This window comes from Saccharibacillus qingshengii, assembly GCF_013185195.1.
In the GTDB taxonomy this organism is placed as follows: Bacteria; Bacillota; Bacilli; order Paenibacillales; family Paenibacillaceae; genus Saccharibacillus; species Saccharibacillus qingshengii.
This window is the reverse complement of record NZ_JAAZWC010000030.1, coordinates 1-52,993: the sequence shown is the minus strand read 5'-3', so window position 1 is coordinate 52,993 and position 52,993 is coordinate 1. Positions and strand designations below refer to the sequence as shown.

Below are 52,993 nucleotides of genomic sequence, written 5' to 3'. Positions count from 1 at the left end.
GGGTCCTGGGAGAGTAGGAAGCTGCCAAGCCGAAGAGAAAAAGCCTTTACCGCAATCGCGGTAAAGGCTTTTTTTGTATAAGAAAAGCAATGAGGAGTAGGTCCAAAGACGCTGTCTAGGTAACTATACTTGGCTTATAAGAGGTTTCAAAGAGCCGATGACAGATTTGTAACCGTTCACTTTTAGATAGTAGGTATAATGGTGAAATGGATTAAAAGTCTTTTAACGTCTTTTAATCCCGGTAAAAGTCGAAATTCGCATAAGAATCGCCGGTTTTTCTGGGGGACTCACGGTTATAAGCAGGGAATTTAGAACCGGGAGAGAAGAACTATATGGAGATTCGCAAAGAATGGCGCAGAGCGATGTAAGGGGGAATTGAATATGAAGCGAAAGGTGTTTGCGTTTGCCTTTTGCCTATTCTGCAGTTCACTTCTTCTTCTAGCGGGATGCACCTCGGAAGAGCCTTCGTCCTGGGCGGTTTACAACGGTGCAACGATTGAAGAAAGCTTTCCCGTGCCGAAAGAAGCGAGTAAAACAGATGTAACGGCCGATAATACAAAAATGAGTTACGTACGATATTCCGTACCCGGGTTGGATAGCCTGGATCAGATTCCGCCGGCTTATCTGAATGCCATCAAGGCCTGGGGATGGACAGAAGAGACGGATCAAGAAAATAGGGAAGAAGCGAATCCGATCCTGATTTTTTCGAAAGGCAATACAACCGTGCATTTATCGCTTGAAGGCAGCTACTTGACGGTGCTGGTTCCCAAAGAAAATTAAGAGCCGCAGAAGATGTAAGCGAAACAGGGATAGAAGCTGAATAAAAAAGACCGGTGCTTCCGACTGAATAGTCGGGCCCGGTCTTTCTTTGATTGTATGCAAAAGCGACTATTGAACGTAATACGAGATGTCTTGAGCGTTGAGTTTGACCATGATGTCTTTGCGCTGTCCGCGCATACCGAGCAGTATCGAAATCCGCGGAGCCATAAACCATAAATGCCAGAACAGCAGAGCCAGCGTAAGCGCGAGCGGAATCCAGGCGGCCAGAACTCCGATGAACACAAATCCGATCCATAAACTTTGCATCAGCACCTGCTGGATTACCGAAGAACCGGTATGCTGATCGGGCAGGAAGCCGAACCAGACGCCGGAGAAGCGCAGCCGCCACTTTTTGCGATAGATCGGACCGCGGATCAGAAGTACCGAATTGCATACGACAAAATGGATCCAGAGCACAAAGAAAAAAGCGATCGGCATATAAACGACGGCATGCCAGGAAAACCAGAACGTTCCGGCAAGCAGGGCGGGAATAGGAAACAATAAATACAGCAGCATAAGCGGCCGTGGGATATGAGACTTTTTGATAAGCTGATATTGATAGATCGTGGCGTTCCCGTTCTCGCGCTGTTGCTCGAGCATGTCCGACCTTCCTTCCTCTTTCTCATCACACGTTTCCAAAATGGAAATTCGGCTCTTCTTATCATAACGCATCGAAGCGGCAATCGGAAGATTGAAAATTGCTTTCGCTGTAGGGGAAGAGCGGAAAATCCGGTGCAGGAGAAGGTTCAAATCGGGTACAATGGAAAGAGTGGGAACGAAAAGACAGGAGGCGTGGCATGAACGGGTTCGACAGCCAGGATGCCCCGCTGTATGCGGAGCTGCTCCGTTACGCGGCGCGTGAAGAAGTTTCTTTTCATGTGCCGGGCCATAAGGACGGACATTTTTACCGGGATCGGCCAGGTGGCATGCCGGCGGGCTTCTCGGATATATGGAAGATGGATGCAACGGAAATCGAAGGAACGGACGATCTGCATGACCCGGAAGGCGTGATCCGTGAAGCGCAGCAAAAAGCGGCGGATTTTTGGGGAGCGGAGGAGACGTTCTTTTTGGTGGGAGGAAGTACGGTGGGCAATCTCGCTCTGATTCTGACCGTATGCCGAGAACCGGGAGATGTGCTGATTGTTCAGCGAAATGTGCACAAGTCGGTACTGAACGGACTCATGCTGGCGGGAGCACAGGCGGTATTCATAGCTCCCGACAACGATCCCCGCAGCGGGCTGGCCATACTGCCGGAGGACCGGACACTGGAAGAAGCGTTAGTCCGGTATCCCCAGGCGCGATGCGTGCTGGTTACCCGGCCGAATTATTACGGTATGGGCCGGTCTCTGCGCGAAACGGCCGAAACTTGTCATAAGCAGGGTGTCCCGCTGCTCGTGGACGAAGCGCACGGAGCCCATTACGGGCTGCATCCGGCTTTTCCGGCTTCCGCGCTTGAAGAAGGAGCGGACGGCGTCGTGCAGTCGACGCACAAGATGCTTGCCGCACTGACGATGGGCGCGATGCTGCATGTACAGGGAGATCTGCTGGATCGCGGGCTGCTTCGCAAACGCCTGGCGATGATCCAGAGTTCCAGTCCGTCGTATCCGATCATGGCTTCGCTGGATCTGGCGCGCAGCGAAACCCAGCGCCGGGGCGCAGGGGCATTCGCCGAAGCCGTGGAAGCTGCCGCTTTTATCCGCCGCGAGCTGGGGCGGATGGAGCGGTTCGGAATCGTCCGGCCGGAGCTGCCGGACGATTCCGAAGAGGGCGCGCCGGCTTCGCGGCGGCGCGACAATCGGTTCGGCGGCGGCGCTACGCGCGCCTACGCCGAACAGGATCCGCTCAAGATCGCCGTCTACGACAAACGGCGAGTCTTGAGCGGCTACGCGCTGCAGCAGCGGCTGGCGGCCGCGGGCTGCATAGCGGAAATGAGCGACGAGCGCCGCACGGTGCTGGCGCTTGGAGCCGGCTCCGGCATGGACGATGCCGGGAGGCTTGTCGCGGCGCTGCAGGAACTGCAGTGCGAACTTCAGGCGCAGCCGGAGGTTATCGCGCAGGAAGCGCGCGTCAGCAGGGCCGAAGGTGCGGCCAATCTGCCGCAGCCGACGGCTTCTGCGATCTCGGAACCGGTTCTTTTTGACCTGCGGCCTTCAGGAGCTTCGGAAGCCGTAGGGCTGGAAGACGCGGCAGGACGAACGGCCGCGGAGATGATTGTCCCTTATCCGCCGGGTATTCCGCTTGTATATGCGGGGGAACGCATCTCGGAAGAAGTCGCCGCGCATCTGCTGCGGCTGCGCGAAACCGGGGCACGTTTTCAGGGAGCGGCGGACGGATCGCTCAAGCGGCTGCAGGTAACGAAACGATAAAGCGGAGGCTCTGCCAACAAGCGCAGCGTTCAGCGTCAAATCTCCTTTTTCCCGCAAAATCCCGCTGCCTTCGGCAGTCAGGGAAGACGGCGGATTCTTTTTTAGCGATTTGCCCCAAGAATCAGCACAAAATGACAGAAGGCGGTAACCAAACATGAAGCATTCGGGTAAGTTTATAGTGTTGGAAGGGCCAGATGGAAGCGGCAAAACGACGCAGATCGGTAATATCGAAAGGTATATGCGCGAGCGTGGAGCCGACTTTATCTCTACGCGGGAGCCCGGCGGCGTCAGTGTAGCGGAGAAGATCCGCAGCGTGATTCTGGATGTGGACAATGCCATGAGCGGTTTGACCGAGTGTATGCTGTACGCATCGGCGCGCCGGGAACATCTGCTGCAGAAAGTCATTCCGGCACTTGAGGCGGGCAAGACCGTGATCTGCGACCGTTATGTGATGTCGTCGCTCAGCTACCAAGGCTACGGCCGGGAACTGGGAGCAGCCGTATTGGATATCAACAAGCTGGCGATCAATGTGGACGGGTTCGAATATTGGCCGGATATGAACATCTATCTCGATGTGCCGCCGGAAATCGGTCTGCAGCGCATCCATGAGAAGAACGACGGGCGCGAGATCAATCGCCTCGATCTGGAAGCGGAAGATTTTCACCGCAAGGTTCGCGACGGTTATTTGCATTTGATTCGCGAATATGAGGGGCAGTTCACCACAGTGGACGCTTCGCAAAACGAAAAGGCCGTTTTTGCCGATATAAAAAGAGTATTGGATGATCTTCTGTTCTAACCTTGGACGCACGCGTGATTTTTTGAAAAAACGGACCTTTCCGTATCCGTTAGGCAGGATTTTGCCGCGGCGGTGTCGAATATGACACATACGACTTTTTCCGTCTACAAGCGGAAAGTCCAATCGAAAGGGAGGGATCACGGATGAAACTGATTATCGCGATCGTGCAGGATAAAGACAGCAACCGTCTGTCGGGCGAGTTGGTCAAATCGAATTTCCGGGCAACGAAGCTGGCCAGTACGGGCGGTTTCCTGCGAGCGGGAAATACGACTTTTCTCATCGGGGTGGATGACAGCCAGGTCGAAGCCGTGATGAGCGTTATTCGCAACAGCTGTAAAGTGCGTGAGCAGCTCGTGACGCCGGTTACGCCGATGAGCGGGACGACAGATTCGTATCTGCCGCTTCCGGTCGAAGTGCAGGTCGGCGGTGCGACGGTATTCGTGCTTCCGGTTGACCGTTTCGAACATTTCTAAGCCGTACGTTCCCGTAGAGGATTGTATGGAGCAAGGGCTGTCCTGCCGGCCGTCCAAAAACAAGCCCTGTTTGCAGTGACTGTTGGAACGACCATTTCACCGGCGGACAGCCGGCCCTGGAGCGAAGTCGGTTCTCCTGAAGGAGACCGCTCGTCTTCACGGATAAAAAGGTAGGGATAAGCGATGAAAATCAACCCGGGGTTTCGTCCCCTGAACAATACGCCGATTACGTCGGAAACGAATGTACGTCCGGTCGAACAGCGCAGCTTTGCCGACGCCGTTCGTCATCAGGAAGCGCAGGCTACGCAGGATGAGCTTGGCCGCCGCATGCAGGAAATTAACCGGCAGGGAGACCGTTTGGCCCGGTCCATGACGATTCGCGAGCTCAAAGCGTACCGGACGATGGTAAAAAGATTCCTCGAAGATACCGTTCGCCGCGGAGTCGGCATGAAAGACACCAAAGGGTGGGACCGTCTGGGCCGAACCAAGCGATACAAGCTGATTGACGAAATCGACGGCAAGCTGCTGGCGATGGCCGACGAACTGCTCGCAAGCGAAGAAGGCCGTATCGGTCTGCTGGAGCAGATCGGCGAAGTACGCGGACTGCTCATGAATCTGCTGTTCTAAAGCAGCTGCTTGATTGTGTTCCGATGAAATGACGCCGCTATGCGGCGTCATTCTTTTATCCATTTGTTTTGTACGTATTCCAACCACCAAGCGAGCCTTATTCGAATGAGCGACTTTTGGCTTTCCGTAGGAAAACAACCTGAGCGAATTCGAATAAGGCGAGCTCCTATAAAGGAGACCCACCCTGATGTCTTTACAAAAAATCGGCGGTCAGGAGACCGCCAAGCTTATGCTCGGCAGCAGCCTGCGCAGCGGGCGGATCTCGCATGCCTATCTGTTCAGCGGTCCGGGCGGAAGCGCGCGGCGGCGGGCAGCGGATGCGTTTGCCCAGGCGCTGCTGTGCGAACGGGGACCGGAACTTGGCGACGCCTGCGGCGAATGCCTCAGCTGCCGCAAGGTGGAGCACGGCAATCATCCGGATCTGCAGGCTATCGGCCCCGATGGAGCCTCGATCAAGATCGAACAGATTCGCGAGCTGCAGAAGATGTTCTCTTATCGCTCCGGTTCGAACGGCCGCAAAGTATATATCATTGATGAAGCCGACAAGATGACCGTGCAGGCATCGAACAGTCTGCTTAAATTTCTGGAAGAGCCTCCGGCTCCGGCCGTGGCGATCCTGTTGGCGGAAAATGCCCAAACGCTGCTGCCCACTATCCGCTCGCGGGTACAGCTGGTTCCTTTTACGGCTATGGGAGCGGAGTTTATTCTCGGTGAACTGGCCGCTGAAGGGCTGGCGACTCCGGCCGCGCGCTGCGCCGCTTACCTGACTCCCGGACCCGAGGAATGCAAAGCGCTTGCAGCAGAGAATTGGTTTGCAGAAATAAGAAATGTAGTGATACAATTAGGGAAGGATTCGATCGGCCGAAATGGCGCAAGTCTCGTTACCGCCCAACAGCAGGTGTTCAAGGCGGGGCTCGGCGAGCATCTCGACAGCCTGTTCGATCTTTTCCATTTGTGGTTTAGAGATATGATTTACGTTCAATCGGAACGGCGCGAGCACATCGTTTTCATAGATCAGCTGGAGTTTATCTCCCAAGTGGCAGGTTCCCGCAGTGCGGAATACTGGATATCGAGTATGTCCATGACCGCAGACAGCAAAAAAAAGCTCAAATCCAACATGAACAACCAGCTTTGTCTTGAGCAGTTTTTGGTTAATCTGGTTTCCTGACCGGCATCGGTCAAGAAACGGGGCCCTTGGCCGGAGTCGGTTTGTTGGTTCGGTAGACGAAGCCGCGGCGCGGTCAAGGAACCGGAGCAGCCAGGACGTTGAGCAAGAGGTCCGGGCGAACAAGCCCGAAGCCGAACGTTTTGAATGCGCGCAAGGGAGGTTTAGCTTTGTACAGTGTAGTCGGAGTCCGCTTCAAGAAGGCGGGCAAAGTGTATTATTTCGACCCCCTGGAGTTTCCGATCGAGCAGGAACAATGCGTGATTGTAGAAACGGCGCGGGGTGTCGAGTACGGCAAGGTTGTCGTCGGAAAGAAACAGGTGCAGGAGAGCGATGTCGTGCTTCCGCTTAAGCGGGTGATTCGTATCGCCGGCGAACCGGACGCACGCGTGGTGGAAGAGAATAAGGAAGCCGCCCGCAAAGCTTTTTCCACCTGTATAAATAAAATCAAGGATCACGGATTGAAAATGAAGCTGGTGGATGTGGAATACACATTCGACCGCAACAAGATCATTTTCTACTTTACGGCCGAAGGCCGTGTCGACTTCCGTGAACTCGTCAAGGATCTGGCCAGTATTTTCCGGACCCGGATCGAGCTTCGGCAGATCGGGGTTCGCGACGAAGCCAAGATGCTCGGAGGAATCGGACCGTGCGGAAGAGTGCTGTGCTGTTCTTCCTGGCTGGGCGATTTTGAACCGGTATCGATCAAGATGGCCAAAGATCAGAATCTGTCGCTGAACCCGACCAAAATCTCGGGTCTGTGCGGAAGATTGATGTGCTGTCTGAAGTTTGAGCACGATAACTACGAGGCAACGAAGGAAGAAATGCCTGCCGTCGGCAAGCTGGTCGTCACTTCGCTCGGAGAAGGCAAGGTCGTCGGCATCAATGCCGGTAAACGGATGGTGCATGTGCAGTTGTTCGAGGTCAGCAAGGTGAAAGAATTGTCCATGGACGACATCGTCGTCAAGTAAGTCAATCGGAACCGCTCTGGGGTGGAGTTTACTTGGAGAAGAAAAATGTCTTCGCGCAAATACACGAGATGGAAACACAAGTGGAAAGCTTTAAGGACGAACTTGGCACAATGAAGCAGGCGGTCAAAGAGCTGATGGAAGATAATCATCGGCTGCTTACCGAAAATGAACGTCTGCGGAAGATCTTGAAAAGGGAAGCCCCGGTAGAATCGATCTCCGGTGCCCGCCTTGAACCGTTCAATGTCCTCAGCGAACCGATCAAGAAAGATGAGGAAGCGAGCGACACGGTTGGCGAAGGGTACGACAACCTGGCCCGCTTGTATCACGAAGGATTCCATATCTGCAACGTGTACTACGGCCATCTGCGTACAGAGGGCGATTGCTTGTTCTGCCTGTCTTTTTTAAATAAATAAACCGGAATCAGCCTGAAAGCCGCGGCGTTTTTTGCCAGCGGCTTTTTTTTGAAAGAGGAGCGTTTGAAAGATGGAAAAACAATATGAAAATGTTCCCCTGCATGAAGGGGAGCGCGTCGATGATCTGCTGACGCAGAATTTGCATATCATTCAAAGTCCCGAAGTGTTCAGTTTTTCGATGGATGCCGTGCTGTTGGGACAGTTTGCTTCGATCCCGGCACGCGGGCGCGTGCTTGATCTCTGTACGGGCAACGGCGTGATTCCGCTGCTGCTGTCGACACGGACCAAGGCTTCGATCGAGGGTGTGGAGATTCAGGAGCGTCTGGCGGATATGGCGCAGCGCAGTATCACGATGAACCGTCTGCAGGATCGGATCAAGATCCATACGGCAGACCTTAAGACTTTCCATGAAACGGCGGGACACGGCATGTATGATGCTGTGACGGTGAATCCCCCGTATACGGCGCTGACTGGCAGCGAGATCAAAGCGAACCGGCATGAAGCGATTGCCCGGCATGAGATTCACTGCACGCTTGAAGATGTGGTCCAGGCCTGCGGTCGACTCGTCAAGCAGGGCGGCAAAGTGTCGATGGTGCACCGGCCGCATCGCTTGGCGGATATTCTGACGCTGATGCGGCAGTACAAGATTGAGCCGAAACGGGTACGTTTCGTGCATCCGCGGGCAGGGATGGAAGCCAATATGGTATTGGTGGAAGGCCTGCGCGACGGCAAGCCCGAGATGCGTATTCTGCCGCCGCTGATCGTATACAACGAACAAGGCGAATACTGTGAAGAAATTATGACGATTTATTACGGAAAAAGTGCACGCTGATCCAACCTGGTGATTCGCCTAGAGAGAAGCAGGTTGAAGCGATGCGCCGGTCAGAAGGAGGTCTATGATGCAGGTGCAAAAAAGCTTCGAACCGAACGGAAGCGGTGCCGGTACGCTGTACTTGGTGGCAACGCCGATCGGCAATCTGGAAGATATGACATACCGGGCGGTTCGGACACTCAAAGAATGCGAACTGATCGCGGCGGAAGATACCCGGCAGACGCGCAAACTGCTGACACATTTCGAAATTGTGCCGCAGAAATTGTTCAGCTATCATGAGCACAACAAGGCGGCCAGCGGGCCCGAACTGATACGCTATATAATAGAAGGAAAAAATCTGGCCCTGGTGAGCGATGCCGGTCTGCCGGCCGTTTCGGACCCCGGATCGGACCTGGTCAAGCTTGCCATCGAGGCGGGAATCGCCATCGTTCCGGTGCCGGGAGCCAATGCCGCGCTGTCCGCGCTGATTGTCTCCGGTCTGTCGACGGAACGGTTTACTTTTGCCGGATTTCTGCCGCGCGACAACAAAGACCGGCGCGAAGCGCTGGAGGCGCTGGGCGGACTTGAAGGCACGCTGCTGTTCTACGAATCGCCGCATCGGGTCATCAAGACCGTGGAAGCGATGCTCGAAGCCTGGGGCCCCCGAAAAGCCGTACTGGCGCGGGAGCTGACCAAGCGGCACGAAGAGGTGGCCCGAGGCACGCTGGACGAGCTGCTTCAGCGAATGAACGAGTATCCGCCGCTCGGCGAATACTGCATCGCGGTCGAAGGAGAAAGCCATCAGCAGGCCCAGGAGCGACGGGACGCCTGGTGGCAGACTCTGGAGCTTGAAGATCATGTGGCCCACTACGAGAAACAGGAAGGCCTTTCGCGTAAAGACGCCATGAAGAAAACGGCAGCGGACCGGGGACTTTCCAAACGGGATATTTATAACGCGCTGCTGGATTGATTGACACAAAAAGAACCCCTGGGACCCGAAGCCGGGTGTCCAGAGGTGCAAGGAGATATCAAAAAGGTTAGAATTAACGGAGTTGGATGAAACTTGTTGGCCTAAATCGGTTGGGTGTAAAACGTTTACTTCGTCACTGGAGCGGGAATTTCCGATACGCAGTCGTAACAAACGATTTTGCCTTTGAAATAAGTGACGTTATCGGCATTTCCGCAGAAGATGCAGGCCGGTTCGTACTTTTTCAGCATAATGCGTTCTCCGTCCACGTAGATTTCCAGCGCGTCCTTCTCGCCGATGCTCAGAGTACGGCGCAGTTCGATCGGAATTACGACACGGCCCAATTCGTCTACTTTTCTGACAATGCCAGTCGATTTCATCATAATAGGTTGCCCCCCGGAAAATGTGAATTTAAAAGGTTAGCGGAGATGACGCAAGCGGCGAATCGATCCGTCTTGAAAGAAGGCGTTTTGGCTTGTGCATTCACCCAATGCCATTATTCGACAATGTTCTAGCTTTTATGCTCCTCATAATAACAATGTTTCCCAGAACAGTCAACCCAAAAACACTGAATGTTTCCTTAAAATTTGATAAAAATAAAATTTACCTGAAAAAATTCTTGGAAGTTCGCTTAAAATCAAAAAATAGGCCTTCAGAAGCTCAAAGGATAGAATTGGGGAAAGAATACCGGTTTTAAGACAAAATACGACAAAAAATAGGGTATTTATGAGTTCCGCTTAAAGGAGTGAGAAAAATGCCGAACTATATCAAACCGCTGCGTGAAGAAAAAGTATTCAAAGATCCCGTACACAATTACGTGCATGTGCAGGACCGGACCATCTGGTCGCTCATCAATACCTCGGAATTCCAAAGGCTGCGCCGGATCCGCCAGTTGGGAGCGACTTATCTGACTTTTCATGGGGCCGAACACAGCCGTTTCTCGCATTCGCTCGGCGTCTACGAGATCACCCGGCGTATCATCTCCCAATTCGAGCGCAACAATTATCCGGATTGGCCGGTCGAAGAAAATATGGTCGCGATGTGCGCTGCCCTGCTGCATGACCTGGGACACGGTCCTTTTTCCCACTCGATCGAAGAAGCTTTCCATATGCATCATGAAGACTGGACCTGCAAAATCATTCTGGGCGATACGGACGTCAACCGGGTGCTGCGCGAGGTGTCGGAAGACCTGCCCGACCGGGTCGCTTCGGTCATCCGCAAAGACTACGAACAAGAGATTGTCGTGAATCTGATTACCAGCCCGCTCGATGCGGACCGGATGGATTATCTGCTTCGGGATGCCTATTTTACCGGAGTCAATTACGGGACGATCGATATCGACCGGATTCTGCGCATGCTGCGCCCCTATAATGGAAGAATCGTGGTCAAAGAATCGGGTATGCACGCTGTGGAGGACTATCTGATGGCGCGCTACCAGATGTATTGGCAGGTTTATTTCCACCCCGTAACGCGAAGTTCGGAGATCATTTTGCGCCAGATTTTCCGTCGGGCGAGAGAATTGTATCAAGAAGGATACGCCTTCGCTTTCCTGCCCCAACCGCTTCCCGGTTTATTTGAAGACAGGTTGACGGTCAAGGAATATCTGAAATTGGATGAAGCGCTTATTCAAACGACCTTCATGCAGTGGAGCGACGAGTCCGATTCGATCTTGAGCGAACTGTGCTGCCGATTCCTCCACCGCAGACTGTATAAATATGTAGAGGTCGATTCGATCGACATGGATACGATTCACCGAATTCGAAGCAGCTTTGAGCAGGCCGGTCTGAATCCGAATTACGACTTCGAAATCGACTTTCCAACCGACCTGCCCTACGATGTATTCCGTCCGGACGATTCGAAACGCGGAAGCCAGATTTTACTATTAAATAAACAGGATGAATTGAGAGAAATTTCCGAAGTTTCAGATATCATTAGATCGATCAGCGGTCTGCACCGCGGAAAATACCATCTCTATTATCCGCACCACAAACTGGCTGAAGTCATCGGGCAGCTCCCTCCGGAAATTGCGGCAATTTTCCCGATTTCGCCGGATTAAGAGCGATTTTAAGGGAAATGGGACACGCTGTTTAGAGGTTTCAGCTTTTTGCAAAACAGTCGAAAGCCTATGAAAACGAATCAGGCGGCCCTTACCCGGCTGCCCATTTTTATGAAAAGGGGACCTGATCATGTTATTCGATACTCATACCCACATGGATGCACCCGAATTTGAGGAAGACCGCGACGAGGCGATTGCCCGTGCCGTCGAAGCCGGAGTCGGCCGGATGGTCAATATCGGGTTCAACCGGGAGACGATTCCCACCACGTTGGCACTGGCCGAAAAGTATCCGTTCGTCTATGCGGCCATCGGCTGGCACCCGGTTGATGCGATCGATATGCAGGAAGGAGACCTGGAATGGATCGAGTCGCTGTGCAGCCATGAGAAAGTGGTCGCAATCGGCGAGATCGGACTTGATTACCATTGGGACAAATCGCCGAAGGACGTCCAGCATCGGGTCCTGCGGGAGCAGATCGCGCTAGCCAAACGGGTTAAACTGCCGATCGTCATCCACAACCGTGAAGCGCACGAAGATACGATCCGAATCCTGAAAGAAGAAAATGCGTCGGAAGTCGGAGGGATCATGCACGCGTTCTCCGGCAGTTGGGAAACGGCCAAGATCTGCCTGGATATGGGCTTCCATCTTTCGTTCGGCGGACCGGTCACTTTCAAGAATGCCAAGCAGCCCAAAGAGGTGCTCGAGAAGACGCCGATGGACCGTCTGCTGATCGAAACCGATTCTCCTTATTTGACTCCGCATCCGTACCGGGGGAAGCGAAACGAAACCGCCTATGTTCGTCTGGTCGCCGAGACCGCTGCCCTCTTAAAAGGCGTTTCTCTGGAAGAAATTGCCGATTGCACAACGAAAAATGCCAATAAGCTTTTTGGTATCAGATAAGAAAGAGAGTAAAACGGGCAAAAACGGGAGTATTTACGAGGTATTAATCTCTTTGGCCGGAAAAAGGACAGAAGATTACAATTTTTTAACCTTTTAGTCTCAAAAACGTCAAAACGGCCGCCTTTACAAACGACTGCGAAAAAAGCTATTATCTTGTCAGTGATTAATCCGGCCGTATGTTCGGTTAATCCGATAAATTCATGTACCGTCTCGCTGAATCTTCGTCAAACATAACGAAGAACGGGGGAACCCGAAGCGGCCTGCCCGAGTAAAACCCGACGCTCTGCGTCCGGATCAAGCAGCCGTGGTCGATTCCTTTTTCAACTGGGTCTACGGGGTGAATTGGAGAACTTCTCGCCATGAGCGGAACAACCTCCATAGGACGACTCTCTTCGTCCGAACCCGACAGCTAACCTCGTAAGCGTAAAATAAGAGAGAGGCAGCCACGCGCCTTATGTTTTCCTCAGATCGTCAACTCGTCGATTTTATAAGAGGGAAGCCCGCGGAAGAGTCCTCTTAAGATTTTTTTAAGTCCTCTTCCCCAGGCTTCTTTTGTTTTATGGCAGTTTCTGCCGAGGGATCAGCGTACATAAGTGTGGAAGTAATGGCTGGGCTTTTAGAACGGGATGAACGTAGAAACGGCAGGCCAGCCGTCTTGACCGAACCGGGGCCGCTTTTTGAAGCGGAACGGGTTTCGGGAGCAGGGAGCGGAAGAAATCGGGAACCCCCGATTTTGGTCCTGGGCGTTTCTACGAAAAAATAGCAAGTAGTCACGTCAATTTTTCTCATGTATATACTTGACGGCGGGGCTATGGAGGAGGACGGAAGAGTGGGCATTTTCACGAAAGAAGACACCCATGGTTCACGATCATCCAGCATGACTTACGCTTGGCGTTGGAAACGCCAGAACGGGCTTCAGATTTTGGGTGTCGCATTATTCGTCGTTGCGGTTGTAACGATGGTGCTGCTCGGACTGTATGCGCAGGCCGAAAAGCAGATCGTGCTGATCGTAGACGGAAAAGAACAAACGCTGTCCACGCACAAAGGCAGTTTGCAGGAAGTGCTGGACGAGCATTCGCTCAGCCTCAAACCGCAAGACGACGTATCGATGTCGCTTGGCGCTTCGATTCAGGACGGAGACCAGATCTCCGTAACTACGGCTCTGCCGGTTACCCTGACAATCGACGGCAAAAGCGAACAGCGGTATACGACCAGCAGAATCGTTTCGGCCGCGCTGGAAGGCTGGAACGTGAAGCTGGGCCAATTCGACAAGATTTCGGTTCCGGTTAGTTCGGAACTGCAAAGCGGTGCGGAAGTCGCCATTACTTCGGCCGTTCCGGTGACCCTGTCGGTCGACGGCAAGAGCAAACAGGCTTATACCGCCGAGAAGACGGTTGAAGCTGCACTTGCAGACTGGAAAGTCGAGTTCGGAACCCACGACAAGATTTCGGTTCCGCTCAGTTCGACTGTCGAAAAAGACAGCAAGATCGAGATCACGACTGCTATTCCAATCCAGGTTACGGTAGGCGGCGAGTCCAAAACGACTTATACGACTGCAAGAACCGTAGAATCGGCTTTGTCGGCTCTGGAAGTCAAACTCGACGAGAACGACAAGGTATATCCGGGCGCTACGACTCCGCTGACGGAGAATGCGAACGTATCGGTATACCGCATCAACAAGTTTACGGCCGAACAGGAAATCAAAATCCCTTACAAGACGATCGAGAAGGAAGATTCCTCGCTGCTCAAAGGCAAAACCAAAAGGGTTCAAGCCGGCGTTGAAGGCGTTGTAGTCCATACCCTCGAGAAAGTCTACCAAGACGGGGAATTTGTTACGAAGTACGTCGTCGATAAAAAAGTCAAAACCGAAACGAAGGATGAGATTATCGCCGTCGGCACCAAAGAGCCGGTCGTCGAGAAGACGTTTGCTCCGGCAGCTGCCGCGAAAACAACCTCCTCTTCTTCCAAAGGATTCGAATATAAAACCGTGCTGACCGGTGTAGCCGCGACTGCCTATTCCTCGGAACAACCGGGAATCGGTACGCGTACCGCAACAGGCACGACCGTAGCGGAAGGCCGCACGATCGCCGTGGATCCAAACGTGATCCCGCTGGGATGGTGGGTCTACATCGAAGGCTACGGTTACCGCAAAGCGGAAGACACGGGCAGTGCAATCAAAGGCAAAAAGATCGACATGTATTACGACAGTCTCGGCGCGGCGCTTAACTTCGGCCGCAAGTCCGGTCTGACGATTTACGTGATCGGACCGAACAAGCCGTAAATCGTTCTCCCGACAAGGAATCCGGCGCGGGCGTTTACGCTGACGTCCGCAGGGTGTTATACTCAACCGTATAGGAACGAAACCGAAGAAGAGGAGGTTCTCCTCTTCTTTTTGTTATGAGAGGCGAAGGAGAGGGAACATGATCAAAGAAGTGATTGTCGTGGAAGGGCGCGACGATACGGTCGCGGTTAAGCGGGCGGTCGAGGCGGACACGATCGAGACCGGAGGATCGGCAATCGGAGCCGCGGTCATCCGGCGCGTCAAACTTGCGATGGAGCGCAGAGGCGTTATTATTTTGACGGACCCCGATTTTGCGGGTGAACGGATCCGCAAGATCGTGGCGCAGAAAGTTCCCGGCTGCAAGCATGCTTTTATCCCCGAAGCCGATGCTACCCGCAAAGGGGACATCGGGGTAGAGAACGCTTCGCCGGAGGCGATCCGCCTTGCGCTGGAGCGGGTACACACGGAGATGCCGGGCGGCGAGAGCCAGATCGACTGGCAGGACCTGATCGAAGCGGGACTGATCGTCCACCAACAAGCGGCTGCAAGACGGATGGCCATGGGCAATCTGCTCGGGATCGGCTACTGCAACGGCAAACAGTTTCACAATCGGCTGCGCATGTTCCAGATCTCCCGCCAGGAGTTCGTCGATGCGCTGTCCCAAATCGAAAACGAAGGATCGTGAGTTCATGAACGAAAAAGAAGGCATCGCTTCACCGAAGCGAACCAAGGAAATTATCGACAAGCACCGATTCTCATTCAAAAAAAGTCTCGGTCAGAACTTTCTGATCGATCAAAATATTCTGGGTAAAATTGTGGCTGCCGCCGATCTGGATACGACCAAAGGCGCGCTTGAGATCGGACCCGGCATCGGCGCCTTGACGGAGAAGCTTGCCCTGAACGCGGGAGAAGTGACAGCCGTCGAGATCGACCGCCGGCTTATTCCGATTCTCCAGGACGTACTGAGCCCGTACGGCAACGTAACGATCCGCCAGGCGGACGTACTCAAGGTGGATCTGAAGGCGCTGTTCGAGGAATCGTTCGCGCGCAGCGAGAAGGTCAGTGTCGTCGCCAACCTGCCGTATTACGTGACGACTCCGATTCTCATGAAGCTGCTTGAAGAGAAACTGCCGCTCGAGAATATCGTCGTCATGATCCAGAAGGAAGTCGCCGAGCGGATGTCGGCATCGCCGGGAGGCAAGGAATACGGAAGCCTCAGCATCGCCGTGCAGTACTACAGCGAGCCGGAGCTGGTCTGCATCGTGCCGCGCACGGTGTTTATTCCGCAGCCCAACGTCGAGTCCGCCGTCATTCGTTTGAAGGTGCGCGAGAAGCCGCCGGTCGAGCTGGAAGACGAAGAGCACTTCTTTACGCTGGTTCAAGCTTCGTTTACACAGCGGCGCAAGACGATCGCGAACAACCTGCGCGCCCGCTACTTCCCGGGAGAAGGACGTGAACGGATGGAGCAGCTGCTGCAGGAGGCGGACATCGCGCCTACACGCCGGGCAGAGACCGTATCCATCGAAGAATACGCACGGTTGAGCGGGATTTTCCTCAGAGAAGGGCTGCGCTGAACGGCTGCAAAATGGCGCCCTGAATTGACAAAAATCCCCCGTTGACAAGGTAGAAATGATACTGCTATAATGATTAATTTGCCTTGACAAGATACTCTCAAAATGTTACAATTGAGTGTATTGAGAGAGGTGGTTGAGAAGAATGGCACATCAAACGCTATCGGATATCAAACGCAGTCTCGACGCTCACGTAGGACACCGCATCATGCTTCGCGCCAATGGCGGACGACGCAAGACGGTTGAGCAAACCGGAGTCCTTGAAGGAACTTATCCGGCGGTATTTACAGTTATGCTTGAAGAAGAAGCCGAACATGCTTCGGGCCGCGTTTCTTATAGTTATGCTGACGTTTTGACCGAGACGGTTGAACTTTCGCTGATGAAAGACGATTCGGCTACGCCGATCGCTTACGCCAGCGTCTGATTCGCCCGGGTTTTTAGAAAGGCGGTTTTCGCTCACGCGGAAGCCGCCTTTGTTCGTCTCAAGAACACCGGCGGCAGGTTCGGGAAATAGACTTTGTGTCCGATTTTGCATATAATAGCTAAAGTTCAATTTGAGAGGGAAGCCGGGATTCCGGTCAGAATGCAGGGGCGGTGGAGAGCTTGTACATTTACGAAAAAGCGCCGGCAAAGATCAATCTGATGCTGGACGTTTTACATAAAAGGCAGGATGGGTTTCACGAAGTGGAAATGGTGATGACGATGGTCGATCTGGCCGATCGTTTGACGCTAAGCGATCCGGGCGGCAGCCGTATCTCGCTGTCGAGCCAGTCGGGTTATATTCCGCTGGACGACAAGAATCTCGCGGTCAAGGCGGCACGCCTGCTGCGGCAGCGCTTCGGCATAAGCCGCGGCGTGCATATGCATCTGGAGAAGCGTATTCCGGTAGCCGCCGGGCTGGCCGGCGGCAGCAGCGATGCCGCTGCCGCTCTGCGCGGACTGAACCGGCTGTGGGAACTTGGCCTATCCATGGCCGAACTGGAAGAACTGGGCGCCGAGCTGGGCTCGGATGTGCCTTTTTGCGTACGCGGCGGCACTGCGCTGGCTACGGGCCGGGGAGAGAAGCTTGCGACCCTCCCGAATCCTCCGCGCTGCTGGGTCGTTCTGGCGAAGCCTCCGATCAATGTCTCGACGGCGGATGTCTACGGCAATCTCAAAGCAGCGCAGATCGGGAATCATCCTTCGGCTTCGGGAATGAAGGATGCCTTGGAGAGGGGCTCGTTCGGAGATGTGTGCGGCGGTCTTGGCAATGTGCTGGAAGATGTGACGCTGAAGCTGTATCCCGGTGTGGGCCGTTTGAAAAAGGTCATGGAGAACCTGGGGGCCGACGGCGTGCTGATGTCCGGCAGCGGACCGACGGTATTCGGCCTGGCAGCCAAGGAAGAGAAAGCCAAGCGGATCTGCAACGGGCTTCGGGGCTTCTGCGAAGAAGTATACGCCGTCAGAACCCTGGGATAACCCGAGCCGGATTCAAGCCGAACCTTTTTTAAAAGATTTGTTGACCGAAACTCGCTATTTTGGGAATTTCATAAAAGACTCACTTGTACAGACACGTACAAAGATGTTATATTTTTTATAAAATATTCGGATTTAGCGAGGAAACCCTAGTGAAAAAATTAAAACGAAGTGCACGATTGGTAGAGTTGACCCAGTTCCTGCTGGCCAGACCGCACACTCTGATTCCGCTCACGACCTTTGCGGATAGATACGGAGCGGCAAAGTCGTCGATCAGTGAAGATCTGGCGATTATCAAGGAAGTGTTCGAAGAAGAAGGCATGGGCGAGCTGCAGACGCTGGCCGGAGCCGCAGGCGGCGTCAAGTACATCCCGCGGGTATCGGAAGAGCGGGCGCTTGGCATCATCGACAAAGTCTGCCGCAAGCTGGAAGAACCGGGACGCATTCTGCCGGGCGGTTATCTCTACATGTCGGATCTGCTCGGGCAGCCGCATCTCGTGAACGAGATCGGCGATATTTTTGCGACCATTTTCGGCGGGAAGAATATCGACGTGGTGATGACGGTCGAAACGAAAGGCATTCCGATCGCTTACGCCACGGGTGCCAAACTGAATCTGCCGGTTGTCCTCGTTCGCCGTGACCACCAGGTGACGGAAGGCTCGGCGGTCAGTATCAATTACGTATCGGGTTCGCACAAGAGCATTCATACGATGACGCTGTCGCGGCGGGCGATGAAGGAAAAGTCCCGTGTGCTGATCGTGGACGACTTCATGAAAGCGGGCGGAACCGTACGCGGCATGATCGACCTGCTGGCCGAGTTCAATGCGGAGGTTGCCGGAGTGGGCGTTCTGCTCGATTCGGGTTCGGTGGATTCGGAAGAGCGTCTATTCGAGGAATATGTGTCGTTGGTGACGCTGGAGACGGTCGATTCCAAGGCACGTACGGTAGGCGTTAAGCCGGGCAACTATTTCGAAAAATAACGGCGATCGCATTTTTTGAAAAAATCGGCTTCACAAGCATTTCCTCTTCGGGAAATGCTTTTTTTTGTTCGAAAGAACCTTTTCCTTCAAAATGAAGGCAAATGATTCGAAATGGCTTCCAAAAGGCTGAAACCATTTCATGAACCTAACGTATTGATAACGAGTTTCAACGGAAAATGGCGGTATCTGTCGATTTCGTGAAGAAAACGAAAAAAATTCGAAATTCCTGAATTTGCGCCCGCAAAAAGAAGGATTTCGGATACCGGTGTGGAATAATACACCAAGTCTTCTAATGATAAAGGTGGTGAACCTAAATGGAAATTACGGCTGTTAGACTCCGCCGCGTCAACTCCGAAGGTAGAATGAAGGCAATCGCTTCGATTACCATCGACGACGAGTTTGTCGTTCACGACATTCGGGTGATCGACGGAAATAACGGAATGTTCGTTGCAATGCCAAGCAAGCGTACACCGGACGGAGAATTCCGGGATATCGCCCATCCGATCTCTTCGGGCACCCGCGAGAAGATCCAAGCTGCCGTTCTGGACGAATACGAGCGTGCAGGCGTGGAAGGCGCGGAAATCGAAGAAGACATCGAGGAAGGCGCGTAAGCCACACATAATCAGATAGAACGGGGAGCCGGGGGATTCGGTTCCCTTTTCTTTTTGCCGGGAATGCGATATATTCAGTATAGTAAAAAGATCAAATTCGCATCTGTGCCAAGCGCGGACGCATTTCGCGTGCGGATGAATGACATAGACGCAGCAGAAGACGCAGAAATAGCGGCCGAAGGGTCGAATCCTTAATAACCGTCGCCTCCAGAGGCAACGGTTATTTCCGGGTAAACAAAGAGGAGGCGGAGCATTGAAGAGGATGGCGATTGTTCTTGCCGCCGGCAAGGGCAAACGAATGAAGTCGAAGCTGTATAAGGTGCTGCATCCGGTATGCGGCAAGCCGATGGTGGGACACGTGGTAGACACGGTCCGCCGCACGAACAGCGAGCGTACGGTAGTCATCGTGGGCCACGGTGCGGAAGAAGTGAAATCCTACCTTGGCGACCAGGCGGATTACGCGCTTCAAGCCGAGCAGCTCGGTACGGGCCACGCCGTACGCCAGGCGGAGGAACTTCTGGGCAAGGAAGAAGGAACGACGATTCTGATCTGCGGGGATACGCCGCTCGTCCGTGCGGAAACGATCGAAGCGATGATCGCCCTGCACGAAGGCGAAGGAGCGGCAGCGACCATTCTGACGGCGGTTCCCGAGGATCCGACCGGTCTTGGACGCATTATCCGCGGAGAAGACGGCGGCGTACTGCGTATCGTCGAACAGAAAGACTGCTCGCCGGAAGAAAATGCCGTAAAAGAAATCAATACGGGCACCTACTGTTTCGACAACCGCAAACTGTTCGAAGCGCTGGCCAAAGTCACGAACGAGAATGCCCAAGGCGAATACTACATTACGGACGTAATCGGGATTTTGCAGGGTGAAGGGGAGAAGATTGCCGCCTACGCCACGCAGGACCTGACCGAGTCGATCGGTGTCAACGACCGCGTCGTGCTGTCCCAGGCTGAAGCGGCGATGCGCGAGCGCATCGTACGCGGACATATGCTGGGCGGCGTCACCGTAATCGATCCGTCTTCGACCTATATCGGCGCCGATGTCCAAATCGGTTCCGATACCGTCCTCTATCCGGGTACCGTGATTAAAGGACAAACCGTAATCGGGGAAGACTGCACGATCGGTCCCAACAGCGAGATCGAAAATGCGGAAATCGGCGACGGCACCAGCGTATCCCATTCCGTGATCCGCGATTCCAAAGTCGGCGATCACGTGTCTGTCGGACCGTTCGCCCACCTGCGTCCGGGTTCAAGCCTGGCGGAGGGCGTAAAAGTCGGCAACTTCGTCGAAGTGAAAAATGCCGAGATCGGGCAGGATTCCAAAGTCTCCCACCTGAGCTATGTGGGTGACGCCAAAGTCGGCAGCCGGGTCAATATCGGCTGCGGAGCCATCACCGTCAATTACGACGGATTCAACAAGTCGCTGACCGAGATCGAAGACGATGCTTTTGTCGGCAGCAATGTGAACCTGATCGCACCGGTGCACGTCGGACAAGGAGCCTACGTGGTGGCCGGTTCGACGATCACCAAGCAGGTGCCGGCAGGGGACCTGGCCATTGGAAGAGCGCGCCAGGAAAACAAGCCGGGTTATGCCGATAAGATCAAGGCTCGCGCCAAAGCGAAAAAGGAAGCGGGCAAAAGCAACTAAACGGCAAAGCGCAGCTCCGTTTCCCTACCGATTTGGATAATCGGTTCGGGAACGGCACTGCGCTTCGGGAGTTCGAGACGTCGGAAAGCTGAAGCTCCGCAATCCGCGCAAGCGGTATTGTTTTACCGGAGACCGGACGGCCTTAGGCTGCCCGGTCCACTAATGACCAGCACGGAGGGTTTACACTACTATGACTTATTGCGATTCAAAGCTGAAAATATTCACGTGCAATTCGAACCCCAAGCTGGCGAACCAGATCGCCGACTATATCGGAATTCCGATGGGAGAATCGCACACGACGAGCTTTAGTGACGGAGAGATCCAGGTCAAATTGTCCGAAAGCGTGCGCGGAAGCCACGTGTACATCATTCAGTCGACTTGTTTACCCGTCAACGACAATCTGATGGAACTGCTGGTCATGGTCGACGCGCTGAAACGCGCTTCCGCAAAAAGCATTAACGTTGTCATTCCTTATTACGGCTATGCCCGTCAAGACCGCAAGGCACGCTCGCGCGATCCGATTACGGCCAAACTGGTCGCGGATCTGATCGAGAAGGCCGGTGCCCATCGCGTTATCGCGATGGACCTGCATGCGATGCAGATTCAGGGCTTCTTCGACATCCCGGTCGATCACCTTCTGGGCGTGCCGATTCTGGCGCAGTATTTCCGGTCGAAACAAATCGAGAATCCGATCGTGGTCTCGCCGGACCACGGCGGCGTTGTGCGCGCACGCAAACTGGCGGACCTGCTTAACGCTCCGCTGGCAATCATCGACAAACGCCGTCCGGAACCGAACGTCAGCGAAGTCATGAACATTATCGGGAATATCGAAGGCAAAACGGCGATCCTGATCGATGACATCATCGACACGGCCGGTACGATCGTACTCGGTGCGAACGCATTGGTCGAAGGCGGAGCCAAAGAAGTCTACGCCTGCTGCACGCATCCGGTCCTGTCCGGACCGGCAATGGAACGTCTCGAGAATTCGCCTCTAAAAGAAGTGATCGTGACCGATACGATTCCGATCACGCATCCCAATCCGACAAACAAACTCAAAGTGCTGTCCGTGGCTCCGCTGCTGGGCGAAGCGATCATTCGCGTGCACGAAGAGCTGTCGATCAGCAAGCTGTTTGAAATCTGATTGTTGCGATCGCCATAAGACCTATGCGGGTTACGCCCCCTTCTCCGAAGGAGCGTAACCCTTCTCGGCGTGACCCGTTCCCGGGTTGACCGGGAAGCGTGCAGGCCGGGACCTCAGTATCCCGGACGAGAGAGAAACACATAGCGGCCGCGGTGGTAAAGCGAACGGCCGATTTCGATAAAGCTTTCGTGAATGCCGGTGACCATTCCGATATCCACAGGGACATCGTGGTGATAGACTTCGACAGGCACGCCGGCGTTCATGTGATCGTGGAAGTGACGGTTGTCTTTGAGCAAAGCTCCGAATTTGTACATGCCGCTTTACAGCTCCTTTGTTGAAGGGACTGGCACGGCGCACTGCAGCCAGGCTGCAGCGTTCCGTGCTTTTGTCTCTACTATGCTTTATCCGTATATTGTAACAAAAATACGCATCAGAACCATAACGATTGCAGGCGAGGAGTCGTAGCGGATGAAATGGATCGTAGGTCTGGGGAATCCCGGCAAAAATTATGAAAAAACGCGTCATAACGTCGGGTTCATGGCTTTGGACCGTCTGGCGCAGAAACACGGCATTTCCATCAATCAGAGCAAGTGCAAAGCGCTGATCGGAGAAGGCATGATCGGCCGCGAGAAAATCGTATTGATCAAACCGATGACCTTCATGAATCTGTCGGGCGAATCGGTTCGCGCCTATATGGACTATTATAAAGTCGAACTCAAAGATTTGATTGTCGTCTATGACGACCTCGACACCGAAGTCGGCCGCGTCCGGCTGCGCTACCAGGGCAGCGCCGGCGGCCATAACGGCATCAAGTCGATTATTCAGCATACCGGCACACAGACTTTCGATCGTGTACGTATGGGCATTTCCCGCCCGCAGAACGGCATGGCCATTGTCGATTATGTGCTGGCCCCTTTTTCCAAAGCGGAGCAGCCTCTGCTGGACGAAATGATCGAAAAGACATGCGATGCGCTCGAACACAGTCTGGACCATACGTTTGAACAAACGATGGCCCGGTTCAACGGATAAAGAAAGGCTTTGGCGTCGTGCGCCCAGTCGCATCGCAAAGCCTTCGTGCTGTATCCTTTTACTCCATAAGCATAAGAGAGGTGCCCCCCTTGTTAAACGCACTTATCAAAGAAGTTGCCCGGGATCACGACTTCGTCTCGATCAAAGATGCCGTTTCGGCAGGGATGAAGGAACAGCTGGTCGCGGGCTTGTCGGGTTCGGCCCGCCAGCTGATGATGGCGGGTCTGCATCAGGAGCTGGAACGACCGCTGCTGATCGTCACGCACAATATTTTCTCGGCTCAAAAAATCGCGGATGATCTTCAGGAAGCGCTTCCCGAAGGCAGCGTACTGTTCTATCCGGCCAACGAATTGGTTGCGGCGGAATCCGCGATCTCAAGTCCGGAGACCATCGCCCAGCGTATCGAAGTGCTGACTCGCTGTGCGGACGGATTCAAAGGAGTACTTGTCGTACCGTTTTCCGGCCTGCGGCGTTTTGTTCCGGATCCGGACGCGATTCGCTCCGCCCAACTGACGATTGAAGAAGGTTCGACCCTCGATCTGGAAGCTTTTCTGATGCGCATGGTCGAACTTGGCTATTCGCGCGTGGAACGTGTGGAGACCCGGGGAGAGATGAGCGTCCGCGGCGGAATCATCGACTTTTTCCCGACGACATCCACGCTTGCTTACCGGGTCGAATTATTCGACGACGAAGTCGATTCGATCCGTACATTCGATCCGGAAGACCAGCGTTCGATCGATAAGGTCAAACGCGTCCGTATTCTCCCGAGCCGCGAACTTGTGGCGAGCGGGGAACGGATGAAGCAGGGAGCCGATGCGGCTGCCGCCCTGCTGGAGAAACAGCTGGATCGTATGACCGACCGCAAAGCCAAGACGGCTCTGCAGCAGGAAATCGGCCGGGAAATCGACCTGCTGCGCCAGCAGATCCATTTCCCAGAAATGTACAAATACGTGTCCCTGATCTATCCGGAACGCCAGACCCTGTACGATTATATGCCGGAAGACACGCTGCTGCTGATGGACGAGCCTTCGCGTCTGCTCGATACGGCGGCGCAGCTCGAACGGGACGAAGCCGAGTGGAATCTGCATCTGCTGCAAAGCGGAAAAAGTCTGCCGGATCTGCCGCTGGCGCTGGAAGGCGACAGCTCGATCTATCAGCGGCCGTTCCAGACGCTGTTCCTCTCGTTGTTCGTCCGCCAGATTCCGCGTACCCATCCGGGACAGGTCGTCAATGTGGTCAGCCGGACCATGCAGGACTTCCACGGACAGATGAACGTGCTGAAGGCCGAGATGGAGCGTTGGAAAAAGTCCAATATGCGCGTCATCATGCTGGCCGGCGACGACGAACGCGCCGCGCGGATCCGTCAGGTGCTGGAAGACTACGAGATCGAGACGCCGGAAATTATGCGGGGCCATCTGCAGGGCGGCTTCGAGCTGCCTTCCGCGCATCTCGTGGTCGTCACGGAAGGCGAACTGTTTGCTCAGAAGCAGCGCAAAGTGCGCAAAAGCACCAGTACCAAGCAGATCGACAATGCCGAGCGGATCAAAAGCTATACCGAGCTGAAGGTCGGCGATTACGTGGTGCACCAAAATCACGGTATCGGCAAATATCTCGGCATCGGCACGCTTGAAGTCGCCGGTATCCACAAAGATTATATGCATATCATGTACGCGGGCGGCGACAAACTGTCCGTACCGATCGAACAGATCGACCTGATCCAGAAATACGTCGGCGCCGAAGACAAGGAACCGAAAGTCTACAAACTCGGCGGCAACGAATGGACAAGAGTCAAGACCAAAGTCCGTTCGTCCGTGCAGGACATTGCCGACGATCTGATCAAACTGTATGCGGAACGCCAGGCTTCGGCCGGTTACAGTTTCGACAAGGATACGCCGGACCAGAACGATTTCGAGAACACGTTCCCTTACGAGGAGACGCGCGATCAGCTGCGGGCGATCCAGGAGATCAAGGGCGATATGGAAATGACCCGTCCGATGGACCGGCTGCTGTGCGGAGACGTGGGCTACGGCAAAACGGAAGTCGCGATCCGCGCGGCGTTCAAAGCGGCGATCGAAGGCAAGCAGGTGGCGATTCTCGTGCCGACGACCATTTTGGCGCAGCAGCATTACGAGACGTTCCGGGAACGCTTCGAAGGGTATCCGTTCAACATCGGCGTGCTCAGCCGTTTCCGCTCGCGCAAAGAACAGAACGAGACGATCAAAGGCGTCAAGCAGGGAACGATCGACGTCATTATCGGTACGCACCGCATCCTATCGCAGGACCTTGTGTTCAAGGATCTCGGCCTGCTGATCGTCGACGAAGAACAGCGGTTCGGCGTGACGCACAAAGAAAAGCTGAAGCGGCTCAAGACCAACGTCGACGTGCTCACGCTGACGGCAACCCCGATTCCGCGTACGCTCCATATGTCCATGCTGGGTGTCCGCGATCTGTCGGTTATCGAGACGCCGCCGGAGAACCGTTTCCCGGTGCAGACGTATGTGGTCGAGTACAGCCCGACGCTCGTTCGCGAAGCGATCGAACGGGAGCTTGCACGCGGCGGACAGGTCTACTACCTGTACAACCGTGTGCAGGGCATCCATGAGAAAGCGGCGGAAATTTCCGAACTCGTTCCGGACGCCCGCGTCAGCGTGGGTCACGGACAGATGAGCGAGCAGGAACTGGAGCGCACGATCCTGGACTTCCTCGAAGGCGAATCGGACGTTCTCGTCAGCACGAGCATCATCGAGACGGGCGTGGACATTCCGAACGTCAATACACTGATTGTGCACGACGCGGACAAGATGGGTCTGTCGCAGCTGTATCAGATGCGCGGGCGCGTCGGCCGTTCCAACCGGATCGCCTATGCCTATTTCTCTTATCAAAAAGACAAGGTGCTGACCGAAGTCGCGGAGAAACGCCTGCAGTCGATCAAGGAATTCACCGAACTCGGTTCCGGCTTCAAGATTGCCATGCGCGATCTGTCGATCCGCGGCGCGGGCAATCTGCTCGGCGCGGAACAGTCCGGCTTCATCGCGTCGGTCGGTTTCGACTTGTATTCGCAGATGCTGGCCGAAGAAATCCAGAAGCGCAAAATCTCGATGCTCGGCGAAGCGCCGGCGGAAGACAAGCACTGGAGCACGATGATCGACCTGTCGATCGACGCGTATCTCCCGGCGGATTATATTTACGACAGTATCCAGAAGATCGAAATTTACAAAAAGGTCGCGGCGGCCACGACATTCGAGGATGTGCTTGAACTGGAAGACGAACTGCTCGACCGGTTCGGCGAACTGCCGGAAGCCGTCGTTCGTCTGATGCAGGTCGCCCGCTTCAAAATTTACGGCCGTTCGTACGGTATCGAAAGCATCGCGAGAAAAGGAGACGATCTTGCGGTTACTTTCTACGACGGACAAGAGAAAGCCGCCGATCCGTCCAAACTTGCGCAAATTGGAAATCGATTCGAAAGCAGTGTACAATTTAAGCAGGGTACACCTCTTGCATTCCAGATCAAAGGCAGGAACCTGCCGGAATCCGGGCGTCTCGAGACGCTGGAACGGGTTCTGGATGCCCTCCAAGAAGCGTTCAAATCGAAGGGAGAACTTCATGATGCAGTTAAGTCATAAAAAATGGGGAAAATTGGCGTCGCTCGGAGCCGTTGCGGTATTGTCTTTTTCCGTACTGGCCGCCTGCGGCGACAAAGCCGATAACGAGGCCAAACCGGCTGCGGAGACCAACAGCGGAACCGAAACGGCCAAACCGGCCGATACGGCGACAACCGATACCAACACGACCGACGCCAAGCCGGCCGACGACAGCAAAGTCCTGGCCACTTACGACGGGGGAACGGTAACGGAAGACCAGTTCAACACCGAACTGAACGTCATGAAATTCCTGCAGCCGACCTACGCGTCGATGATGGATTCGAGCGAAATCAAGAACTACATGCTGGACCAGCAGATCGCTTACAGCTATCTGGAAGGCAAAGCAAGCGACGAAGAAAAGAAAAAAGGCACGGAGATGGCCAAAGCGCAGGTTGACCAATTCAAGACCCAGGTCGATCAAGCGCAGTTCGATACGCTCCTCAAAGATCAAAGTATTACGGAAGCGGACCTCACCGCCTATATGACCCAGGTGATGACGGCCGTTCAGCATATGTCCAACCAAGTGAAGGACGCCGATGTGCAAAAAGAATATAATGCGAACAAAGAGGCTTATATCACGGCCAACGTCCGTCATATCCTGATCAATTTCAAAGACGCCGAAGAAAAGGAACGTACGGATGCCGAGACGCTGAAGCTGGCCAAAGAAGCCAAAGCCAGAGTTGACGGCGGCGAAGACTTTGCCAAAGTTGCCGAAGAACTGTCGGAAGATCCAGGCTCGGCTTCGAACGGCGGATTGTACGAAAATGCCGCGGTCAACGACTGGGTCGAACCCTTCAAAAAAGCCGCATTGGAACAAAAAATCGGGGTAGTGGGCGATCCGGTCAAAACGGAATACGGCTACCATGTCATCAAGGTGGAAAAAAGAACGGAAACCTTGACCGACGAAGTAAAAGAAACCATTCGCAGCACCCTCGCGTCCACCAAGATGCAGGACTTCCTCGATAACGACCTTGCGGGCATTACGAAGAGCAAGGAAGAGTTCAAGGAAGAAGCGCCGGCGACAGAAGGCACTGAAGGTACGCCTACGGAAGGAACTGACGCACCAGTTACTGAAGATCCAAGCAATGAAACTTCTCAAAAAGCTCCTACTAGCAAAGAAGTTTTTAATTACGTTATGAATCAATTTGATCAGCTTACCAATGAAGGAGAAAATTATGATGCAGAATCCATGGACCCGGTTGTTCTAGAGAAAGCTGCAAAGCATTTTTCTATGACTATAGAAGAAGTGACCAAAATTTTCGATGAAGAGGCCAGCAAAGGAGGAGCAGCAGGGAAATAAACTAAGAGTATTTTTAAAAAAACCTAAAAAATGATTGAATTTGAAAATAGCGCGGTTCACGCGCTATTTTTTTGAGCCGAAAAATGGCCGGATATCCCAGGGATTCCGGCAAGAAAGGAGGCCGCGGCGTGAAGACATCCACCTCGTCGGGTCTGCTCAGAGGCGCCTTTATTCTTGGCGCCGCGGCGATCCTGTCCAAACTGATCGGCACGCTTCAGAAGATCCCGCTGCAAAATATCGGCGGCGACGGCGTATTCGGCATCTATACGACCGTTTATTCGTTTTATGCGTTTCTGGCCGTCTTCGTGACGGCTGCCCTGCCGGCGGCGATCTCCAAACATGTAGCCGAGAGGCTGGCCGGTGCGGATGAACACGGCGTTCGAAACGTGCTTCGCGCGGGTCTGCTCGCCGGCTGCTTCGCCGGGTTTGTGATGGCATTGGGGATGTGGAGCCTGGCGCCGCTGCTCTCCGGTTGGATCGGGAGCGAGCATACGTTGGTTCCGCTGCGCGCCATAGCGATAGCGCTGCTTGTCGTTCCTCCCATGGCTGCGCTGCGCGGCTTCTTCCAAGGACAGCAGCAGGCGCTGCCGACGGCCGTATCGCAGGTGGCGGAGCAGATTGTCCGCGTAGGCGTGATGATTGCGCTGCTGCTGACGCTGAACGCCGCAGGAGCGTCCGACGAGCGGATCGCCGCAGGCGCCGCTCTGGGCTCCTTTGCGGGCGGCCTGGCCGGTCTGGTCGTCATGCTGGTGTTCTGGCAGCGTTATCGGCGAAACCGGAAAGCGGGCAGGCCAAAAGGAATTGCCGAAGTTCCGCCTTCCGGCGGTCTGACGGCCAACCCGGCCTATCGGCTCGAGCCTTCTGCCGATCCGGAAGGCGGCTCTGTGGGCCGCTGGATCAAAACGCTGATGATCTATGCCGTACCGGTATTTATCGGTTCCCTGTCCCAGCCGCTGCTCGGACTGGTCGATACGCTGACCGTGCCGCGCATGCTTCAAAACGGAGGCTGGGGAGACCTCGCCGCCATGGAGCAGTTCGGCGTCTACAACCGCGGGATTCCGATCGTCCAGCTTGTCTTCATGCTGGCGACTTCGCTGTCGACGCTGCTGCTGCCGGCAATCGCCGAAGCCAAAGCCCGGGGCGAAGAAGGCCGAATCGCGATGTCGGCTTCGGTCGCGCTGCGCTGGTTGTGGCTGCTCGGCCTGACGGCTGCGGGAGGCCTTGCCGTGCTGGCCGGGCCGGTCAACGTCATGCTGTACGCCGATGCCCAAGGGACGGAAGCGCTGCGCTGGACCGCCCTGTCCGCCGCAGGCGGCACGCTTGGCATCGTATCCGCCGCGCTGCTGCAGGGCATGGGCGCTGTCCGTGCCCCCGCGCTGTTCCTGCTCGTCTCGGCTGCGCTCAAGCTTGTGCTCAATCTGCTGCTGGTGCCGCAGATGGGCATCGCCGGCGCCGCTCTCGCCGGCGCCGTCTCCTACATGGTCGCCGCGCTGCTCGGCGTCCTGATGCTCGCCCGCCTGACCGGGCTGCGCGCCAACGGCCGCCGGACGCTGCTTCAGCCCCTGCTGCTGGCGGGGCTGACGGCGCTGGCCGCCTATGCCGCCCGTCTGCTGACGGACGGCATCCTGACCGCCGCGGGTCTCGGCGGCCGCACGGGGGCGCTGCTGACGAGCGCCGCTGGCGTCTCCGTGGGTCTGCTCGCTTTTGCCGCCGCGCTCGTCTATACCCGTGCGGTATCGGACGCGGAGCTGTCCGCACTGCCCGGCGGCGCGAAACTCGCCGCCCTGGCGCGGGGGCTGCGCCGCGAAACCTGAGCCCGCACAAGGCGGTCCGGTCCTTTTTGGCGAACAAAGCCTTTTGCCTGAATGGGGAACGCCTGTACGCATTTAGGATTCGCAATTCACCGGAACCCGTGATATAGTGGTTAAATGCGAGGTGCAGCGGAAGGGGAGGAAGCGGCAATGGGTAAGGGAATTACGGTCGTTGGACTGGGGTCCGGCGATCCGGACCAGCTCACATTGGGCATATGGAAGATTCTTCAGAGCGCAGGCTCGATTTATGTGCGGACGAAGGAGCATCCGGTCATGAGCCGGATTGCGGCCGAAGGCATTGTATTCGATTCGTTCGACGGGGTCTACGAGTCGAACGAATCGTTCGGGGACGTCTACGAGACGATTGCCCGGAAGTTGATCGAACAGGCGCAGGCGGCGGAGATTGTCTATGCGGTACCCGGGCACCCGATGGTGGCCGAGAAGACCGTGCTGCTGCTGCGCGAATATGCGGAGCAGGCGGGAGTCTCCCTGACCGTACTCGGCGGAGAAAGTTTTCTCGATCAAGCCTTTGTCCGGCTCGGTTTCGATCCGATCGAAGGATTCCAGCTGCTGGACTCTTCGAACGTAACGGTAGAACTGATCCGCCCTTCCCTGCATACGCTGATCGGCCAGGTCTACGATTCGCTGACCGCTTCGGAGGTTAAACTCGGATTGATGGATGTGTATCCCGACGACTATCCGGTTGTGGTAGGACATGCGCTTGGCGTGGAAGGGGAAGAGCGGATTGTTCGCGTCCCTCTCTACGAGCTGGATCGCCTGGACGGGTACGGCAACCTGTCGCTTGTCTACATACCGCGCAGCGAAGACGAATCGCTTCGGGCCGCAAGCTTCGGAAGATTGCACGAAATCGTCGGTATCCTTCGCAGCCCCGGCGGCTGTCCCTGGGATATCGAGCAGACCCATGCTTCGATTCGCAAGAATCTGATCGAAGAGACCTACGAAGTGCTGGAGACGATCGACGACGACGATCCGGACCATATGCGGGAAGAGCTTGGCGATCTGCTGCTGCAGATCCTGCTGCATTCCCGCATGGAAGAAGAGATCGGCACGTTCAACGTTTACGACGTGATTCGGGGGTTGAACGAGAAGTTGATCTTCCGCCATCCGCACGTGTTCGGCGACAAAGCTGCCGGAAGCGCCGAGGAAGCGTTGAAAAACTGGGATGCCATGAAGGCGCAGGAGAAGCAGATGCGGGGCGAAGACGCGCCGGAAGCTTCTCTGCTGGATGGGGTTCCGAGAGACCTTCCCGCGCTGATGAAGGCGTACAAGCTCCAGAAGAAAGCGGCAAAAGCCGGTTTCGACTGGGAAACGATCGAAGGCGCACTGTCCAAGATCGAAGAAGAGCTCGCCGAGCTCAGAAGCGGATTGGCCGAGGGGGCCGATCCGGAATCGCTTAAGCTTGAATTGGGCGATCTGCTCTTTTCCGCGGTCAACGCGTCCCGTTTCCTGGATGCCGATCCCGAAGAAGCGCTGTCTCTCGTCAACAACAAGTTCCGCCGCCGTTTCCGCTATATCGAGGACAAGCTGCGCGAGCGCGGCAGTTCCCCGCAGAGCAGCACGCTTGAAGAGATGGATGCGCTGTGGAACGAAGCGAAACGGTCGGAATAAGGCGAAGCGGCACTATTTTTACAGCGTCCGCCCGCGAAAAGAGGAATAAGCCTTTTTATCCAGAATATGAGGATGAGGTCTACTCAAGCGAGCGGTCCGACCCACAGATAACCGCGGCGGTGCGGATCATTCCCGCGCTCCGCTTATCATTTTGAGCGTCACGATTCACGCCCCGGCCTGTCCGGACTCCGGTCCGGCGGCCGATGCGAAGAAACTCGGACGCGACTTTAAAATCCCGGGAGGAATGAAACCAATGAATAAAACAGAACTGATCAACAGCATCGCGGAAAAAAGCGGCGTAGGCAAAAAAGAAGTCGAAGCGGTACTTAACGGCTTTATGGACGGCGTAACCGAAGCACTCGCAGGCGGCGACAAAGTTCAATTGATCGGTTTCGGTACGTTCGAAACCCGCAAACGTGCAGGCCGTACGGGCCGCAACCCGCAAACCGGCGAACCGATTACAATCGCCGAATCCAGTGTTCCTGCATTCAAAGCGGGCAACAAACTCAAAGACGCGGTTAAGTAATTATGCGTGTCGATAAATTCCTGAAAGTGTCCAGGCTCATTAAGCGTCGTACCGTAGCCAAAGACGTGTCCGAACAGGGACGTGTCCTGATCAACGGCCGCGAAGCCAAGCCCAGCGCTTCGGTGAAAGTCGGCGATGAAATTACCGTGCAGTTCGGCCAGAAGCTCGTTACCGTTCGCGTCGAACGCATTGCCGACACGACCCGTAAAGACGAAGCGGCAGGCATGTATACCGTAGTCAAAGAAGAGCCTATTCCCAGAGAAGAAGGCTTTCCCTTCTGATTGCTGTTTGATAACCGAAAAAGACGTTTCCGCTGAGGCGGAAACGTCTTTTTCGTCTAATTTTGCGGATTTGCGCGTCATTTCGCCTTTTATTGTGTTAATGTGTAAGGTAAGTGACGAAGTTAGGCAGTAAAGACTATTGACCACATTCAAATCCGGCAAGAATAGTTCCCTTGCTCTATCCAACTTGTCGACTTGCTTGCCGATAAAGAAGTAGAGCTGTGTGCCGAAGTCCTTTTTTTCAAAAGAACATCGGTCCGCTGCAGTAATTTTACATAACAGCCGGCATCACCCCGGTGAAGGAGGGTTCCATAAGCATGAGAGCGACTTCCGCAGCATCCAATCCCAACAGACAACAGCCCGAACGAACGCCCAAAACAACCCGGACCGAGGTCCGACGCACTTCATCGAATCGGCAGCAGAGCGGCAAGAAGCGTCTTCGTTTGTGGGCCGTCTTGATGCTGGTTCTGTTGGGTTGGGCAAGTTATACGCTGATTGACCAGTCTTCCGTCATTGCGGACAAAGCCTCGCAGTTGGAAGAGCGCCAAACGGCCCGGTTGGAAAATGCAACGGCGCTGAATGAAATCAAAACGGAGATTAAGCGGCTGCAGGATCCGGAGTACGTCGCGCAAATCGCCCGCAAAGAATACAATATGTACAAACCGGAAGAGATCCCGATCCGGGTTACCGGAGAAGGCGGAGGAGAGTAGTTTTTCCGCGGTTTTATGCGGTTTTGTTTGTTGACCGCCGATTCCGCTTCCGTTATAATCAAATCACCGCAGCCCGGAATTTGACAGATTCGGCTGTATATTTTTAAGGGAGGATCATTTCATTCTATGGCAATTGAAGTAGGCACCAAATTAGAGGGCAAAGTGACAGGCATCACGCATTTCGGAGCATTCGTGGATTTGTCCGGAGGTGTCACAGGTCTTGTTCATATCTCGGAAATCGCCGATAATTACGTAAAAGATGTGAACGATCACCTGAAGATTGGCGACATGGTGACGGTTAAAGTCATCAACGTCGACAAAGACGGCAAGATCGGCTTGTCCATCAAGCAAACTGTGGACAGACCTGCCGGTTCTGCACCCGCTCCTTCTTCCCGTCCGCCTAGACCCGATCGTGGTCCAAGCAGCGGCGGAAGCGGTGGCGGCGAACGCTTCAGCGGCGGTGGCGGTGGTGGCGGCTTCAACCGTGGTGGCGGAAGCGGCGGCGGCAGACCTTCGAGGCCTCCTGGCGGCGGCGGTAAACCTGCATTCGGCAAGCCCGCATTCGGTAAGCCTTCGTTTGATGATAAATTGACCCGTTTCCTTAAGGACAGCGAAGAAAGAATCTCTTCCATCAAGAAAAGCACGGAATCCAAGCGTGGAGGCCGTGGAGCCAAAAGATCCTAAATTCGAAGCCGAGTTTGCACAACTCGTTCGAGTTAAGCCGGTCTTTTGGAGGGTTATAACAGCGAACACCGCGAATGGCACAGCCGCTCGCGGTTTTTTGCTTTGTTTCTCCCGGCGTTCAACGAACAGGGCGTGCTGTCCGATAATAGTACGGAGAATGTATAGGGGTACAGGCTGTGAATGTCTAGGGTTCGGGTAGAGCCGTAATTTGGCGGGCTCGTACCGGAAAGGATGGGATGCCAAGTGGCTGCACCAGATTTGCCGGGATTTACACCGGGAACGGTCGTGACCGGTGCGTCCTACGGCGGACAATATACGATACAATCGCTGATCGGACGCGGGGCCAACGGTAACGTTTATCTGGTTCGAACGGCCGGCGGGCAGCAGGCTGCATTGAAAGCCGGCCCGGAGAGACCGGCATTGAAGACCGAGGTTGAAGTGCTGGCCGAGTTGAAGAAACGGGAGTTTGAGAATGGCAGCCGCCGCTCTTTTCTGCTTGATGCCGACCGGTTCGAGACCGAAGGACGATTCATTCCTTTTTATGTGATGAAATTCGTCCGGGGAGTTGCGATCGATGCTTATATACGCAAGTACGGATACCGCCAGATTGGTACGGCCGGACTCGGGCTGCTGGATCGGCTGTCGGAACTGCATCAGGCCGGCTTTATTTTCGGAGATCTTAAACCTTGTCATGTGCTGGTCGAAGAAAGCGGGGAGGTTGAACTCGTCGATTACGGCGGAGCCAGTCCGATCGGAGAAAATGTGAAGCAGTACAGCGGCTGGTATGATCGGAAATACTGGAATGCGGGCAGCCACAAAGCCGATCCGGGATACGATCTGTTTGCGTTCGCCGTCCTCTGCATGCATGTATTCGACGAACGCGGACTGCGCCGTCTGGATGCCGCCCTGCTGCCGCAGACCCGCAGCGCGGAAGATCTGATTCAGCTGGCGGGAAGAATCCCGCCCCTGCAGCCGTTCGAGCCCTGGTTTGACCGGGCGCTGCGCGGCGGATTCGGAAGTTCGCGCGAAGCATCGGCCCATTGGAAAGCCCTGTACCGGCTGTATCCCGCCAAAGGCCGCCGAAACTCTTCCAAGCGGCTCACGCTTGCGTTTTGCGGTTCGCTGCTGCTGCTCGGCATTGTAATGTATACGGCGCTGTCGCTGTAACCCGGCTTTTGAAGGCCCGATACGGTGTGCAGCGATATAAATGGAGGTCCGGACGGTGAAAGAGGAGAACGCCTTGAACAGGGGCATCGAGGAAGAAGCCGGCCAATACGGCATGTGGAACAGCGGGGACCGGATCGTGGCAGCCGTTTCGGGAGGGCCCGATTCGCTCGCGCTTCTTCACCTGCTGCACGGCTTATCGGCTGCGCATCGGATTGACCTGGTCTGCGCCCACGTGAATCACGGCCTCCGGCCGGAAGAATCGGCGGCGGAAGCCGACCTGGTGCGGCAGGCAGCCGGGCGGCTCGGGATTCCTTTTGAACTGGGAGAGCTGGATGTTCGCGCGTATAAGAAGGAAACCGGGCTCGGTACCCAGGCCGCTGCGCGCGAACTTCGATATCGCTTTCTGCGGGAAACGGCTGGCCGGTACGGAGCGTCCGCGATTGCGCTTGCCCATCATGCCGGCGACCAGGCGGAGACGGTGATGCTCCATCTGCTGCGCGGCAGCGGAGCCGGAGGCCTGGCCGGGATGCGCCGCGTGCGCGAGTGGGAAGGCGTTCGCCTGATCCGGCCGCTGCTGCGTTTCGACAAGGAAGAGCTGGTCGGTTTTTGCCGGCGAAACGGGATCGAATATGCGACGGACAGCAGTAATGCCCACACGGATTATACGCGCAACCGGCTGCGGCTGGAGACTTTTCCACATCTGGAAAGCTACAATGCACAGCTGTCTTCGGCATTGAACCGGCTGGCCGATACGATGGGCCTCGAGGACGATTATTTGAACGAACAGACCGCTTCCGCGTTCGAACGGGTCTGCCGGAGAGAAAAAGAGCGGACGGAACTGGATACAAAGGCCTTTTCCCTGCTGCCCTTCGCTTTACAACGCAGGCTCGTTAAATTAATATTAAATTACCTGTCGGAACCGGGAATGGAAACCGATTTTGCAAAGGTGGATCTTGTCCGCCGGCGCCTGCTTTCTCCCGACGACTCGACCTGGACACTGGACCTCGGATACGGCCGGACTTGTACGCGCGAATACGATCGTGCGTTTTTCGGTCTCGGCCGACCGGAGCTTGCCGTCCTTGAAACCGAGACTTTCGACAGGGGGCCGGGTATCCGTACCCTGCGGCTGGGCGATCTCGACATGATTTTCAGGGAAGAACGGGAAGTTCCCGCTGCCGGGGTGCTGAAGAACCTGGGCCGGGAAGAAGCCGTTTTTGATGCGGATCGTCTGGAATACCCGTTAACCGTGCGCTCGCGTCTTCCGGGAGACCGGATCGAGCTTCCGGGTGATGCCGGCACGAAAAAAGTCAAAGATCTGCTGATCGACGAAAAGATCGCTCCGTCCGGCCGCAGTTTGATTCCGGTCGTGTGCGACGCGCAGGGCCGCATTGTCTGGCTGGCGGGCTTGCGGCGCTCCAAACATGCCTGGATCGACCAGCGGAGCGAGAAGATTCTATATATTCGGATAGATCGGGCTCTTTGTTGACGGTTTTGGTTTATAAGATAGAAAGAAGATCAAGTTTCAATCAGATCACAATTGTGGGAGGGTCACGCACGTTGCAAAATGACATTCAGGAAGTGCTTATCAGCGAAGAAGAACTTCAGACCAAAATCAAGGAACTGGGCGAGCAGCTCAGCGGCGAGTACGCAGACCGCAATCCGCTCGTCATCTGCGTGCTGAAAGGCGCGTTCATCTTCATGGCGGATCTGGTCAAACGGATCACCGTGCCGATCGAACTGGACTTTATGGCCGTATCGAGCTATGGAGCGGCAACCAAATCGTCCGGCGTCGTCAAAATCATCAAAGATCTGGATACGACGGTCGAAGGACGCGACGTGCTGATCGTGGAAGACATCATCGACAGCGGACTGACACTCAGCCATCTGATTGAACTGTTGAAGAACCGCAATGCCAAAAGCGTCAAAGTCGTTACGCTGTTCGACAAGCCGTCGGGCCGTTCGGTGAATATGGAGGCCGATTACACAGGTTTCGTCCTGCCGGACGCTTTCGTTGTCGGATACGGTCTGGACTACGCGGAACACTACCGCAACCTGCCTTATATCGGTGTTCTCAAACCGGAGGTTTACACGAAATAAGCCGCGGATCGCGTTCAAAGGACAGGCCGGACGACCGGCAGCCCTTTGATCCGATCCATGGACCGGAAGCCGTAGGATTTTTGCTTTGAAGTCCGCTCCGCGTCTGAATTTGTGATGTGTGAACCGACTATGTTAAAATAACTACAGTGTCTTGAGAGGAGGTTGGGGATGAATCGGTTCATCCGGAATTCTGGATTTTATTTAATCCTTTTTCTTGTCGTGGTAGGCATTATTCAATTTTTGAACGGCGGTCGGGATACGGCCCAAGCTCCAAGATACGACGAACTGGTCGAGCAGGTTCAGAAGGACAACGTGGAAAATGCCACGTTCCAATTCGAAAACTACGCTTATTTGGTGACCGGCACGTACAAGGCGCCGTTGAAAGAGGGCGCGCCAAAAACGTTCTCGACGTATATTCCCTCCACCGAAACGGTGGTTAACGATCTTACGGCGGAAATGAAAGCAAATGACGTAGAGGTATCGTGGAAGCCGATGCGGGGTCAAAGCATCTGGGTTACGCTCCTCACCTCGTTCATTCCGCTCATTCTGATGTTCGTACTCTTCTTCTTCCTGTTCAACCAAGCCCAAGGTGGCGGCGGTAAAGTGATGAACTTCGGCAAGAGCAAAGCCAAACTTTACAGCGAAGAGAAGAAAAAAGTAACGTTTAACGATGTTGCGGGTGCGGACGAAGAGAAGCAGGAACTGGTCGAAGTGGTCGAGTTCCTCAAGGATTCGCGTAAATTCGCGGTGCTTGGCGCAAGAATTCCGAAGGGCGTTCTGCTTGTGGGCCCTCCGGGTACCGGTAAAACCCTGCTTGCCCGTGCAGTAGCCGGTGAAGCGGGAGTCGCATTCTTCAGCATTTCCGGTTCCGACTTCGTCGAAATGTTCGTCGGTGTCGGCGCTTCACGGGTTCGTGATTTGTTCGAAAACGCCAAGAAAAGCGCACCTTGTATCATCTTCATCGATGAAATCGACGCAGTCGGACGTCAACGGGGCGCAGGCCTCGGCGGCGGACACGACGAACGCGAGCAGACGCTTAACCAGCTGCTTGTCGAGATGGACGGTTTCGGTGAAAACGAAGGCATCATCATCATCGCGGCTACAAACCGTGCGGATATTCTTGACCCTGCCCTGCTGCGGCCGGGACGTTTCGACCGTCAGATCATGGTTGATCGTCCGGACGTCAAAGGACGCGAAGCGGTACTGCACGTTCATGCACGCAACAAGCCGCTCACCAAAGACGTTCAGCTCGACAAAATCGCGAAGCGCACGACGGGCTTCTCGGGTGCGGATCTCCAGAACCTGCTGAACGAAGCGGCTCTGATCGCGGCTCGCCGCGACCGCAAAGATATCTCGATGAAAGAAATCGACGAAGCGATCGACCGCGTCATCGTAGGTACCGAGAAGAAGAGCCGCGTCATCAGCGATCGCGAGAAACGCATCGTGGCTTACCACGAAGCGGGTCACACCATCGTGGGTTACTTCCTCGAACACGCCGATACGGTGCATAAGGTTACGATCATTCCGCGCGGTCGCGCGGGCGGATATGTAATCATGATGCCGAAGGAAGACCGCATGCTCGTCACCAAGCAGGAACTGCTCGACCGCGTAACCGGCCTTCTGGGCGGACGCGTATCCGAGGAACTGTTTATCGGCGAGATCGGCACGGGCGCATACAGCGACTTCCAGCAGGCGACCGGTATCGTGCGCAGCATGATCATGGAATACGGCATGAGCGAGAAGCTCGGTCCGATGCAGTTCGGTACGGGACAGGGACAAGTCTTCCTGGGCCGCGATCTGGGACACGAGCCGAATTACAGCGACGCCGTAGCGCATGAGATCGATCAGGAAATGCAGCGCTTCATCAACGAGTCGTACGAAAGAGCGCGTCAAGTGCTGACCGATCATGCCAAAGAAGTCCACTTGATCGCAAATACGCTGCTCGAAGTCGAGACACTGGAACTGGATCAGATCCGCAATCTGATCGAGACCGGCACACTCGAAGGAGATGGAGAAACTGCAGTTCTTACGGAAGTCTCTGAACCCAAGGCAGAACCGACGTTTGACAGCATTGGAGATACGAATGTTCGTCTGGACGAGTCCGATCCTGTGGATCTGGGCAAAACCGGCGATATTCCAAATGATCCAATGAACAAACGCGGCGATTCCGGCGGCGGAACAACCGAGTCCTGATCCGGGACCCCCTCTTCTCAAGCTAAGTTCGATACAAGCGAGACCGGAAAACGAATCCTCGTTTTCCGGTCTTTTCGTATGTAGGCAGCCGGATTTATGCGACCCCAAAGGAGGATAAGAACCGCGTGATTCTTGTAGTGGATATCGGCAATACCAATATTGGGCTTGGGATGTATGAAGGCCGGGAACTGCTGCATCATTTCCGGATCAGCACCAGCAGGCAGGCGACAAGCGATGAATACGGGGTCATGATTTATAATCTGTTCCAGCTGTCCGGAGTGGATGCGGACAAGATCGAAGGCGTGATGATTTCCTCCGTCGTTCCGCCTATCGTTGGAGTGATCGAGCAGATGTGCCGGGTCTATCTCAAAAGAACGCCGTTGGTTGTGGGGCCCGGTATCAAAACCGGACTGAATCTGCGCTACGAAAATCCGCGGGAGATCGGGGCGGATCGTATCGTCAATGCCGTGGCCGCTGTCGAACTGTACGGCGGTCCTGTGGTGGTCGTCGATTTCGGTACGGCAACCACATTTGACTGTATCGACGCGCAGGGCAATTATTTGGGCGGCGCGATTGTGCCCGGTATCGGTATCTCGACCGAGGCGCTGTATCAGCAGGCTTCGAAGCTTCCGAGAATCGAGCTGGAAAAACCCAAGAAAGTGATCGGAAGAAATACCGTACATGCGATGCAGTCCGGAATCATTTACGGGTATGCGGGACAGGTCGACGGCATTATCAAACGGATCCGGCAGGAGATGGATGCGGAACCCAAGATTGTGGCAACCGGAGGATTGGCTCCGCTGATCTGCGCCGAGACGGAGGCTGTTCGGGAAGTGAATCCGATGCTGACGCTCGAAGGACTGAGGCTGATCTATGAACGCAATGTTTTGTCCAAGTCTTAACGATTACATCACATACAGGCTGCGTTGGAGCAGCCGAAACGGAGGAGACGACGAATGGAAAATTTGAATCCCATGAACAACGACGGTTCCGAACCTTCGGAGAAACGCGATTATCTGGTTCGGGGAACCGCACTGGGGGGCAAAGTACGGGCTTTTGCGGTACGCAGCACCAACCTGGTGGAGGAGCTGCGTCGGCGCCACGATACGTTCCCTACGGCAACCGCGGCACTGGGACGCACACTGACGACGGCTGCCATGATGGGCGCCATGCTGAAAGGTGAAGAAAAGCTGACGATTCAGGTAAAAGGAAACGGGCCGCTCGGTCAGATCGTGGCCGATGCCAATGCCAGAGGCGAAGTGCGGGGCTATGTCGATCATCCGCACGTCCACCTGCCGAGCAATGCCATGGGCAAACTTGATGTGGCCGGCGCTGTCGGGACCGAAGGCTTCCTCTATGTCATCAAAGATCTCGGACTCAAAGAACCGTACCGGGGCAGCGTACCGATCGTATCGGGCGAGCTGGGCGAAGACTTTACGTATTATTTTGCAGCTTCCGAACAGACGCCTTCCGCGGTCGGAATCGGAGTGTTGGTCGCGCCCGAAGGCCATGTACTCAGTGCGGGCGGTCTGATCGTGCAGCTGCTGCCGGGTCTGTCCGACGAAGAAATCGATGCGATCGAAGGTGCGATCTCGTCGCTTCCGCCGGTATCCGCATTGATCGATCAGGGCCTGTCGCCGGAAGAAGTCATCAAATGGGTACTGCCGGATGTGCAGATCCAGGAGTCGCTGAATATCGATTTCCACTGCGAATGCACGCGGGAGCGCGTTGAACGTACACTGATCAGTCTGGGTTCGGAAGAGATTCAGGCCATTATCGAAGAGCAGGGAGTAGCCGAAGTGGTCTGCCATTTCTGCAACGAGGCTTATCAGTTCGAAAAAGAAGACCTGCAGCAGATCTTGGAACAAACCAAGCGTTAATGCTGGAAAGACAGTCAGATCTTCCCGAAGACGGGGACGATTTCGCTTCGATGCTAGGACACGGATCCAAAAAGCAGCAGGGAGTTTCCCAAAAAAAGCCGCTTCCCCGAGGGAAAGCGGCTTTTTGTTGAGTTTATTTTCGGTCCGGGCCAGATCGCATTCAAGAGGAGAAAAAATTCCCCGTCAGATGACCGTACTGCTGCTGATCTTGTCTTCTTTGCGGCCCATCGATTGGAGCTGGTTCATCAATTTGCTTCTGGAATCTTTATTGCGGAGCAGGTAAGCGGCTCCCAGACCGACAGCGACACCAAGCAGTGTATTTTTCCGTTTCATGTTGTCGTCCTCCTTGTGTACGGATCGTTGATTTGGACTGCACTTATCACAAATTACCCCCTGATCCAAAGGCGAAACGTCAGTCGGATGATTCCGGTTGGCAGCTGTCCCAAGTCTTCAAATCGGTACGCGTAGTGTTCGTTGACAGCTTGTACGGCTATTTGCTAAGATAAAGGAAGTTAAAAGCCTACTTTTTCACTCGGATTAAGCGGGCGACGTCGCAGCTCCGGCATGAGGCGGCGAAGCCTTTTCTGTACAAATCGTTTATCAGTTTACCCACTTCCGAAGGAGGATTTACCATGGCTAAAGTCGTTAACAGTATTACGGATCTGATCGGAGATACGCCGCTTGTCCGTCTGAATCGCATCGTACCGGAAGGCAGCGCGGAAATTTATGTGAAACTGGAATACCAGAACCCGGGGGCAAGCGTCAAGGACCGGATCGCCATCAGTATGGTCGAAGCGGCCGAAGCCGACGGACGTCTGAAACCGGGCGGTACGATCATCGAAGCGACAAGCGGCAATACCGGAATCGGATTGGCCATGGTAGCGGCGGCAAAAGGATACAAGTCCGTTATCGTCATGCCGGAAACGATGAGCTTGGAACGCCGCAACCTGCTGCGCGCTTATGGGGCTGAACTGGTACTGACACCGGGAGCAGAAGGCATGAACGGCGCCGTACGCAAAGCCGAAGAGCTGCTGCAGGCCAATCCGGATTACTTTATGGCCGAGCAGTTCAAGAATGAAGCGAACGTGAAGATTCACCGCGAGACGACAGGACCGGAGATCGTGGAAGCGATTCAGTCGATCGGCGGAACGCTGGATGCCTTTATTGCGGGAATCGGAACAGGCGGTACGATCTCGGGAGCCGGAGAAGTGCTGAAGACGAACTTCCCCGAAGTGAAGATTTATGCGGTCGAGCCTTCGGCTTCTCCGATTCTTGCCGGCGGCAAACCCGGTCCGCACAAGATTCAGGGGATCGGAGCCAACTTCGTGCCGGATATTCTCAACCAGAAGATCTACGACGAGATTCTTCACGTGGAAAATGACGAGGCGTTCGAGACGGCTCGAAAAGTCGCCAAAGAAGAAGGCATTTTGTCCGGTATTTCTTCGGGCGCCGCAATCTTTGCTGCACTCAAAGTGGCCAAAGAACTGGGCGCAGGCAAAAGAGTCGTGGTCATCGTACCGAGCAACGGCGAACGTTACCTCAGCACGCCGCTGTACAATTTCGAAGCGTAAATCCAAACTGCGCATTCTGCTAAAGGTTTGGTTTTTGTAAATGAAAAGTCCCTGTCCGTGCATTCGCACCGGTCGGGGACTTTCTGCGTAGACCCCTTCATTTTGCTGCGATCCGGCTCGACCGGCTGCACGGCGAAGTTCGAATAACGATAAAACAGGGGGTTGTTTGGTTTTGCGGCTATCGGAGCCTTGTGCCTTCGTCGTATAATGGACAAAAATCGAATTCGATCGTGAGAGGCAATTCGGGGGAGGGCAGAGCGTTTGAGAGAGATCATGACAACCCTTGCGCAGTGGGCAGAATGGGCAGAGCAAGGGTATACCCGTTTTCCCTATCTGCTGCGCGCCAAGCTGGAGAAGCGTCCGGAATCGTGGCTGAAGGCCTGGAGCGAAGCTTCGCCGTATGCTTTTGTGTTGGAAAGCGGAAAAGAAGGGCGGTATACGTTTCTTGGACTCGAAGCGGAATCGGTTCTTCGGGGACGGGGAGCGGAAGCTTCCGTAACCGAGTATCATCCGGGGGAAAAGTCCGGGGGAAAACCGCGAGGGGAGTCCGGCAGCGCAGCACGAAGCGTCGGGGGCGATCCGCTTGAAGTCATCCGGGACTGGATGACGCCGCATCGTGCTCCGCAGGTGCCCCGGGCACCGAAGTTCTGCGGAGGCGCGGTCGGGTTTCTGGCTTACGACGTAGCGCGTTCTCTGGAACGTCTGCCGGTGTTGGCGGACGATGACCTGGCGCGGGAAGGACTGCCGGATTACGCATTTATGAGGCTGCGGCAGCTGTGGATCGTGGATCACGAAGAGCAGACGGTCTGCGTCTCGGTATCCGTTCCGGCCGAAGAGGCGGCGCATCATCTTGAAACTGCCTATGGACAGGCTGCCCGGGAAGCGGAGCACATGCTGGCACGCTGGCGGATCTTCGAAAACGACCGGCTTCCTTGGAGTCTCGAGCAGCGAAGCACGATTGCTGCGGAAGCGGAGCGGCATATGGATGGGCGGAGCGACGTGGACGGATTCGATACGGGGTTTGGCCAGGAGGCTTTCCAGGACGCGGTACTGCGTATTCAGGAATATATTCGCAGCGGAGATGTGTTCCAGGTCAATCTTTCGCTGCGCAAACAGCGAAAGATTGAGGCTTCTCCCGAACAGGTTTATGAATGGATGCGGCTTGTGAATCCTTCCCCGTATATGGGCTTGCTGCGCTTCCCGGATTTCCAGCTGGTATCGGGCTCGCCCGAGCTTCTGGTTCGGCTGGAAAACGGCCGGCTTGCGGCAAGGCCGATCGCCGGAACGCGCCGGCGCGGCGCTACCGAAGAAGAAGATCGGCGTATGGCCGAGGAACTGACCGGAAGCGACAAAGAGCGGGCCGAGCATATCATGCTCGTCGATCTGCAGCGCAACGATCTGGGCCGGGTCGCCGCTTACGGGTCCGTACATGTGCCGGAACTGATGACCATCGAGCGGTATGCGCATGTCATGCATCTGGTCTCGCAGGTCGAAGCGGATTTGGCCCCGGGCAGAACGCCTTACGACGTAATTGCCGGCGTTTTTCCCGGCGGTACGATTACCGGCGCACCCAAAGTGCGCACCATGCAGATTGTCGAAGAACTCGAACCGGTCCGCCGCGGACCGTATACCGGCTCTATGGGCTGGATTGACTATGGCGGGAATATGGAATTAAATATCATTATTCGGACTCTCGTCGTTCAAGGCGGGACAGGCCATATGCAGGCAGGAGCGGGAATCGTGATCGATTCCGACCCGTACCGGGAATATCGGGAATGTCATAACAAAGCTAGATCCGTAGGCCGCGCCGTATGGTGTGCCGAACGTGCGGCCGCCGAAGCGGGGAGAGGGGAATCCCATTGATCCTGGTCATCGACAACTATGATTCGTTCACCTATAACCTGGTACAATATCTGGGAGAACTCGGCGAGAAGGTTGTAGTTCGCCGCAATGACGAGATTGATCCCGCAGGCATCCGGGCACTGGCACCCGATCATATTCTGCTGTCTCCGGGACCGTGTACGCCGGATGAAGCGGGCATCACGCTTGAGGTCATTCGACAATTCAAGCGGGAGATTCCGATACTGGGAGTCTGTCTGGGCCATCAGGCGATCGGCCAGGCTTTCGGCGGCCGGGTTGTCCGGGCGGAATGTTTAATGCATGGCAAGACTTCGCCGGTGCTGCATCACGGAACCTCCGTGTTCAAAGGGCTGTCTTCCCCGCTGACGGCAGCGCGCTATCATTCGCTTATCGTCGAGCGAAGCAGTCTGCCCGACTGTCTGGAAGTCACCGCATGGACAGCCGAAGGAGAGATCATGGGACTGCGGCACCGGGAGTATCCGGTTGAAGGCGTACAGTTTCACCCGGAGTCTATTGTGACCGAGCATGGTCATCGGATGCTGGCCCGTTTTCTCGGCCGGACCCCTCAAGTCGGAGTGAATCCGTGAGCGGCTACGTGGGCTTGAATGGCGCTGTGGTCGAAGCGGCAAACGCTTCGGTATCCGTGTTGGATCACGGTTTGATGTACGGGATGGGAGTGTTCGAGACTTTCCGTACCTACGGCGGCGAACCGTTTCTGCTTGAACGCCATCTGGAGAGAATGCGCCGCGGCTGCACGGAACTGGGCATACGATGGGAAATTGAGCCGTTGAGGCTGCGGGAAGAGATCGCTTCCTTGTTGGCGGCGAATTGTCTTGCGGACGCTTATGTTCGCTTAACGCTGATTGCCGGCGAAGACGGAATCGGACTGCCGACGTCGCGGTTCTATGAACGGCCGAACCGGATCATTTACGTCAAAGCGCTGCCGGAACCGCCGGCCGAATGGTATACGGAGGGACGGGTACTGCAGGTGCTGCATACCCGCCGCAACACGCCCGAAGGGACGGAACGGTTGAAATCGCTCCATTATATGAATAGTCTGCTCGGCCGCCGCGAACTGGCAGAGATTCCCGGCGCCCAGGGGGCCGAAGGGTTGATGCTCACCCGGGAAGGTCACGCCGCGGAAGGCATTGTTTCCAATCTGTTTTTTGCCGCGCAAGGAAAGCTCTACACGCCGTCTATCGATACCGGGATTCTGCCCGGTATCACGCGTGCCTTCGTACTGGAATTGGCAGAGAAGCTTGGCATGTGCGCAGAAGAAGGCTTTTACGGAATCGACTCGTTGGAACGGGCCGAAGAAATCTTTTTGACGGGATCCGTGCAGGGCATCGTTCCGGTGCGGAGTCTTAGGCTGCCGGATGGGACAGAGAAGAGGGTGGGCCGCGGACTTCCAGGCCCGCTGACGGAACGGCTTATGAAGGCTTATCGCCATTACACGAAAGAAACGGAGAACTGAACATGAAGCCTATCCTTCATATCCGGCACTATGCCTGGAACGACGCCCGTCTGGACCTGGGCCGCGCTACCCGAATTATGGGAATTTTGAATACGACGCCCGATTCCTTCTCCGACGGGGGAAGTTATGTCGATGTGCAGGCCGCTGTGCGCCATGCCCGCGAGATGGTGCTGGCCGGAGCGGATCTGATCGATATCGGAGGAGAATCGACCCGCCCCGGAGCCGACCCGGTTTCGCTGGATGAAGAGCTTTCGCGTATTCTTCCCGTGATCGAAGCGCTGCGCCGGGAGCTGCCCCGTGTCCCGCTCTCGGTGGATACCTACAAAGCCGAAGTTGCCCGGCAGTCGCTGGCAGCCGGCGTACATATCATCAACGACGTATGGGGAGCCAAAGCCGATACGCGCATGGCCCAGGTCGCCGCGGAATCGGGCTGTCCGATCATCCTGACGCATAATCGTCCCGAGCCCAACTACACGGATCTGTTTGCCGATGTAGCCGCGGATTTGATGGAGAGTGTCCAGATCGCTCGCGCAGCGGGTGTGCTGGATCAGAATATCATTCTTGACCCCGGCATCGGCTTCGCCAAGAACGGCGAAGAAAATCTGCGCATGATGACCCAGCTCGGACGATTGGTTGAACTCGGTTTTCCGGTTCTTCTGGGCACTTCCCGAAAAAGGTTCATCCGCGAAGTGCTCGACCTTCCGGTGGCCGATGTCGTGGAAGGGACGGCGGCCACCGTTGCGTTCGGTATTGCGGAAGGCTGTCAGATTGTTCGCGTGCACGATGTGGCTTCGATCAAACGGACGGTCGCCATGTGCGATGCCATGCTGTATGCGGAGTCGGGACGCTCTTACGAAGCCAGAACTTAATAACGCTGAACACGCTGCGGAACCGGAAGCGCGCATTCTCGAACCTTCCGGCGGACTTCGCAGCGTGTATCTTTTTTACGGAAGGCGGAACTTCTCATGGACAAAATGATTATCTCCCGCATGGAATATTACGGACGCCACGGCGTGTTCGAGGAAGAACGCCGGCTCGGGCAGCGCTTTTATGTCGGACTGGAGCTGGAAATGGACTTGTCCGCCGCCGGATTGACCGACGATCTGGAACAAGCCGTCAATTATGCCGAAGTACACGAGACGGTCAAAGGCGTGGTTGAAGGAGAGTCCGTCAACTTGATCGAAGCGCTCGCGGAACGTATTGCATCCGAGGTGCTTCGTACGTATACTAGGGTGGAAGCGGCGACCGTAAAGGTAACCAAACCGCATCCTCCGTTCGATATTCACTTTGAAGGCGTAACCGTGGAGATTCGCCGGAGCCGAAAGAGAGACACGCGATGAAGAATGATCCTATCCAAAATCCTACCTCTGAGCAATCAGAGGCTTATATTGCTTTGGGGGCCAATCTTGGCCGCCGCGAAGAAACGCTGAGCGAAGCGCTTCGGATGTTGAGCGAACACCCGGAGATCGATGTGCTGCGCGTCTCCGAGGTCTACGAGACCGACCCGGTCGGTTATGCCGATCAGCCGGCTTTTCTGAATATGGCCGCCGCTCTGGGGACTTCGATGTCGCCCCACCGACTGCTCGAAGTCATGCAGACCGTTGAAGACCGGTTGGGCCGCGTACGCGATATCCGCTTTGGACCGCGTACCGCTGATCTGGATCTGCTCTGGATGAATGGCCTGGCTGTCGAAAGTACCGACCTTACGCTGCCGCATCCGCGGATGCATGAGCGCTTCTTCGTATTGGTTCCGCTGGACGATATCGTGCCGGAGGACGAACCTTCGGGTCTGCGCACATTGATCGACCGTTCGCTGATCGAACTTGGTGCAGCCACGGGTATCGTTCATTTCGGCGGACCGCTGTTTCCCTGACCGTTTTCTATTTTTGTTATCCATGAGGTGATTCGCAATGCTGAAGATAGGCGATATTGAACTAAAAAACCGTGTCGTGCTGGCCCCGATGGCCGGCGTTTGCAATCCTGCTTTCCGTCTGATCGCCAAAGAATTCGGCACGGGACTCGTCTGCGCGGAGATGGTCAGCGACAAAGCGATTCTCAACGGCAACAAACGTACCCGCGAGATGCTGTTCGTCGACGAACGAGAAAAACCGCTCAGCCTGCAAATTTTCGGCGGCGATCGCGCGTCGCTCGTCGAAGCGGCCAAGGTTGTCGACCAGGAGACGAATGCCGATATCATCGATATCAATATGGGCTGCCCGGTTCCCAAAGTGACCAAATGCGATGCCGGCGCCCGCTGGCTGCTCAATCCCGAGAAAATTTACGAGATGGTCTCCGCCGTCACCGCCGCCGTGCAGAAGCCGGTCACGGTCAAGATGCGTATCGGCTGGGACAGCGAGCATATTTTTATCGAGCAGAATGCCAAAGCAGCCGAAGCGGCCGGTGCCAGCGCCATCAGCGTTCACGGCCGCACGCGCGAGCAGCTCTATACCGGCAGTGCGGACTGGAGCTGGATCAAGCTGGCCAAAGAGTCGGTGGGCATACCGGTGATCGGCAACGGGGACGTTCTGACGCCGGAAGACGCCAAACGGATGCTGGATACGACGGGCTGCGACGGGGTCATGATCGGCCGGGGCGCGCTGGGCAATCCGTGGATGCTGTACAGCACCATTCACTATCTGGAGACGGGGGAGCTGCTGACCGACCCGCCGCCGGAAGACAAAGTGCGTATCGCCGTCCTTCATATGGACCGCCTGATCGCACTCAAGGGCGAGAGCGTCGCCGTACGGGAAATGCGCAAGCATCTGTCGTGGTACCTCAAAGGATTGAAAGGTTCGGCGAGTATCAAGGACACGATTATGGAAGGCACGACCCGTAATCAGATGGTAGGAATCCTTGAAGGGTATCTGGCCAATCTGCCGCAGTTTGCCGCCGCCCAAGCCTGATTGATCCCCGTGGAACATTTTCAGTCAAAATACGTGCGGATTCGATGAAAAGGGACAGAATTCATGCTCCTTTTCCGCCGAAATAAAACGTTTACAATTGGGCAAGGAAGCGCATTGACTTTTCGTAGTCGTTCCCATATAATTTGTCAGTATAAAATTCGCCTCAGCAACATAAATTCCAAAATGCGGAATATGCACGCTTTGCCTGGATACGGCACTTGATAGACGCGAACGGTATTCCGTACGTTGACCGACCGGGTTCGATTGTGCGGTCGACGTAGCAGGCACCGACGTTCCTGGAGATATAACGGCTTTGGCCCTGGCTGCCCGTCACTATATTTCTTAAGCGAGAAGCGGAACACGTCTATTGCTTTACGGGCGTGATCGTTTCTATTTTGCCGTCGCCGTCTTTACAGGGATTTCGTAATTAACCGGATGTGAGAGTGCGAAAATCTACTATTCACATGACAGGAGAATCGGTACAGATGAGCGATAAAGAGGTCATTCTCACCCAGGACGGGCTGAAGAAGCTGGAAGAAGAGTTGGAAACCCTGAAATCCGTAAAGCGCCGCGAGGTTGCGGAACGGATCAAAGTGGCAATCGGTTACGGGGATATTAGTGAGAACTCCGAGTATGAAGATGCCAAGAACGAACAGGCTTTCATCGAAGGACGCGTAATCACACTGGAAAAAATGCTGCGCAACGCCCGAATCATCAACAGCGACGATATCGGAACGGATGTCGTAACGGTAGGATCGACCGTACTGGTCAAAGATCTGGAATTCGGAGACGAGATGGAATATACGATTGTCGGTTCCGCGGAATCCAATCCGCTTGAGAACCGCATTTCCAATGAAAGTCCGGTGGGTATGGCTCTTCTTGGCAACAGCAAAGGAGCGACCGTCGACGTTAGCGTTCCTGCGGGCGTATTTCAATACGAGATTCTCGACATCAAAAAATAATCCGATTCCGGAGAAGCCTTTGCGCGGCTTCGGCATCCGAGGCTCCCTGCGACCGTTTTGGCATTTGTCCAAGCGTACGCGGGAGCCTTTTTTGTACCCTTTTGCGCCGGGCCTGGGTTTGACTGTCTGCCGTACGGCTTTCGCGGTTGACGAACGAGACGATTTGGAACGATAATATAGGTTGACGATAAGCGAGGTCGGCAGAGTATTCTCAATGCGGGCCGCCGCTAAGGACAGGAGCTGAAACACAAGTGTCTGAAGAAAACACAAACCAGGAAAACCAGGAAGTCGAATTGAGCGAACTGCTTAAGGTACGCCGCGAGAAACTGGGTGAACTGAAAGAGCTCGGCATCGATCCGTTCGGCGCCAAGTTCGAACGCGACGAGACGGCGGCTGGCATCATAGCCAAATACGATACTCTGGACAAAGACGAGCTGGAAGAAAAAGCGATCGAAGTGCGTCTGGCAGGCCGTATCATGGCCAAGCGTGCAATGGGCAAAGCCAGCTTCGCCCATATCCAGGACCTGACCGGCCGTATTCAATTATATGTACGTAAAGACAGCGTGCCCGAAGAGCAGTACGGCGCGTTCTCGATCCTCGATCTCGGCGATATCGTCGGCATCCGCGGAACGGTATTCAAGACGAAGACGGGCGAGACGACGGTCAAAGTATCGGAACTGACCGTTCTGACCAAGTCGCTGCAGCCGCTGCCGGACAAATACCACGGACTCAAAGACGTGGAACTGCGCTACCGTCAGCGTTACGTCGATATGATCGTCAACCCGGAAGTGCAGCAGACGTTTATCCTCCGTTCGCGGATTATCCAGTCGATGCGCCGTTATCTGGATTCGCTCGGCTATCTCGAAGTGGAGACGCCAACCCTGCATTCCATCGCAGGCGGCGCTGCCGCACGTCCGTTTATTACGCACCATAATGCACTTGATATGGAGCTGTACATGCGGATCGCGATCGAACTGCACCTGAAGCGTCTGATCGTAGGCGGGCTGGAAAAAGTGTACGAAATCGGACGCGTCTACCGCAACGAAGGCACATCGACCCGCCACAACCCGGAATTCACGATGATCGAGCTGTACGAAGCTTATGCCGACTACAAAGACATCATGAGCCTGGTGGAAAATATGATCGCGCATATCGCCCAGGAAGTGCTCGGTACGACAACGATCCAGTACCAGGGTCAGGAGATCGATCTCAAGCCGCAGTGGCGCCGGGTATCGATGGTCGATGCGGTCAAGGAAGTAACGGGCGTGGACTTCGGCGTGCATATGACCGACGAAGAAGCGCACGCGCTGGCCAAAGAACACAAGGTACCGGTTGAAAAGCATATGAAGTTCGGCCATATCCTCAATGCGTTCTTCGAGCAGTTCGTCGAAGAAACGCTGATTCAGCCGACTTTCGTTACGGGACATCCGCTCGAAATTTCGCCGCTGGCGAAAAAGAACGACGAAGATCCGCGCTTTACCGACCGGTTCGAGTTGTTTGTCGTGGCGCGCGAGCATGCCAACGCGTTTAGCGAACTGAACGATCCGATCGATCAGCGTCAGCGTTTCGAAGCGCAGCTGGTCGAGAAGGAACACGGGAACGACGAAGCGCATGAGATGGATGAAGATTTCATCCGCGCGCTGGAGTACGGCATGCCGCCTACCGGCGGCCTCGGAATCGGCATCGATCGTCTGATCATGCTGCTGACCGATGCCCCATCGATTCGCGACGTCCTTCTGTTTCCGCACATGCGGAACCTGTAGTCGAAAGATTCGGCATCAAGGTGTATACCAAAAAGGAGAAAGCGCCCAGGCGCTTTCTCCTTTTTTTTGCCTCCTTTACGGATTTAATCGCTTTTTTTGCATACAGAATCGAGGTACTGATTCAACATCTTCTCCATTAAAGGAGGAGGCATCCGCTCGGGGTACAATAATCCGTGCAGCGCAACCCCGTCGACGAAGGTCAGCATTTTCAGGGCTTCTTCTTCGACGTTGAGGTGCCTCGGGGCGAATTCGTAATCGACGAGCGCCTGCATGATCACCGTCATGGTACGCCGCATCTCTTCATAGACCCGATCCGCATGCTCCCGAAGCAAAGGCTCGGACATTGTCTTCGATACAAAAGCAAGCCAGACTTCCATTTCCGAACGGCTCTCTTCATGAAAAGGCACCAGCTCGCGCAGGACGTCCCGGGCTACTTCCGGCACGGGCCGATCGAAAGAGTACGCCGAGATCCTTTTGGCTACCCGTTCGGACACCAGATTCATGGAAAAGGAAAAGAGTTCGGCCTGCGTAGAGAAGTAATGGCGCATCGAGCCCGGCGACACGCCCGCTTCCTGGGCAATGTTTCGCACCGAAGCGTTTTCGATACCCGATCGGCGAATGACTCTCCATACCGCTTCCGCGACTTTAATTTTTTGTTGTTCATGATCGACGATTTTTGGCATGTTCCAATTATAACACAAGCAAGCGTTAAGGATTCACTTTTTAACACACTTGTGTTATAATGAATTCGAAAGAATTTACATGCCGAAAAAGGAGGGAAAACAATGATTGGATGGTTGATTATCGGCTGCGAGATCGGCTTCTGGGTGTTTGTTCTGGGCGGATTGATTACCCGTTACCTATTGAAGCAAAAGAAAGCGGGCGCTCTGCTGCTGCTTCTGGCCCCCGTTGTAGACCTCATTCTGCTTGCTGCAACGATTATCGATATTCGGCAGGGAGCGGAAGCGGGTTTCGTGCATGGATTGGCAGCTGTTTACCTCGGGGGAACCGTGGCTTTCGGACACCGGATGATCCAATGGGCGGATGAACGGTTTGCTTATCGCTTTGCGAACGGACCCAAGCCGGAAGCCAAACCCAAAAGAGGTCCTGCCCATGCCGCGAGGGAGAGGCAAGGCTGGTATCGGCATCTTCTTGCCTGGGGAGTAGGATGCACCTTGTTGGCGGGAATGATCCTGCTGATCGGCGATGCGGAAAAATCCGAAGCGCTGCAGCAGTGGATCATACGTTGGGCCCTCATATTGGGTATCGATTTTCTTATCAGTTTCAGCTATACGGCTTGGCCGAGACCCGAGAGCAAGAAGGCCTGATTTCTTATCGGACAGAAGGCAGGCACAGCAGGTCTTTTCTTTTTGAAAAAAAGCTTGCCTTCTTAAACTCAGCATGATATATTCTAGGAACGGCCTTGAGAGAGTGACCGTGCGGTTCGAACAAGTGAG

52 protein-coding genes and 1 riboswitch are annotated in these 52,993 nt (G+C 55.1%); of the genes, 47 read left to right on the top strand and 5 right to left on the bottom strand.

Features of this window, described 5'->3' with window-relative positions; all coding sequences use genetic code 11:
• Window positions 1-381: 381 nt before the first annotated feature.
• Window positions 382-780, top strand: coding sequence for a hypothetical protein (locus tag HRQ60_RS20010; RefSeq protein WP_172199317.1), 399 nt, complete (start codon window positions 382-384; stop codon window positions 778-780).
• A gap of 108 nt (window positions 781-888) precedes the next feature.
• Here the strand turns inward: HRQ60_RS20010 and HRQ60_RS20005 are convergent, their stop codons facing one another.
• Entirely contained in the window at window positions 889-1,419 is a 531-nt protein-coding gene (locus HRQ60_RS20005) for a hypothetical protein (RefSeq protein ID WP_172199314.1), read from the bottom strand.
• 197 nt (window positions 1,420-1,616) lie between these two features.
• On the opposite strand from HRQ60_RS20005, the gene HRQ60_RS20000 reads away from it, so the two are divergent.
• From HRQ60_RS20000 to rsmI, 9 genes are all read left to right on the top strand, one after another.
• The gene (locus HRQ60_RS20000; protein ID WP_172199311.1) at window positions 1,617-3,185 is read left to right on the top strand and encodes an aminotransferase class I/II-fold pyridoxal phosphate-dependent enzyme; all 1,569 of its coding nucleotides are present in this window, start codon (window positions 1,617-1,619) and stop codon (window positions 3,183-3,185) included.
• Between the two features lie 154 nt (window positions 3,186-3,339).
• On the top strand, window positions 3,340-3,981 hold the full coding sequence (gene tmk, locus HRQ60_RS19995) for a dTMP kinase (protein ID WP_172199308.1): 642 nt from the start codon (window positions 3,340-3,342) through the stop codon (window positions 3,979-3,981).
• A 143-nt stretch (window positions 3,982-4,124) separates the two neighbouring features.
• On the top strand, window positions 4,125-4,454 hold the full coding sequence (locus HRQ60_RS19990) for a cyclic-di-AMP receptor (protein ID WP_037286068.1): 330 nt from the start codon (window positions 4,125-4,127) through the stop codon (window positions 4,452-4,454).
• Window positions 4,455-4,637: 183 nt separating this feature from the next.
• A complete protein-coding gene (locus HRQ60_RS19985) occupies window positions 4,638-5,081 on the top strand; it encodes a YaaR family protein (RefSeq protein WP_172199305.1) in 444 nt (147 codons plus the stop codon).
• A 187-nt stretch (window positions 5,082-5,268) separates the two neighbouring features.
• Window positions 5,269-6,249, top strand: a complete 981-nt coding sequence (gene holB, locus HRQ60_RS19980) for a DNA polymerase III subunit delta' (protein ID WP_172199302.1) — start codon at window positions 5,269-5,271, stop codon at window positions 6,247-6,249.
• Window positions 6,250-6,416: 167 nt separating this feature from the next.
• Window positions 6,417-7,217, top strand: coding sequence for a PSP1 domain-containing protein (locus HRQ60_RS19975; protein WP_172199299.1), 801 nt, complete (start codon window positions 6,417-6,419; stop codon window positions 7,215-7,217).
• Window positions 7,218-7,249: 32 nt separating this feature from the next.
• On the top strand, window positions 7,250-7,630 hold the full coding sequence (locus HRQ60_RS19970) for an initiation-control protein YabA (RefSeq protein WP_172199296.1): 381 nt from the start codon (window positions 7,250-7,252) through the stop codon (window positions 7,628-7,630).
• A 70-nt stretch (window positions 7,631-7,700) separates the two neighbouring features.
• Window positions 7,701-8,462: a tRNA1(Val) (adenine(37)-N6)-methyltransferase gene (locus tag HRQ60_RS19965; RefSeq protein WP_172199293.1), complete on the top strand. Its 762-nt coding sequence runs from the start codon at window positions 7,701-7,703 to the stop codon at window positions 8,460-8,462.
• A gap of 67 nt (window positions 8,463-8,529) precedes the next feature.
• The gene (gene rsmI, locus HRQ60_RS19960; protein WP_172199333.1) at window positions 8,530-9,411 is read left to right on the top strand and encodes a 16S rRNA (cytidine(1402)-2'-O)-methyltransferase; all 882 of its coding nucleotides are present in this window, start codon (window positions 8,530-8,532) and stop codon (window positions 9,409-9,411) included.
• Between the two features lie 125 nt (window positions 9,412-9,536).
• On the opposite strand, the gene HRQ60_RS19955 is transcribed toward rsmI, so the two are convergent.
• The gene (locus HRQ60_RS19955; RefSeq protein ID WP_172199290.1) at window positions 9,537-9,791 is read right to left on the bottom strand and encodes an AbrB/MazE/SpoVT family DNA-binding domain-containing protein; all 255 of its coding nucleotides are present in this window, start codon (window positions 9,789-9,791) and stop codon (window positions 9,537-9,539) included.
• A gap of 371 nt (window positions 9,792-10,162) precedes the next feature.
• Here HRQ60_RS19955 and HRQ60_RS19950 point away from each other — a divergent pair, with 371 nt between their 5' ends.
• From HRQ60_RS19950 to HRQ60_RS19900, 11 genes are all read left to right on the top strand, one after another.
• Window positions 10,163-11,464 (top strand): HD domain-containing protein, encoded by a 1,302-nt coding sequence (locus tag HRQ60_RS19950; protein ID WP_172199287.1) that lies wholly within the window; start codon window positions 10,163-10,165, stop codon window positions 11,462-11,464.
• A gap of 130 nt (window positions 11,465-11,594) precedes the next feature.
• Window positions 11,595-12,362, top strand: coding sequence for a TatD family hydrolase (locus HRQ60_RS19945; RefSeq protein ID WP_172199284.1), 768 nt, complete (start codon window positions 11,595-11,597; stop codon window positions 12,360-12,362).
• A gap of 201 nt (window positions 12,363-12,563) precedes the next feature.
• Window positions 12,564-12,801: riboswitch (cyclic di-AMP (ydaO/yuaA leader) on the top strand.
• A 390-nt stretch (window positions 12,802-13,191) separates the two neighbouring features.
• Window positions 13,192-14,643, top strand: coding sequence for a ubiquitin-like domain-containing protein (locus HRQ60_RS19940; RefSeq protein ID WP_172199281.1), 1,452 nt, complete (start codon window positions 13,192-13,194; stop codon window positions 14,641-14,643).
• A gap of 139 nt (window positions 14,644-14,782) precedes the next feature.
• Window positions 14,783-15,328, top strand: a complete 546-nt coding sequence (rnmV, locus tag HRQ60_RS19935; RefSeq protein WP_172199278.1) for a ribonuclease M5 — start codon at window positions 14,783-14,785, stop codon at window positions 15,326-15,328.
• 4 nt (window positions 15,329-15,332) lie between these two features.
• Window positions 15,333-16,217 carry a 16S rRNA (adenine(1518)-N(6)/adenine(1519)-N(6))-dimethyltransferase RsmA gene (gene rsmA, locus HRQ60_RS19930; RefSeq protein ID WP_172199275.1) on the top strand — a complete coding sequence of 295 codons (885 nt, stop codon included), beginning with the start codon at window positions 15,333-15,335 and terminating at the stop codon, window positions 16,215-16,217.
• Window positions 16,218-16,359: 142 nt separating this feature from the next.
• The gene (locus HRQ60_RS19925; protein WP_150235547.1) at window positions 16,360-16,638 is read left to right on the top strand and encodes a Veg family protein; all 279 of its coding nucleotides are present in this window, start codon (window positions 16,360-16,362) and stop codon (window positions 16,636-16,638) included.
• A gap of 179 nt (window positions 16,639-16,817) precedes the next feature.
• The gene (gene ispE / locus HRQ60_RS19920) at window positions 16,818-17,672 is read left to right on the top strand and encodes a 4-(cytidine 5'-diphospho)-2-C-methyl-D-erythritol kinase (RefSeq protein WP_172199272.1); all 855 of its coding nucleotides are present in this window, start codon (window positions 16,818-16,820) and stop codon (window positions 17,670-17,672) included.
• Between the two features lie 149 nt (window positions 17,673-17,821).
• A complete protein-coding gene (purR, locus tag HRQ60_RS19915) occupies window positions 17,822-18,649 on the top strand; it encodes a pur operon repressor (protein ID WP_172199269.1) in 828 nt (275 codons plus the stop codon).
• A gap of 314 nt (window positions 18,650-18,963) precedes the next feature.
• Entirely contained in the window at window positions 18,964-19,260 is a 297-nt protein-coding gene (spoVG, locus tag HRQ60_RS19910) for a septation regulator SpoVG (RefSeq protein WP_172199266.1), read from the top strand.
• A 262-nt stretch (window positions 19,261-19,522) separates the two neighbouring features.
• Window positions 19,523-20,914, top strand: coding sequence for a bifunctional UDP-N-acetylglucosamine diphosphorylase/glucosamine-1-phosphate N-acetyltransferase GlmU (glmU, locus tag HRQ60_RS19905; protein WP_172199330.1), 1,392 nt, complete (start codon window positions 19,523-19,525; stop codon window positions 20,912-20,914).
• A 190-nt stretch (window positions 20,915-21,104) separates the two neighbouring features.
• Window positions 21,105-22,055, top strand: coding sequence for a ribose-phosphate diphosphokinase (locus tag HRQ60_RS19900; protein WP_172199263.1), 951 nt, complete (start codon window positions 21,105-21,107; stop codon window positions 22,053-22,055).
• A 113-nt stretch (window positions 22,056-22,168) separates the two neighbouring features.
• On the opposite strand, the gene HRQ60_RS19895 is transcribed toward HRQ60_RS19900, so the two are convergent.
• Window positions 22,169-22,369 (bottom strand): hypothetical protein, encoded by a 201-nt coding sequence (locus HRQ60_RS19895; protein ID WP_172199260.1) that lies wholly within the window; start codon window positions 22,367-22,369, stop codon window positions 22,169-22,171.
• Window positions 22,370-22,523: 154 nt separating this feature from the next.
• Here HRQ60_RS19895 and pth point away from each other — a divergent pair, with 154 nt between their 5' ends.
• The 15 genes from pth (at window position 22,524) to hslO (ending at window position 41,003) form a co-directional block, all read left to right on the top strand.
• Window positions 22,524-23,084, top strand: a complete 561-nt coding sequence (gene pth, locus HRQ60_RS19890) for an aminoacyl-tRNA hydrolase (protein WP_172199257.1) — start codon at window positions 22,524-22,526, stop codon at window positions 23,082-23,084.
• Window positions 23,085-23,173: 89 nt separating this feature from the next.
• A complete protein-coding gene (gene mfd, locus HRQ60_RS19885; RefSeq protein WP_172199254.1) occupies window positions 23,174-26,707 on the top strand; it encodes a transcription-repair coupling factor in 3,534 nt (1,177 codons plus the stop codon).
• Window positions 26,688-28,025, top strand: a complete 1,338-nt coding sequence (locus HRQ60_RS19880) for a peptidylprolyl isomerase (protein ID WP_172199251.1) — start codon at window positions 26,688-26,690, stop codon at window positions 28,023-28,025. Before mfd ends, HRQ60_RS19880 begins: the two co-directional genes overlap by 20 nt.
• A 128-nt stretch (window positions 28,026-28,153) precedes the next feature.
• Window positions 28,154-29,839: a putative polysaccharide biosynthesis protein gene (locus tag HRQ60_RS19875; protein WP_343044754.1), complete on the top strand. Its 1,686-nt coding sequence runs from the start codon at window positions 28,154-28,156 to the stop codon at window positions 29,837-29,839.
• A 147-nt stretch (window positions 29,840-29,986) separates the two neighbouring features.
• On the top strand, window positions 29,987-31,465 hold the full coding sequence (gene yabN, locus HRQ60_RS19870) for a bifunctional methyltransferase/pyrophosphohydrolase YabN (RefSeq protein WP_172199245.1): 1,479 nt from the start codon (window positions 29,987-29,989) through the stop codon (window positions 31,463-31,465).
• Between the two features lie 253 nt (window positions 31,466-31,718).
• Complete coding sequence (locus HRQ60_RS19865; protein WP_172199242.1) at window positions 31,719-31,991, top strand: HU family DNA-binding protein; 273 nt, start codon at window positions 31,719-31,721, stop codon at window positions 31,989-31,991.
• Window positions 31,992-31,993: 2 nt separating this feature from the next.
• A complete protein-coding gene (locus tag HRQ60_RS19860; protein ID WP_172199239.1) occupies window positions 31,994-32,272 on the top strand; it encodes an RNA-binding S4 domain-containing protein in 279 nt (92 codons plus the stop codon).
• A 317-nt stretch (window positions 32,273-32,589) separates the two neighbouring features.
• Window positions 32,590-32,982 (top strand): FtsB family cell division protein, encoded by a 393-nt coding sequence (locus HRQ60_RS19855; protein ID WP_172199236.1) that lies wholly within the window; start codon window positions 32,590-32,592, stop codon window positions 32,980-32,982.
• A gap of 126 nt (window positions 32,983-33,108) precedes the next feature.
• Window positions 33,109-33,666 carry a S1 domain-containing RNA-binding protein gene (locus tag HRQ60_RS19850; protein ID WP_172199233.1) on the top strand — a complete coding sequence of 186 codons (558 nt, stop codon included), beginning with the start codon at window positions 33,109-33,111 and terminating at the stop codon, window positions 33,664-33,666.
• A 243-nt stretch (window positions 33,667-33,909) separates the two neighbouring features.
• Complete coding sequence (locus HRQ60_RS19845; RefSeq protein WP_172199230.1) at window positions 33,910-34,833, top strand: protein kinase domain-containing protein; 924 nt, start codon at window positions 33,910-33,912, stop codon at window positions 34,831-34,833.
• A gap of 73 nt (window positions 34,834-34,906) precedes the next feature.
• Entirely contained in the window at window positions 34,907-36,319 is a 1,413-nt protein-coding gene (gene tilS, locus HRQ60_RS19840; protein WP_246281409.1) for a tRNA lysidine(34) synthetase TilS, read from the top strand.
• A gap of 71 nt (window positions 36,320-36,390) precedes the next feature.
• The gene (hpt, locus tag HRQ60_RS19835; RefSeq protein ID WP_172199224.1) at window positions 36,391-36,930 is read left to right on the top strand and encodes a hypoxanthine phosphoribosyltransferase; all 540 of its coding nucleotides are present in this window, start codon (window positions 36,391-36,393) and stop codon (window positions 36,928-36,930) included.
• A gap of 168 nt (window positions 36,931-37,098) precedes the next feature.
• A complete protein-coding gene (gene ftsH, locus HRQ60_RS19830) occupies window positions 37,099-39,123 on the top strand; it encodes an ATP-dependent zinc metalloprotease FtsH (protein ID WP_172199221.1) in 2,025 nt (674 codons plus the stop codon).
• 125 nt (window positions 39,124-39,248) lie between these two features.
• Window positions 39,249-40,025, top strand: a complete 777-nt coding sequence (locus HRQ60_RS19825; RefSeq protein ID WP_172199218.1) for a type III pantothenate kinase — start codon at window positions 39,249-39,251, stop codon at window positions 40,023-40,025.
• 54 nt (window positions 40,026-40,079) lie between these two features.
• On the top strand, window positions 40,080-41,003 hold the full coding sequence (hslO, locus tag HRQ60_RS19820; protein ID WP_172199215.1) for an Hsp33 family molecular chaperone HslO: 924 nt from the start codon (window positions 40,080-40,082) through the stop codon (window positions 41,001-41,003).
• 183 nt (window positions 41,004-41,186) lie between these two features.
• Here the strand turns inward: hslO and HRQ60_RS19815 are convergent, their stop codons facing one another.
• Window positions 41,187-41,336: a hypothetical protein gene (locus tag HRQ60_RS19815; protein ID WP_172199212.1), complete on the bottom strand. Its 150-nt coding sequence runs from the start codon at window positions 41,334-41,336 to the stop codon at window positions 41,187-41,189.
• A gap of 299 nt (window positions 41,337-41,635) precedes the next feature.
• On the opposite strand from HRQ60_RS19815, the gene cysK reads away from it, so the two are divergent.
• The 10 genes from cysK (at window position 41,636) to lysS (ending at window position 51,536) form a co-directional block, all read left to right on the top strand.
• On the top strand, window positions 41,636-42,574 hold the full coding sequence (cysK, locus tag HRQ60_RS19810; protein ID WP_172199209.1) for a cysteine synthase A: 939 nt from the start codon (window positions 41,636-41,638) through the stop codon (window positions 42,572-42,574).
• 273 nt (window positions 42,575-42,847) lie between these two features.
• On the top strand, window positions 42,848-44,437 hold the full coding sequence (locus HRQ60_RS19805; protein WP_172199327.1) for an anthranilate synthase component I family protein: 1,590 nt from the start codon (window positions 42,848-42,850) through the stop codon (window positions 44,435-44,437).
• Window positions 44,434-45,021, top strand: coding sequence for an anthranilate synthase component II (locus HRQ60_RS19800; RefSeq protein WP_172199206.1), 588 nt, complete (start codon window positions 44,434-44,436; stop codon window positions 45,019-45,021). Before HRQ60_RS19805 ends, HRQ60_RS19800 begins: the two co-directional genes overlap by 4 nt.
• A complete protein-coding gene (locus HRQ60_RS19795) occupies window positions 45,018-45,908 on the top strand; it encodes an aminotransferase class IV (RefSeq protein WP_343044752.1) in 891 nt (296 codons plus the stop codon). Before HRQ60_RS19800 ends, HRQ60_RS19795 begins: the two co-directional genes overlap by 4 nt.
• 2 nt (window positions 45,909-45,910) lie before the next feature.
• A complete protein-coding gene (folP, locus tag HRQ60_RS19790; protein ID WP_425501722.1) occupies window positions 45,911-46,777 on the top strand; it encodes a dihydropteroate synthase in 867 nt (288 codons plus the stop codon).
• 96 nt (window positions 46,778-46,873) lie between these two features.
• Window positions 46,874-47,248: a dihydroneopterin aldolase gene (gene folB, locus HRQ60_RS19785; protein ID WP_172199203.1), complete on the top strand. Its 375-nt coding sequence runs from the start codon at window positions 46,874-46,876 to the stop codon at window positions 47,246-47,248.
• Complete coding sequence (gene folK / locus HRQ60_RS19780) at window positions 47,245-47,781, top strand: 2-amino-4-hydroxy-6-hydroxymethyldihydropteridine diphosphokinase (RefSeq protein ID WP_172199200.1); 537 nt, start codon at window positions 47,245-47,247, stop codon at window positions 47,779-47,781. The genes folB and folK overlap by 4 nt, the downstream gene beginning before the upstream one ends.
• Before the next feature lie 37 nt (window positions 47,782-47,818).
• Window positions 47,819-48,811, top strand: coding sequence for a tRNA dihydrouridine synthase DusB (dusB, locus tag HRQ60_RS19775; protein WP_172199197.1), 993 nt, complete (start codon window positions 47,819-47,821; stop codon window positions 48,809-48,811).
• A gap of 485 nt (window positions 48,812-49,296) precedes the next feature.
• Window positions 49,297-49,773 (top strand): transcription elongation factor GreA, encoded by a 477-nt coding sequence (gene greA / locus HRQ60_RS19770; RefSeq protein ID WP_172199194.1) that lies wholly within the window; start codon window positions 49,297-49,299, stop codon window positions 49,771-49,773.
• Window positions 49,774-50,024: 251 nt separating this feature from the next.
• The gene (gene lysS, locus HRQ60_RS19765; RefSeq protein WP_172199191.1) at window positions 50,025-51,536 is read left to right on the top strand and encodes a lysine--tRNA ligase; all 1,512 of its coding nucleotides are present in this window, start codon (window positions 50,025-50,027) and stop codon (window positions 51,534-51,536) included.
• An 83-nt stretch (window positions 51,537-51,619) separates the two neighbouring features.
• On the opposite strand, the gene HRQ60_RS19760 is transcribed toward lysS, so the two are convergent.
• Window positions 51,620-52,219, bottom strand: a complete 600-nt coding sequence (locus tag HRQ60_RS19760) for a TetR/AcrR family transcriptional regulator (protein ID WP_246281408.1) — start codon at window positions 52,217-52,219, stop codon at window positions 51,620-51,622.
• 102 nt (window positions 52,220-52,321) lie between these two features.
• On the opposite strand from HRQ60_RS19760, the gene HRQ60_RS19755 reads away from it, so the two are divergent.
• Window positions 52,322-52,864, top strand: a complete 543-nt coding sequence (locus HRQ60_RS19755; RefSeq protein WP_172199186.1) for a hypothetical protein — start codon at window positions 52,322-52,324, stop codon at window positions 52,862-52,864.
• The last annotated feature ends 129 nt before the right edge of the window (window positions 52,865-52,993 follow it).

Bases quoted from the DNA above. Each gene is read 5' to 3' on its own strand.
- HRQ60_RS20010 (WP_172199317.1), top strand. From the start codon at position 382: ATGAAGCGAAAGGTGTTTGCGTTTGCCTTTTGCCTATTCTGCAGTTCA.
- HRQ60_RS20005 (WP_172199314.1), bottom strand. From the start codon at position 1,419: ATGCTCGAGCAACAGCGCGAGAACGGGAACGCCACGATCTATCAATAT.
- HRQ60_RS20000 (WP_172199311.1), top strand. From the start codon at position 1,617: ATGAACGGGTTCGACAGCCAGGATGCCCCGCTGTATGCGGAGCTGCTC.
- tmk (WP_172199308.1), top strand. From the start codon at position 3,340: ATGAAGCATTCGGGTAAGTTTATAGTGTTGGAAGGGCCAGATGGAAGC.
- HRQ60_RS19990 (WP_037286068.1), top strand. From the start codon at position 4,125: ATGAAACTGATTATCGCGATCGTGCAGGATAAAGACAGCAACCGTCTG.
- HRQ60_RS19985 (WP_172199305.1), top strand. From the start codon at position 4,638: ATGAAAATCAACCCGGGGTTTCGTCCCCTGAACAATACGCCGATTACG.
- holB (WP_172199302.1), top strand. From the start codon at position 5,269: ATGTCTTTACAAAAAATCGGCGGTCAGGAGACCGCCAAGCTTATGCTC.
- HRQ60_RS19965 (WP_172199293.1), top strand. From the start codon at position 7,701: ATGGAAAAACAATATGAAAATGTTCCCCTGCATGAAGGGGAGCGCGTC.
- rsmI (WP_172199333.1), top strand. From the start codon at position 8,530: ATGCAGGTGCAAAAAAGCTTCGAACCGAACGGAAGCGGTGCCGGTACG.
- HRQ60_RS19955 (WP_172199290.1), bottom strand. From the start codon at position 9,791: ATGATGAAATCGACTGGCATTGTCAGAAAAGTAGACGAATTGGGCCGT.
- HRQ60_RS19950 (WP_172199287.1), top strand. From the start codon at position 10,163: ATGCCGAACTATATCAAACCGCTGCGTGAAGAAAAAGTATTCAAAGAT.
- HRQ60_RS19945 (WP_172199284.1), top strand. From the start codon at position 11,595: ATGTTATTCGATACTCATACCCACATGGATGCACCCGAATTTGAGGAA.
- rnmV (WP_172199278.1), top strand. From the start codon at position 14,783: ATGATCAAAGAAGTGATTGTCGTGGAAGGGCGCGACGATACGGTCGCG.
- rsmA (WP_172199275.1), top strand. From the start codon at position 15,333: ATGAACGAAAAAGAAGGCATCGCTTCACCGAAGCGAACCAAGGAAATT.
- HRQ60_RS19925 (WP_150235547.1), top strand. From the start codon at position 16,360: ATGGCACATCAAACGCTATCGGATATCAAACGCAGTCTCGACGCTCAC.
- spoVG (WP_172199266.1), top strand. From the start codon at position 18,964: ATGGAAATTACGGCTGTTAGACTCCGCCGCGTCAACTCCGAAGGTAGA.
- glmU (WP_172199330.1), top strand. From the start codon at position 19,523: ATGGCGATTGTTCTTGCCGCCGGCAAGGGCAAACGAATGAAGTCGAAG.
- HRQ60_RS19900 (WP_172199263.1), top strand. From the start codon at position 21,105: ATGACTTATTGCGATTCAAAGCTGAAAATATTCACGTGCAATTCGAAC.
- HRQ60_RS19895 (WP_172199260.1), bottom strand. From the start codon at position 22,369: ATGTACAAATTCGGAGCTTTGCTCAAAGACAACCGTCACTTCCACGAT.
- pth (WP_172199257.1), top strand. From the start codon at position 22,524: ATGAAATGGATCGTAGGTCTGGGGAATCCCGGCAAAAATTATGAAAAA.
- HRQ60_RS19880 (WP_172199251.1), top strand. From the start codon at position 26,688: ATGATGCAGTTAAGTCATAAAAAATGGGGAAAATTGGCGTCGCTCGGA.
- yabN (WP_172199245.1), top strand. From the start codon at position 29,987: ATGGGTAAGGGAATTACGGTCGTTGGACTGGGGTCCGGCGATCCGGAC.
- HRQ60_RS19865 (WP_172199242.1), top strand. From the start codon at position 31,719: ATGAATAAAACAGAACTGATCAACAGCATCGCGGAAAAAAGCGGCGTA.
- HRQ60_RS19860 (WP_172199239.1), top strand. From the start codon at position 31,994: ATGCGTGTCGATAAATTCCTGAAAGTGTCCAGGCTCATTAAGCGTCGT.
- HRQ60_RS19855 (WP_172199236.1), top strand. From the start codon at position 32,590: ATGAGAGCGACTTCCGCAGCATCCAATCCCAACAGACAACAGCCCGAA.
- HRQ60_RS19850 (WP_172199233.1), top strand. From the start codon at position 33,109: ATGGCAATTGAAGTAGGCACCAAATTAGAGGGCAAAGTGACAGGCATC.
- ftsH (WP_172199221.1), top strand. From the start codon at position 37,099: ATGAATCGGTTCATCCGGAATTCTGGATTTTATTTAATCCTTTTTCTT.
- hslO (WP_172199215.1), top strand. From the start codon at position 40,080: ATGGAAAATTTGAATCCCATGAACAACGACGGTTCCGAACCTTCGGAG.
- HRQ60_RS19815 (WP_172199212.1), bottom strand. From the start codon at position 41,336: ATGAAACGGAAAAATACACTGCTTGGTGTCGCTGTCGGTCTGGGAGCC.
- cysK (WP_172199209.1), top strand. From the start codon at position 41,636: ATGGCTAAAGTCGTTAACAGTATTACGGATCTGATCGGAGATACGCCG.
- HRQ60_RS19805 (WP_172199327.1), top strand. From the start codon at position 42,848: ATGACAACCCTTGCGCAGTGGGCAGAATGGGCAGAGCAAGGGTATACC.
- folP (WP_425501722.1), top strand. From the start codon at position 45,911: ATGAAGCCTATCCTTCATATCCGGCACTATGCCTGGAACGACGCCCGT.
- folB (WP_172199203.1), top strand. From the start codon at position 46,874: ATGGACAAAATGATTATCTCCCGCATGGAATATTACGGACGCCACGGC.
- folK (WP_172199200.1), top strand. From the start codon at position 47,245: ATGAAGAATGATCCTATCCAAAATCCTACCTCTGAGCAATCAGAGGCT.
- dusB (WP_172199197.1), top strand. From the start codon at position 47,819: ATGCTGAAGATAGGCGATATTGAACTAAAAAACCGTGTCGTGCTGGCC.
- greA (WP_172199194.1), top strand. From the start codon at position 49,297: ATGAGCGATAAAGAGGTCATTCTCACCCAGGACGGGCTGAAGAAGCTG.
- HRQ60_RS19760 (WP_246281408.1), bottom strand. From the start codon at position 52,219: ATGCCAAAAATCGTCGATCATGAACAACAAAAAATTAAAGTCGCGGAA.
- HRQ60_RS19755 (WP_172199186.1), top strand. From the start codon at position 52,322: ATGATTGGATGGTTGATTATCGGCTGCGAGATCGGCTTCTGGGTGTTT.